Annotated in this window: 26 protein-coding genes and 2 pseudogenes (1 of these 28 cut by a window edge); 17 read left to right on the top strand and 11 right to left on the bottom strand. The window is 40.7% G+C overall.

Going from position 1 to position 41157, the window contains the following annotated elements; translation table 11 throughout:
* A pseudogene (locus tag CDG77_RS05135) lies at positions 1–356 on the bottom strand (transcription-repair coupling factor); the annotation flags it as partial.
* Between the two features lie 240 nt (positions 357–596).
* Here CDG77_RS05135 and CDG77_RS05130 point away from each other — a divergent pair.
* Both CDG77_RS05130 and CDG77_RS36245 read left to right on the top strand, forming a co-directional pair.
* A complete protein-coding gene (locus CDG77_RS05130) occupies positions 597–1934 on the top strand; it encodes a hemolysin family protein (protein ID WP_094328328.1) in 1338 nt (445 codons plus the stop codon).
* A 61-nt stretch (positions 1935–1995) separates the two neighbouring features.
* Positions 1996–2139, top strand: a complete 144-nt coding sequence (locus CDG77_RS36245; protein ID WP_190233910.1) for a hypothetical protein — start codon at positions 1996–1998, stop codon at positions 2137–2139.
* On the opposite strand, the gene CDG77_RS05125 is transcribed toward CDG77_RS36245, so the two are convergent.
* Complete coding sequence (locus CDG77_RS05125; protein ID WP_094328327.1) at positions 2129–3310, bottom strand: aldo/keto reductase; 1182 nt, start codon at positions 3308–3310, stop codon at positions 2129–2131. The two genes, CDG77_RS36245 and CDG77_RS05125, sit on opposite strands and share 11 nt — an antisense overlap.
* A gap of 303 nt (positions 3311–3613) precedes the next feature.
* Positions 3614–9532: an amino acid adenylation domain-containing protein gene (locus CDG77_RS05120; RefSeq protein WP_094328326.1), complete on the bottom strand. Its 5919-nt coding sequence runs from the start codon at positions 9530–9532 to the stop codon at positions 3614–3616.
* 1534 nt (positions 9533–11066) lie between these two features.
* On the opposite strand from CDG77_RS05120, the gene CDG77_RS05115 reads away from it, so the two are divergent.
* From CDG77_RS05115 to CDG77_RS05075, 10 genes and pseudogenes are all read left to right on the top strand, one after another.
* Positions 11067–12509 carry a sugar transferase gene (locus tag CDG77_RS05115; protein WP_190233909.1) on the top strand — a complete coding sequence of 481 codons (1443 nt, stop codon included), beginning with the start codon at positions 11067–11069 and terminating at the stop codon, positions 12507–12509.
* Between the two features lie 203 nt (positions 12510–12712).
* Complete coding sequence (locus tag CDG77_RS05110; protein ID WP_094328325.1) at positions 12713–14146, top strand: oligosaccharide flippase family protein; 1434 nt, start codon at positions 12713–12715, stop codon at positions 14144–14146.
* Positions 14147–14226: 80 nt separating this feature from the next.
* Positions 14227–15330 carry a glycosyltransferase family 4 protein gene (locus tag CDG77_RS05105; RefSeq protein WP_094328324.1) on the top strand — a complete coding sequence of 368 codons (1104 nt, stop codon included), beginning with the start codon at positions 14227–14229 and terminating at the stop codon, positions 15328–15330.
* Positions 15331–15337: 7 nt separating this feature from the next.
* Positions 15338–16603 carry an O-antigen ligase family protein gene (locus tag CDG77_RS05100; RefSeq protein ID WP_094328323.1) on the top strand — a complete coding sequence of 422 codons (1266 nt, stop codon included), beginning with the start codon at positions 15338–15340 and terminating at the stop codon, positions 16601–16603.
* 184 nt (positions 16604–16787) lie between these two features.
* A pseudogene (locus tag CDG77_RS05095) lies at positions 16788–17429 on the top strand (glycosyltransferase family 4 protein); the annotation flags it as partial.
* Positions 17412–17507, top strand: a complete 96-nt coding sequence (locus tag CDG77_RS39050) for a glycosyltransferase (protein ID WP_094328321.1) — start codon at positions 17412–17414, stop codon at positions 17505–17507. The pseudogene CDG77_RS05095 and the gene CDG77_RS39050, both read left to right, overlap by 18 nt.
* Positions 17500–17706 (top strand): glycosyltransferase family 4 protein, encoded by a 207-nt coding sequence (locus tag CDG77_RS39045; protein WP_143856960.1) that lies wholly within the window; start codon positions 17500–17502, stop codon positions 17704–17706. Before CDG77_RS39050 ends, CDG77_RS39045 begins: the two co-directional genes overlap by 8 nt.
* A 79-nt stretch (positions 17707–17785) precedes the next feature.
* Positions 17786–19087: a nucleotide sugar dehydrogenase gene (locus CDG77_RS05085; RefSeq protein WP_094328320.1), complete on the top strand. Its 1302-nt coding sequence runs from the start codon at positions 17786–17788 to the stop codon at positions 19085–19087.
* Positions 19071–20270, top strand: a complete 1200-nt coding sequence (locus CDG77_RS05080; RefSeq protein ID WP_094328319.1) for a glycosyltransferase family 4 protein — start codon at positions 19071–19073, stop codon at positions 20268–20270. Before CDG77_RS05085 ends, CDG77_RS05080 begins: the two co-directional genes overlap by 17 nt.
* A gap of 611 nt (positions 20271–20881) precedes the next feature.
* Entirely contained in the window at positions 20882–23113 is a 2232-nt protein-coding gene (locus CDG77_RS05075; protein ID WP_190233907.1) for a GumC family protein, read from the top strand.
* Between the two features lie 161 nt (positions 23114–23274).
* On the opposite strand, the gene CDG77_RS05070 is transcribed toward CDG77_RS05075, so the two are convergent.
* The 5 genes from CDG77_RS05070 to fabI all read right to left on the bottom strand — a co-directional run bounded on the left by CDG77_RS05070 (position 23275) and on the right by fabI (position 30678).
* Positions 23275–24663, bottom strand: a complete 1389-nt coding sequence (locus CDG77_RS05070) for a choice-of-anchor Q domain-containing protein (protein WP_223269711.1) — start codon at positions 24661–24663, stop codon at positions 23275–23277.
* A 1411-nt stretch (positions 24664–26074) separates the two neighbouring features.
* The gene (locus CDG77_RS05065) at positions 26075–27538 is read right to left on the bottom strand and encodes an SLBB domain-containing protein (RefSeq protein ID WP_094328317.1); all 1464 of its coding nucleotides are present in this window, start codon (positions 27536–27538) and stop codon (positions 26075–26077) included.
* Positions 27539–28037: 499 nt separating this feature from the next.
* Positions 28038–29027 (bottom strand): ABC transporter ATP-binding protein, encoded by a 990-nt coding sequence (locus CDG77_RS05060; RefSeq protein WP_094328316.1) that lies wholly within the window; start codon positions 29025–29027, stop codon positions 28038–28040.
* A 151-nt stretch (positions 29028–29178) separates the two neighbouring features.
* Complete coding sequence (gene hisB / locus CDG77_RS05055; RefSeq protein ID WP_094328315.1) at positions 29179–29820, bottom strand: imidazoleglycerol-phosphate dehydratase HisB; 642 nt, start codon at positions 29818–29820, stop codon at positions 29179–29181.
* Positions 29821–29901: 81 nt separating this feature from the next.
* The gene (fabI, locus tag CDG77_RS05050; protein ID WP_094328314.1) at positions 29902–30678 is read right to left on the bottom strand and encodes an enoyl-ACP reductase FabI; all 777 of its coding nucleotides are present in this window, start codon (positions 30676–30678) and stop codon (positions 29902–29904) included.
* Positions 30679–31059: 381 nt separating this feature from the next.
* Between fabI and ntcA the strand changes: the two genes are divergently transcribed.
* The 3 genes from ntcA (at position 31060) to CDG77_RS05035 (ending at position 33961) form a co-directional block, all read left to right on the top strand.
* Complete coding sequence (gene ntcA / locus CDG77_RS05045) at positions 31060–31731, top strand: global nitrogen regulator NtcA (protein WP_008233817.1); 672 nt, start codon at positions 31060–31062, stop codon at positions 31729–31731.
* 168 nt (positions 31732–31899) lie between these two features.
* The gene (locus CDG77_RS05040; protein ID WP_094328313.1) at positions 31900–33390 is read left to right on the top strand and encodes a DUF3084 domain-containing protein; all 1491 of its coding nucleotides are present in this window, start codon (positions 31900–31902) and stop codon (positions 33388–33390) included.
* A 115-nt stretch (positions 33391–33505) separates the two neighbouring features.
* Positions 33506–33961: a Holliday junction resolvase RuvX gene (locus CDG77_RS05035; protein WP_094328312.1), complete on the top strand. Its 456-nt coding sequence runs from the start codon at positions 33506–33508 to the stop codon at positions 33959–33961.
* A 20-nt stretch (positions 33962–33981) separates the two neighbouring features.
* On the opposite strand, the gene CDG77_RS05030 is transcribed toward CDG77_RS05035, so the two are convergent.
* The 3 genes from CDG77_RS05030 to mrdA (CDG77_RS05020) all read right to left on the bottom strand — a co-directional run bounded on the left by CDG77_RS05030 (position 33982) and on the right by mrdA (CDG77_RS05020) (position 39554).
* The gene (locus CDG77_RS05030) at positions 33982–35160 is read right to left on the bottom strand and encodes a hypothetical protein (RefSeq protein WP_094328311.1); all 1179 of its coding nucleotides are present in this window, start codon (positions 35158–35160) and stop codon (positions 33982–33984) included.
* A 415-nt stretch (positions 35161–35575) separates the two neighbouring features.
* Positions 35576–37396, bottom strand: coding sequence for a penicillin-binding protein 2 (gene mrdA / locus CDG77_RS05025; protein WP_094328310.1), 1821 nt, complete (start codon positions 37394–37396; stop codon positions 35576–35578).
* A gap of 310 nt (positions 37397–37706) precedes the next feature.
* On the bottom strand, positions 37707–39554 hold the full coding sequence (mrdA, locus tag CDG77_RS05020; RefSeq protein WP_094328309.1) for a penicillin-binding protein 2: 1848 nt from the start codon (positions 39552–39554) through the stop codon (positions 37707–37709).
* 199 nt (positions 39555–39753) lie between these two features.
* Between mrdA (CDG77_RS05020) and CDG77_RS05015 the strand changes: the two genes are divergently transcribed.
* Positions 39754–40881: an ABC transporter ATP-binding protein gene (locus tag CDG77_RS05015; protein WP_094328308.1), complete on the top strand. Its 1128-nt coding sequence runs from the start codon at positions 39754–39756 to the stop codon at positions 40879–40881.
* A 138-nt stretch (positions 40882–41019) separates the two neighbouring features.
* A protein-coding gene (locus tag CDG77_RS05010) for a hypothetical protein (RefSeq protein ID WP_094328307.1) crosses the window boundary here: on the top strand, positions 41020–41157 show its 5' portion. It continues 309 nt past the right edge of the window; only the first 138 of its 447 coding nucleotides appear in the window; the start codon lies at positions 41020–41022; its stop codon lies off the right edge, out of view.

The following is a 41157-nucleotide window of genomic DNA, read 5'->3' as shown; positions in this document are numbered from 1 at the left end:
GTCCCCAGTCCCCAACCCCCAATTACCAAATCCGCCAATACCTGCATTTGTCCCCAACTCATCTCAGTTTCTGGGTCAAAAGGTTCGTAGGGAGAAGCCTCGGAGGTGGGGTAAAAATGTACGGTTTGCCATCCCATCGCCTCTAATTGTGCGTAAACGCGTCCAGCTTCTTCCAGGGTGGCGCAAACCACAAACAAATCCTTACCCTGAGCCTGCGCCAATGCTGAAGCTACCAAACCCTTCGGCAATCGAGAAATGCCATTTAACCGCAATTCTTGTTGTCGGTTTAGCTTAGAAATAAATTCAGTGGTGAGCGGCGATCGCGCTAAGGCACGCACAATAGAAGAAAATGACATAAGTACTACTAGCGGTGGGAGTCTTTGTGAGCCAGAAAATCTTGAGGCAGTTTATGTCAACTATTTTAAAAGTGTTGACAGCCTTCTTCTTATTTCGGTGGAAGCATAATGCACTGCAACTAATAGACTTAAGAACTATAACTACTACTTTGTGTACAGTCAAAGCATTTATAGAAGCACCTTTAATACTAGATACTAGGTATTGAGCTACATTCGCTCTGAGAAGCGGCAATTTTAAACATGTCCCCCATCACTTTTGAAATTTTAATCATTTTGGTGCTAATTATTGCCAACGGCGTGTTTTCTATGTCTGAGATGGCGATTGTCTCAGCCCGGAAAGTCAGGCTACAACAGCTTGCCAATCAAGGAGATGCCAAGGCAAGGGTAGCATTGAAACTCGCTGAGTCTCCAAATCATTTCCTGTCAACCGTTCAAGTAGGTATTTCCCTAATCGGTATCCTGACTGGTGCTTTTGGAGGAGCAACAATTGCCAGTCGTTTGGCAGTCTATGTAAAACTTGTGCCTTTGTTAGCACCTTATAGTGAACCGCTCTCCTTCGGAATAGTGGTTTTGCTGATTACCTATTTCTCACTAATTGTTGGCGAATTGGTACCAAAACGTCTGGCATTAAATAATCCAGAAAGGATTGCCTCGATTGTAGCTATTCCTATGCAAGCCTTGGCAGCGATCGCTTCTCCAGTAGTCTTTCTATTAAGCGCTTCTACAGATTTGATCTTGCGAGTGCTGGGAATTACAGCTTCTACCGAGCCGCAAGTTACCGAAGAAGAAATTAAAATCTTAATTGAGCAAGGCACTGAGGCGGGAACCTTTGAGGAAGCTGAACAGGATATGGTGGAGCGAGTTTTTCGTTTAGGCGATCGCCCCGTCAGCTACTTAATGACACCTCGTCCCGATATTGTCTGGTTAGACTTAGACGACTCTCCCGAAGAAAATCGCCAAAAAATGGTTGATAGTGCCTATTCTCGATATCCAGTTTGTCAGGCGGGACTTGATAATGTGCTGGGTGTGATCCCCGTCACCGATTTATTAGCCAGGAGTTTCCGAGGAGAACCGCTAGACTTGACAGTGGGATTGCGACAGCCCGTATTCGTGCCAGAAAGCACGCGTGGTTTGAAAGTTTTAGAATTGTTCAAGCAAACCATCACTCACATGGCGCTAGTAGTAGATGAATACGGCGTAATTCAGGGACTAGTTACACTCAACGACATTATGAGTGAAATCGTGGGTGATGTTCCTTCAACAGATGGACAGGATCAACCTCAAGCTGTGCAACGCGAAGATGGTTCCTGGCTTTTGGATGGGATGTTGCCTGTAGAGGAGTTTTTAGAACTTTTCGGTATGGAACAGTGGGAATCCGAGGAACGCGGCAGTTATCAAACCTTGGGCGGTTTTGTCATCACCCATTTAGGGCGAATTCCTGCCGCAGCAGATCATTTTGAATGGCAAAGTATGCGAATTGAAGTGATGGATATGGATGGGAACCGCGTTGATAAGGTGCTAGTCGTACCGAAGGCAGCTAAATCAGCAGATACGAAAGATACGAAAAAATCTGACTAGGGACTTCCCAATAAAAAAATATCCCGTCGCTTTGAGGGCAGGGGCAGAGAAAGCCGTTTTGATGAGCCTGAAATTGGATAATTTATTTATTGGAAGTCCCCTAGCGATCGTTGAGGAGTTTGGAGAGACGCGATTAATCGCGTCTGTAAAGGAGTTTGGAGTTATTTCTTGCCCAATTCCCAATCCCCAATTCATCAAGTCTTAGATAGACGTTTGACCTCCTCACCTGCTAACATCTGATGCGCTTGCTCCAGAAATTGCGGGATTTTGTCCGCGTGGGGATTGTAGGCGAGACATTGCTGCAAGTTTAATTCGTCCAGCCGATCGGCTTTATTACCAGGAAACCAATGACCGCCATTACCAAGCAAGTTGTAGCGCATTTTTGCATAATCCACTAGATCGTAAGCGATCGCTAAATTTCGCAGCCACAAAATCACCCGAATATTTACCTCGCCGGGGGTTTCGTCAAAAGTCGGTAAATTTGTTTCCCAGGATTTTACCCAATTTTCTCCCAAAGTAGCGATCGCTTCTGACTCCAACCTTGTTAAAATTGGCGGCAAAATTTCTGATGCCCGATCTACTAACTCTAAAGTCTTCAGGTGTTCATCAAAATCTTCTGGTTTTGCTGCTCCTACACTCAGAGTATGCACTTCTTGATGACTCAAACAAAACAAATCATTAAACACCATTGGACTCAATGGGGCGCAAAGATTCACTAATTTTTCTGGAGGTTCATATAACAAACCTCCTTTATTAGATGGACTAATAATAAACACCCCCATATCGTGGCGTTTAGCTGCTTCAATTGCTGCCCAATTCCATTGATTAATGTAGTACCAGTGCAGGTTCACGTAATCAAATAGATTGGTATTAATTGTTTGCACAATTATATCTGTCGATCCGTGGGTAGAAAAGCCAATAAATCTAACTTTTCCCTCTGCTTGCAATTGCTGGGCTACTTCCAAACAGCCACCGGGACGAATGCTATAGTCTAATGACTCAGTATGGTTGATCCCGTGCAACCCTAAAAGGTCAACATAATCTAGCTGGAGATTTTGTAATGATTTTTCAAATGTTTCGCGGAATTCTTTCGCATCTTCTTTTGGGCTGATTTTGGTCTGAACAATTAACTTTTCACGGGGAAATTGGGGTAAAATCCTTCCCAATTGCATTTCAGAAGTCCCATAGCCACGAGCAGTTTCAATATGATTAATCCCAACCTCGACTGCCCTTCTAATCGTCGCTTCCAGATTCGCCTGACTATCAGCAGGAATTTCATTATTGGGAACATCTTCCCATTTGAACTGATATCTCATGCCACCGCAGGAAAACACTGGCATTTGTAATTCTGTGCGTCCAAATCGTCTATATAGCATCAGTAGATTGTGGATTGCTTACCAACTTAAAATCTCAAAATTACAGTCATTCAAGCCTACAGTGCCACAATAACTACCTCTGTTCAATTTGTAACATCTGCAAGATTCATCGCATATTAAATCGGTCAGGTCTTTTGGTTATTGGACTACGACCATGATTCCAGTTCCACATAATAATTATCTTATCCTAGTTGCCACTAGCAAGGGTTTTTCGATTATTCTCCCAATTGATTTTTAGACTAAGAAACCACAAAACGACCCAGCAATGCTGAGTTGTGTGAAAGTGAACTGAGGGAATTCAAATTAATTTTCTGGAGACTGCGCCTGAGTTAAGCAATTTCTCAATGTTTCGGCTAACACTTGTACATGGGGTTCCTTAAGCATCTCAAGATGAGATCCGGGAATGTAATGGACATCTAATCCCCCCAGCACTAAGTTGCTCCAGCCGAATTGAGGATCGTATTGTGTGCCTACAGCTTCGTCCCGATATCGATCTTCTGTCCGCAAGAGAATAGCCCGACCCAGGTAAGGTGAAAGGACATATTCACTCATGGCTTGAATGTTAGTATCTATAATCTTTAAGTGCTTGTCAGTTTGAGGTAAATAAAGTGCGTTTTCTAAGTAACGCTTATATCTATTTTGGAGATGTTGCTTGCGCCAATAGCTCCATTTTATAACCTGTTGCAAAAGGTAAATAGGCCCTTGTTGAACTATGTTATTTAAATGCAAAAAAAGTCGCTTGGTAAATGGCGCTCGCCAACTATAACCTGGAAGACAGGTATCAAGCATAACTAGAATACCAACTTGTTTGCCTTGCTCTTGGAGTTGCCGAGCCATCTCAAAAGCAACTACACCTCCAAAAGAATAACCTCCCAGAAAATAAGGCCCATTAGGCTGAAGGGTCTGAATTTCTTGAATATAATGGGCTGCCATATCTTCAACCCGCCTATGGAAAGGGTGTTTTTCATCTAGTCCTTGTGGCTGTAGTCCGTAGAATGGTCGATCTGAACCTAGATACAGCGCTAATTCACGAAAACACAAAACTTCTCCGCCCAGTCCGTGAATGCAGAAAAAAGGAGGCTTGGAACCGTTGGCTTGAATTTCTACCAGGGATGAGCAGCTAGATTTTGATTCATTTAAGGTATTTACTAAAGCCTTGTTTGTTACCACACCTTCTTCTTGAGAGATTATTTTGGCTAGAGCCTCTATAGTCCCGGACTGAAACAGAATGGCAAGAGGCAGATTTTTATTAAATGTCTTCTCAATTTGCCAAAACAGTTTTACTGCTAATATCGAGTGTCCTCCTAACTCAAAGAAGTTATCTCTGACACCGATGGGCTGGACATCTAAAATTTGTTCCCAAATTTTGGTTAGTTGCAATTCTAATGGATCGCGGGGAGCAAGATATGTTTTTTCTAAATCAAGCCTTGTTGAGTCTGGTGCTGGTAAAGCGCGGCGGTCGATTTTGCCGTTGGGGGTTAGGGGTAGGGTGTCTAGTAAAACGAAAGCACTAGGCACCATATATTCTGGCAGTTGCTGTTTGAGGAACTGACGCAGTTCGTCTGTGTTTAGTGTTTGTTCTGGGTGAGGAACAACGTAGGCAACTAATCGCTGGTTTTCTGGATTATCAACTTTAGCTGTAACGACAGTTTGCTGTATGCTGGGATGTTGCGCTATTAAAGCTTCAATTTCTCCAAGTTCAATGCGGAAACCACGAATTTTTACCTGATGATCGATTCTACCGATGTATTCAATATTTCCATCGGGAAGATAGCGAACTAAATCTCCAGTTTTATAAAGTTTTTCGCCTTCCTTAAAAGGATGGGATATAAATCGCTCGGCTGTTAAGTCGGGACGGTTGAGATAGCCTTTCGCAACTCCAATACCACCAATATAAAGTTCGCCGTTTGCACCCAAGGGAACTGCTTGCAGATGGGAGTCGAGAATATAAAGTTGAGTGTTAGCGATCGCTCTGCCAATTGGTACACTTTTTAAGTTACTCTCGCTTTGACACTGCCAAAATGTGACATCAATTGCTGCTTCGGTAGGGCCATAGAGGTTGTGTAGTTCGCATTCCATCCGGTCAAAAAACCGCTCTTGGAGTTCAACAGGTAAGGCTTCTCCACTACAAAATACCCGTTTTAAAGGCTGACAACGTTCTAGCCCTTTGGTTTCTAGAAATATCTGCAACATCGAGGGGACAAAGTGCAGTGTTGTAATTTCCTCTTGGATGATGGTGTTGACTAGGTAAGTCGCATCTCGCTGTCCGCCTGGTTGAGCCATCACTAAACGTGCCCCTGTCAATAGCGGCCAGAAAAACTCCCAAACTGAAACGTCGAAACTAAAAGGCGTTTTCTGAAGAACCCGATCGATTCCAGTTAACTTATAAGCATCTTGCATCCACAGTAAGCGATTACAAATTCCCTGATGGCTATTCATCGCGCCCTTTGGTTTCCCGGTGGAACCAGAGGTGTAAATTACATAAGCTAAATCCAGAGGCTTGACCCTTGAATTGGGATTGTGACTCCTTTGTTGGGAAATCATTTCCCAGTCAGTATCTAGACAAACTTTTTGGCTACTTGTAGGGAGACCATCGACTAAATCCCTTTGGGTTAATAGCACTGGGGCTTGACAATCGCCTAGCATATATGCAATCCGCTCTTGAGGATATTCGGGATCGATAGGTACATAAGCACCACCAGCTTTCAGAATCCCTAACAGTCCAACTACCATTTCTAAGGAACGCTCAATACAAATGGCTACGAGTCCATTGGGCTGGACTCCACAAGTTTGCAAGTAGTGTGCTAGTTGATTGGCGCGATTATTTAGCTCGCCATAGGTAAAGTGCTTGTCTGCAAATTTGACAGCGATCGCATCTGGTGTTTTCTCTACCTGCGCTTCAAATAACTGATGTAGACATTGAGATAAATCATAGTCAATTTGAGTATTATTCCACCCGACTAGTAGCTGATGCTGTTCGGGCGCTGTTAACAGAGGTAAATCGCAAATATGCTGTTCTGGGTTAGCGACGATCCCCTCAAGTAAGGTTTGGAAATGCCCTAGCATTCGAGCGATCGTTGTTGCATCGAATAAATCTGTGTTGTATTCAATTCCACCTTTGATCCCCACTGAAGTTTCTGTCAAATCGAGGGTAAGCTCAAACTTGGCAGCGCCGTTATGAACTTCTAGAGGGGTAATGGTCAATCCCGGAAGTTCCCAGAGTTCTTTTGGGGTATTGTGAAAGGCAAACATTACCTGAAACAGTGGCGAGTGGCTCATGTCTCGCTCTGGCTGTAGTTCTTCTACTAGCTTCTCGAAGGGGAGGTCTTGGTGGGCATAAGCTCCTAGTGTTACTTCTCGAACTTGACTAAGTAACTGCCGGAAACTTGGGTTGTCTGCCAGGTTAGTTCGGATGGCCAGGGTATTGACAAAGAAACCAATCAACTCTTCGGTTTCAACTTGGTTGCGGCCAGCAATGGGAGAACCAATGAGAATGTCTTCTTGCCCAGTATAGCGGTGCAGGACTGTCCCAAAAGCCGCCAGCAATGTCATGAAAAGGGTGACACCCTGCTGATGGGAGAATTCTTTGAGCGATACACTTAGATACTGGGGTAAGATCAGGGATTGCACTGCTCCCTGGTAAGTTTGGACTGGTGGCCGTAGTCGGTCTGTTGGTAATTCTAATACAGTATTAGCACCTGCTAACTGAGTTTTCCAATAGTTGATTTGGCTGGAGAGTTTTTCACCCGATAGCCATTGGTGTTGCCAGACAGCAAAATCGCTATACTGAATAGGCAATTTTGACAATGGAGAAGGCTTTCCGCTCAAAAAAGCTTCATAAACGGCTGCTAATTGCTGCCAGAAAATGTTTATTGACCAGCCATCTGAGGCGATATGGTGCATGACCAACAAGAGTATATGCTCCTGTTGGTCTATTTGGAGCAAGGTAGCTCGCAGCATCAAGTCAGATTCTAAGTTAAAGAGGTGTTGGGCCTCTTCACTTAGGAGACATTCCACTTGCTCCTCTTTCACCTCAATTATTTTGAGTTCCACTGGTCGAGGCGTGCAAATTACTTGGATGGGGCTACCATCAAGTGATGTAATAAAGTTTGTTCGGAGTGCTTCATGATGGACAACGATCGCATCTAGTGACTGTTGTAATACACTGACGTTTAACTTACCCCTTAAGCGCTGTGCATTCGAGAGGATATATGCTCGACTGTCGGGTTGCAACTGCTGCAAAAACCACACTCGCTGTTGGGCAAAGGATAAAGGGACTGATTCGCGGTTGCCTATTTGGGGAATAGTTTGATTTTGGGGATCGTTTTCTTGACTCTCGTTTTGGGCGATTGCTTGAGCTAAAGTAGCGATCGTTGGATTCTCAAATAAGAGTTGTAAGGGTATTTCTCTCTGAAAAGCTTGGCGAACCCGAGACATCACTTGAGTTGCCAGGAGTGAATGACCTCCCAATTCAAAAAAATTGTCGTGGATACCTACTTGTTCCAGACGTAAAACTTTTGCCCAGATGCTAGCTAACACCTCTTCTGTAGCATTCTGGGGTAGAACAAAGTTAGTTGACAGACCCAAATCAGATATATGCGGTGCAGGTAAAGCGCGGCGGTCTATTTTGCCGTTAGGGTTTAATGGCAAGGTGTCTAAAAAGACAAAAGAGGCAGGCACCATATATTCAGGCAACCGACCTTGTAAAAAGCGACGCAATTCAACCTGACTAGGAATTTGCTCTGGCTTGGCAACAATATATGCTACAAGTTGCTTGTCACCAGGAACATCCTCTCTGGCTATTACTAGAGTCTGTGTCAGTGATGGATGTTGGCTTAATATCGCTTCAATTTCTCCTAATTCAATTCGGAAGCCACGAATCTTCACCTGGTAGTCAATACGACCGAGAAACTCGATATTACCGTCTGGTAGGAAACGGGCTAAATCCCCAGTTTTATAAATACGTGCCCCAACTTCAGAGCTAAAAGGGTCGAAAATGAACTTCTCTGCGGTTAATTCAGGACGGTTAAGATAGCCTCGCGCTAGACCAATACCGCCAATGTGCAGTTCACCTGATTCACCAACAGGTACAGGCTGCAAATTTTCATCAAGGATGTGAATCTCTGCATTGGTGATGGGGCGACCAATGGGAGCAATAGTATAATTAGTGCCGCGTTGGCAAGTCCAGAAAGTGCTATCAATAGAAGCTTCTGTCGGGCCATAGCAATTATGGAGAACATTATCCAAATTCAATTTAGCAAAAAAGCGTTCTATGAGTTCGGTAGGTAAAGCCTCACCACCGCAGGTAATATGCCTAATGAATCGGCAATTCTCAATACCCTTCTCTTCCAGTAAGACACGCAATATAGAAGGCACTAAGGCCAGGACAGTGATTTGCTGCTCAGTAATCACCTTCACAAGGTAGGCAGTGTCTTGATGTCCACCAGGGCGAGCTACGATCAATTGTCCCCCAAAACACAATGGCCAGAATATCTGCCATACTGAAGGGTCGAAGCTAAAAGAAATGGTCAGTAAAACTTTGTCTGCCTGAGTTAATCCAAAGGTTGTTTGCTTCCAGTGGAGTTGATTGCAGATCCCACGGTGAGGGATCGTTACACCTTTGGGCTGTCCTGTAGAACCGGATGTGTAGATTACATATATGAGATTATCAGCCGTCGTTTCATTTACAAGATTTTCTAGACTGTTTTGGATATTCCCTTGCCAGTCTGAGTCTAGACAAACCACTTGTGCTTGATGCGGTGGTAGGTTCTTGACCAATTTTTCTTGGGTTAATAATACTGGTGTCTGGGTATCTTCTAATATGAAGGCTAAACGCTCTGGAGGATATGCGGGATCTAAAGGCACATAAGCGCCCCCAGCTTTGAGAATACCCAGTATTCCTACGATCGTCTCCAAGGAGCGTTCCAGACAAATCCCTACAAGTACTTCAGGCCCAACACCTAAAGCACGTAGGTAGTGCGCTAGTTGATTCGCCTGTTTGTTTAACTGCTGATAAGTAAGTTGTGTATCTTCGAATACTACAGCAATAGATTCAGGCGATCGCTCAACTTGCATCTCAAATATCTGATGGATGCACTGATCTTGACGATCGGCTGCTTGGGTGTTCTTCCATTCCTGTAGAACTTGAGTGCCGATAATGTGAGTGAAGCTATTTAATTGAGTATTTTGCTTATACTCTGAAATCTCGCTATTTATCTGCATTTTTTATATATCAGCTCCATCAGGAAATAGGATTTTATTAATTTATTTACTATCGTAATACGCAAAACTGTACATTAACTTTCTCAGTATGAAACTTGAGGCTACATAAACAAAGCCTAGCTGTTCTTAAGAGCGTGATGGTAAGCAAACGGCTTCTGCTTTACAGTACCCAGGATAATACATACCTTTTCAAAATAGTTAGTATTTATAGAGTTGTCACTAATCTATTACATCGTCTTATACTTAATATAAATAAATACAATATTTTTACGCAATATCTTAATTTTTCCAATAAGACTTTCAAATAAAAAAATACATTACTGCATTACTGAGTTACGCCCATAGAGAAACATTTGTACTTACAGCTTAACTTTAGTTGACAGATTTTTTTTATATGCATAACATAATATTTTAGTTAGCTTAAACACAGTCCTGACAAGAATTTATCCTTTTTTCTGAAAATTTACTTGAGGAAAAAATAATTATTACCGAATCTTCATGGTGTTTGTTTATATGTAAAAATAGTGTAAAGTCATAATTACGATCTGCTTAAATAATTGAGTAGCTTGCAAAGATAATTGCTACTACGCAAACGAAGTCTACTTACACAAAAAGCAGAATAATCAAGGGTTTAAAGCCCGTATAGGAGGGTTTGTCCTATTAGCCAAGGCTTTTAATTGTTGGGTTTGGTATTAAATCAGACATTTGCACAAGCTCAAAGTCTTCAGCTTTTGAGAGACAAGATTAAAGTTGCCTAAAGTGTGAATGATAATTAGACACAGAAAATTTTATCAAAAAAATTGACTTTCTCGGATGGTAAAAATGTCTATAATGCAGACATGACATAAATCTCCATATATCAAACATTGTTGATGTTACTTTGATACCTTAGAATTTATTTCTCATTAATCTGTAACCAATTCTCTAAAAATACTCATAAAACGACCGAAGCTCAACCATGATATCAAGGACATCATTTTTTGTAAAGTTTTGTAACAATAGACAAATTTTTGATGCATTTTGTTATAGGTTATGTATGTAAGTTTTGCTAATCAGTAATTATGCGTAAACAAACAGATAATTTCTAAGCACAACTGAGTTAGTATAGCTAAACATGCTACAGTAAGTTCAGAAAGAGTGCTATCCTAGCGAATAATGAAGTATAACTCTGCAATAGAAGTGTGGTAGTTCGGTTTAATTATTACGTACATTAAGTTAAAAATCTCAATATTTTTACCTGAGCTACTTGCTTATTAACATCAGGAATCTATTCAGCCATAAGTAAACTCACTAACAAATCCTTCTTTAGCACCTAAAGCTCAAAATTTCCAGACTAAACCGAATTATACCCTGTAACAAAAACTAAGTACCTGGGTAGTAAACGCAATCAAGCCAACTCTGAGAAAATGTTTTTGATCGAGAACTGTAAAGTTACTTCGAAGGACAAAATCCTTGCATAGCAAAAATGTGAGATCCCCAACTTTATTTTATATAAAATTCAATCAATCTTTAACTACACCAAGTGTTGCTAACTATGAGTAATCAAAGCATTACAACAAATAAATTCAGTGAAGTACCTTTGGATTTACGCGCATCTTCATTTGTCAGAGTCCGCAAGGGTTCCTGGTGGTTGAGATTAACAACATTGTTTTTAGTAGACTATACTCTTTTATCCTTAGCATGGATTTTAGCCGGATATCAGTCTTCTTATAATAATTTTACTTGGTATATACCGAGTAATTATTTACCTATTTTAATAACTATTGGCATTCAAATAGGCTCGTTAGCTGTCGAAGGTATTTATCGAGAAGGTCAAAAACGCTATGACTATTTTAATATTATAAAATCGCTGACTTTTGCTCATGGATTAATACTCCTAGTTTGTTTTTTGTACAAACCAGTAGTTGATATTACACGTCCAAAATTAATATTATTCTCTTGGTTCCTAAGCATATTTTTTATTTGTAGCGGTAGATATGCTGTGAATCTTACTCTTGAATATCTGCGGAAGCAGAAAAAAATAGTTCGTTCTTCTGTTTTCATTATTTGTGATTCTCAAGATCGCGAGCAAATTGCTAGCTTTATAAAAAAAGAGAAGCATTATATTGTATCTGGAACAGCTAATGCTAGCTCATTAGACAGATATCAACGTCAAAAAACATTGAGTCAACTTAATGAATTGGGTGTAACAGAAGTTTTTATCTCTTGGGATGCTCTAAAAAATAGAATGTTTTTATGCTGGTTATTTCAAGCCTCTGGCATCCAAGTACATATTTTACCGATGGAATTAAAACCAATTTATAGAAATGTAGAATTTAGTAAAATAGGAGGAATGCCTTGTCTAAATTTAGATTGCCCGATAATTACAGGTAAAGATTTTTGGATAAAGCGCAGTTGTGATTTCTGTTTTGCAACTTTGTTTGTAATGTTTTTATTCCCTATTTATGTAGCTATAGCTATAGCTATCAAACTGGACTCTCCTGGCACAGTATTTTATAGGCAAACTCGTATAGGCTTACATGGGCAACAGTTTAAAGTATGGAAATTTCGAACTATGAGGTCTGATGCAGAAAAATTGCAGAAAGAACTAGAAGCTTTAAATGAAACGAAAGATGGAATTATCTTTAAAATTAAAGACGACCCTCGGATTACCGGTGTTGGAAAATTTCTCCGTCGTTACAGCTTAGACGAATTACCTCAACTTTTTAACGTTATCCTTGGAGAAATGAGCATAGTCGGCCCTCGCCCTTTACCTACTAGAGACGTAGATAAGTTTTCTGAACATCATTTTATTCGGCATGAAGTTTTACCTGGCATTACAGGTCTTTGGCAAGTCTCAGGTCGCTCAGATATTGTAGATTTTGAACAAGTTATAAATCTCGACCTGAACTACATTGAAAATTGGTCGCTTGGTTTAGACTTTGAAATTCTGCTCAAAACAGTTATGGTGGTTTTGAAAAAAGAAGGTGCTTACTAAGGTCATAAAAACAAAATCATAGTGGAAACTAGATAATTATAGTCGTTTATGTATAGATGCAAATATTACAATTCACACTATAATTTTTATCTAGTTAAATTTAGATTTTTCTACTTTACTGTCGTGATTAGTTAAATGGCAATGACAGAATTTCGTTTTGGTTATTCAAAATGAACTGATTAAGCTTAATTAAAAATTTTAGAATGGTAGAAAAGTATAAATTCATAAGTAATTCTATCTCAATGATAGTTAATCGATTAGCACAAAGCATTACAGCTTTCGTACTAACCTCTGCCATTGCTCGTACTCTGGGAGCCGAAGCCTTAGGACAGTATCTACTAGCGTATAGTTACTACTTCATATTTGTGGGCATTGCTTCACAAGGTCTAAAGACATTGTTTACTAGAGAACTAGCCCGTGAGCCAGAAAGAACACCAGTTTATTTAATGAGTGGTACCTGGCTGCAATTAATATTTAGTTTCTTCAGTTATGGGGCGTTAGTGATTGTAGTTTTTTTACTTCCCTATAGTTCCAAAACATCGACTATTTGCTACATCATGGGCTTGACAATCATTCCTTTTGCACTTTCTAACATCACGGAGGCGGTTTTTCAAGCCCAAGAAAAGATGCATTTGATTGCCATCGCTACAGTCCCGGTTTATATCCTACGCATCATAATAATGATCTGGGCGATGCGACTAAAATACGGAATTGAATATCTAGGGTGGATTTTATGTTTTTCAGAAACACTAATTTTGGTCATTGAATGGATTTTTATCACACGTTTCGTCAAAATACAATGGCAGGTTGATGGTAAGTTTATATTTCATACACTCAAAATTGCACGTACATTTTTTGCTATTGAAGCAATAGCTGTAGTTAGTGGTAGAATTCAAATTTTGATTCTTTCCTTATTAGGAAATGAGTTCTTAGTAGGGCTATTTGGTGGGATAGCACAATTGCTACAACCATTTTTAATTATTGCGAATAGTACAACTCTAGCAATGTTCCCTAGACTTTCAAAAGCCGTAGCTCAAGGACGCGAGCAGCAGAGGCGGATCGCTGAGAACATGATTGAAATCCTATTAATGATGGCATTACCATTATTTCTTGGGCTGTTATTTTTTGGCAAAGATTTACTAGTTTTTGTTTACGATCCTAGCTTTGCTCAGGCAAATTTAGCTCTTAGCTTAAGTGCTGCATCATTGATTTTATTGCCCTTTATACGCTCATTATCCTATCTACTTGTAGCTAATGGTTTCGAGATAGTGAACCTGCGTGAAGTAGTTATTACCACTACATTAGGAAGTTTAATTGGTGTGGCATTAGTTTCACAATATCAGTTACTAGGTGCAGCTTTCATGGCATTATTAATGACTATTATTGGTTTTATCCAGTATATTTACTTCACTTATACTCGCTTATTCTCATTAAATTTATGGCGAATTATATGTCGACCCTTAATCATAAGCTTTTTAATGGTACCTATATTTATCTTATTGCAAAAAATTAGCTTAAATTTTATATTCACTTTACTTATAGCAACTGGTGTATATAGTTTATTTATGATTTATCTAGGTATTCGTGCGTTTGGTGGATTTCGTTTTTTGTGGATGAAATTTTTAAGAGAATCGTAATTGTTTTAATTTGAGATTTTACCAATAATTCATACAAATTTGTTGAGTAAAGAATTTACGTAGAAATATAATTTTGACTTATGATTAAAGTTGCTCTATTACATTTTTGCTTTGAAGATTACACGATAGAATTAGCAAATAATCTAGTTAAATATGTTGATTTAACGCTAATTCATCCAGAAAAAGTCTCCAAAGTCTGTAGCAATGCTCTTGATTCCAATATTCGTGTCATTAGCTTTCAAAAACCACGGATTCGTGACCCGCGCAACCTATTGTCTATGAGCAGTATGATGCGGATCATTAAAGATATAGAGCCAGATATTTTGCATGTACAAGAAACTAACGATCCTTGGTACGACTGGACTTTGTTGCTTAACAAGATGCCACCATTGGTGACAACTATCCATGATATATTTCGTCACCCAGGAGATAATATAACTGTATTTGGTTCCGAGTATAGCAGACGTATTGGTTTTTACCGTTCCCAACAATTGATTGTTCATACTCATCAACTCAAAAAAATTCTCATTGAACAATTTCGTATACCTCAAGAGCGAGTCAATATTCTACCTCATGGAGAACTTGGTAGTTTGTATCAGCGTCGCGATGGTCAAAATATTCAAGTCCGTGAACCATATACTTTGCTATTCTTTGGCCGTATATTGCCTTATAAGGGATTGAAATATTTGCTTGAGGCTATGCCATTAATTGCTGAATCCATACCTGAAGTCAAGCTGATTATTGCTGGAAGAGGAGAAAACATAAGGCACTATTTCCCTAATGGTTATGATGAAAAACGCTATGAGATTATCAATGATTTTATCCCCCTTGAAGAAGTAGGTAATCTGTTTCAACGCACCACAGTAACAGTTCTGCCATACATCGAAGCATCTCAAAGTGGTGTCGCAGCGTTATCTTATGGAATGGGAACGCTGGTTGTAGCTTCTGATGTGGGGGGATTGAGTGAGATAGTTCAGCATAAAAAAGATGGGCTGTTAGTTCCACCGTGTGATGCTCGCTCACTAGCTGATGCGATAATTTGTTTGCTAAACGATCGCGACTTGCAAAAACAGATGCAAACTGCGGCACTTGCTCGTTGTCAGCAAGATTTAAATTGGTCAAATATTGCCGCTCAAACAGCCCAAATTTATCAAAGAGAAATAAATATGCAAAATAAATATTAGTTAATTTATGAAAAAACTACTAATTTTTGCCGAACAGGGATTCACAGTTGCAGCCTTGCTGATGTATTCAGGGGCAATCTTTGCAGTCCTGCTGTCAGGAGGAGCAGGACAAAATGAATCGGTAGAATATGATAGCTCCCTGGTTCGGATTATTTTTTTCTTATTATACGCAGTTACCTTCTTACTACTAGTTTTACGTTGGAAGAAAACTCTTTATTTCCTAGTCTTGCAAAAAGACCTTTTTATTTATTCTTTAATAATATTGGCAGCAATTTCTATTACTTGGTCTTTTGCACCGTCAACAACATTAAAAAATAGTTTTACCCTGATTAATTCAAGTTTATTTGGTGTTTATTTTGCTTCTCGATATAGTTTAAAACAACAATTAAATTTACTTGCTTTAACTTTTGGAATTGTTATAGTACTGAGTTTTGTTTTTGCTTTAGCCCTGCCTAAATACGGGATACAAAGCGATCTTGGTAGCCCAAAGTGGCGTGGAGTATTCACACACAAAAACGGACTTGGAGCTAGGATGGTTACCAGTAGTATAATATTTTTTATCCTTGGCTATCAAAATCAAAGACGTAGTTGGCTTTTCTGGGGTGGGTTTATCTTATCAATATTACTTTTAATACTTGCCGCTTCTACCTCATCTCTAGTTAATCTATTAATTATAATATTGGCATTTTTTGCTTTTCAAATTTGGCGGTGGTCATATAGATTCATGATACCAACCCTAATACTTATGGCAACTATCAGCCAAAGTTTATATTTTTGGTTGTCTAATGATGCCGATGTCCTATTTAGCTCGATTGGTAAAGATGCGACACTGACTGGTCGAACAGACTTATGGCCATTAGTAATGGATATGATTTGGAAACATCCCTGGCTTGGTTATGGTTATGGCGGATTCTGGCAAGGATGGGATGGTGAATCTGCTTATATTTGGCGTATAGTTGGATGGATGCCAGGGCATCCACACAACGGTTATCTAGCTCTTTGGCTTGATTTAGGGCTTTTAGGGTTAGGGTTATTCTTTTTAGGGTTTTGGCGCAGTTATCTCCAAGGATTAGCTTGGGTACGTAGTAGTAAAACAGCATCAGACCTGTGGCCCATTATACACATAACATATATAGCCTTAGCTAGCCTTACAGAATCTTCCTTGCTGGAATCTAATAGTTTGACTTGGATGCTCTATGTGGCAGCATGTTTATCAGTGAGAACGACACATAAAATAAAAATAAAATCATTAAAAAATGCATTGAGAGCATAGAACTTACCAAAATGCTCTAAAGCCATTGTTTTTGTGTTAGTTATTCAGAATATACCAATTTTGGTATCACAGGTTTATGAGCGGTGCAAAGGTATTATTTGACAACAATAGTTCAATATCAGGAGATGTAAAAATAATCATATTTTGATAACATTTCATGGGATTATTTTAATTATGGAAGAAGATGAAAATGAGCAACTCTAATTCTTTGGTTGATATATTAACTGAAGAAGTTGATATTATTCAATTTGAAATTTCACAACGCGGCAGTATTTTTCGACAAGGAGTTATGACATTTTTAGCTTGGGTCTTTCATAAGCCTACAACCTTACATGCTCATGGTAGTCAATTTCATGTTTTCTACGCTAGATTGGCAAAATGGATGCAGCAATTGCTAAATTGGGTATTTTGCAAGTGTCAACGCTTAATTGTTTTATCAGAAAATTGGAAAGCTTTTTACATAGAAAATCTTGGTCTTAAACCCGATCGAGTTGTGGTTTTTTATAATCCAGTCAAAGTTCATGATGAAGTCCCACAACGTTCATTATTTGAATTATCTGAAAAAATAAACTTACTTTTTTTAGGAAGAATTCGTCAATGGAAAGGAGCATTTGATTTGAGCAAAGCCTTTTCTCTTTTGCCTATTGAATATAAAACAAGATCGAGTCTGATTATGGCGGGGGATGGAGAAATAGAACAAGCAGGCAATTTACTTAAAACTCTCAATCTAGAAAATTATATAAAACTGCCTGGCTGGATAGGGTCAGATAAACATGATATTCTGTTAACTTAAGCAGATGTTTTTGTCTTGCCTTCTTACAATGAGGGTCTCCCACTAGCAATGCTTGAAGCAATGGCTTGGGAATTACCAGTCATAGTTACTATCAGAGGGAGGTATCCCTGAGATAGTTAGTCAATGTGAAAATGGATTAATAGTTAACCCAGGAGATATTGAGGAATTATCAGATGCTATGAAGTCTTTAATTGAAAATGAGTCTTTGAGACTTTCTTTAGGAACGAAGGCGAGAACAAGTGTTATTCCTCTAGATATAAAAAAACATTGGGTTGATTGTATGAATTTATATTACTCAGTATTAAATTGAATGGGCTAGAAGAAAAGCGTCTTATGGACTTGTTTTGTAATTCATGTAAAGAATAACCACTGGATAGAACTGGATAGATATGAAAATTAGCATTTTTGGTTTGGGATATGTTGGTGCAGTAACAGCAGCTTGCTTGGCACGAGACGGACATGAAGTAATTGGCGTAGATGTAAATCCCGATAAAGTAGATTTGATCGCCAAAGGAGAGTCGCCCATTGTAGAGCCAGGGTTGAGTCAATTGCTGATTGATGGAGTTGCAGCTAAATTAATCACAGCTACTACAGATACTGAAGCGGCAGTGCGAGCATCAAATGTTTCTCTGATTAGTGTTGGTACGCCTCCAATAGAGAGAGGAGAACCCGATCTTACTTATGTTTGGAATGTGTGCAAACAAATTGCCAAAGCAGCTAGCCATAAGACTGAAAGCCATGTAGTTGTTTTGCGTAGCACTGTTCCCCCAGGAACTTTAGAAAAGTGTCAGAATCTTATAGATAATATTACAGGTAATAACTCTATACATCTGGCATTTAACCCAGAGTTTTTACGCGAAGGTTCGGCTATCAAAGATTACGATCAACCACCTTACACTATTATTGGTACTGAATCTCCTGTGGCAGAAGCAGCAGTACGACAGATGTATGCGACAGTAGATGCACCGTTCACTGTAGTCAAACCATCTGTGGCTGAAATGGTTAAATATGTAGCCAATTGCTGGCACGCAGCCAAAGTGGGCTTTGCTAATGAAATCGGACGAGTAGCCAAAGCTTTTGGTGTAGATGGACGGGAAGTAATGAACATCATTGTACAGGACACAAAGTTAAATATTTCCCCTGTGTACATGCGTCCTGGATTTGCCTACGGTGGTTCCTGTCTGCCCAAAGATTTGAGTGCTTTGCTTTACCACGCACGAAATATGGATGTACCAGTCCCTCTATTAAATGCCCTCCCAACCACTAACAGCGTTCAAGTCGATTTGGCTGCCCAGCAGGTATTACGCCTGGGAGTAAGACAGATTGCTGTTTTGGGATTGGCATTCAAACCAGGTACAGATGATTTAAGAGAAAGTCCCGCAGTACTGCTAGTCAAACGGTTGATTGGAGAAGGCTGCCAGGTAAAAATCTATGACCCGGCTGTGTATGAAGCTCGATTAATGGGAACCAACCTTGCTTATATACAGAGTAATCTCCCTCATTTTGAAGGTTTGCTAGTGCCAAATTCCCAGCAAGCTTTGGAGGGAGCAGAGCTTGCGGTAGTTACCCATGCTACACCAGAGTTTCACCAAGTACTACTTGATGCCCCGAAAGAAATGCAAATTTTGGATCTAGCCGGGGTCTTTAATCAAACATCTAAGGAGTTAGGTTATCATGGCATCGCATGGTAGTAGGGTACTGATTATTGTCGAGAACCTCCCACTTCCCTTTGACAGACGTGTATGGATGGAAGCCACCACCTTAATAAAAGCTGGGTATGAAGTTTCGGTGATTTGTCCTAAAGGTAAAGGCTTTGAACAAGAATACGAGGTAATCGATGGCGTTCATATTTATCGCCACGACATGCCACCGGATATCAGTTCGGTTTCAGGATATTTACGGGAGTATGCTACAGCCGTTTTTTGGGAGTTTCGCCTTGCTCATCGGGTATGGCAAGAGCGGGGTTTTGATATTGTCCACATTTGCAATCCTCCAGATTTACTGTTTTTGGTGGCAGGATGGTTCAAGTTTTTCAAGGGTGTGAGAGTCATATTTGACCACCATGATATTAATCTGGAGATGTACGAAGCTAAGTATGGAAGGCGAGACATTTTTTATTATGGACTCTCATTAGTTGAGCGATTGACCTTTGCCACAGCAGATGTAGTTATCTCAACGAATGAATCTTACCTCTCAGTTGCACTTACCCGTGGAGGTAAGAGTCCAGAGGATGTGTTTGTTGTTCGTAGTGGGCCTGACCTTTCCCGTTTTCAACCTGTACCACCCAACCCAGACTACCGTAAAGGTCGAAAGTATCTGGTCGGCTATGTTGGTGTTATGGGAGAACCAGAGGGAATCGATTATCTGCTGCAATCGGTACGCTACATTGTCTATGAAAAGAAATGCCAGGATATTCACTTTATGCTCATCGGTAGTGGACCGATGTTTGAGAAGCTTCAGGCACTATCTGAAGAGTTAGGAGTTAAGGAGTTTGTAGAATTTACCGGGCGTATTCCTGATAATGAACTTTTGGCACGACTTTCTAGCTGTGATATATGTGCCAATCCAGATAAAAAAATGCCCTACAACGATCGCTCGACTATGAATAAGATCATGGAGTACATGGCAATGGGAAAACCCATTGTTCAGTTTGATCTTTTGGAAGGAAGGCGATCGGCCGAAGGAGCATCTGTTTATGCTAAAGGCAATGATGTGGTGGATTTTGCCGAGAATATTCTTGAACTTCTAGAGGATACTGAACGCCGACAAAAAATGGGAGAGCTAGGTAGACAAAGAATGGAGGATAAACTAGAGTGGCGACATCAAGTACCTAAGCTCTTAGAGGCTTATGAGAAAGCCTGGCAACATAAGTAGCAACACGGCAGATAGAAATATCGTGAAAATATACTTGGAACAAGGTTTTAGATATTTATCTGACGATAGTAATACAAAACACTAAGTATATCAGTGTAAATATTTATAGTTGCAATAAGAAAGAGGATTTTAGCCAAGTTTATCTTTCTTCATATAATTTTATATTGTGCCAACTTACTTAGATAACAGGTTTTTTCCTGAAATTTGTTTGGATTGGCACTCTTTTATTACTATCGTTAGATAATCTTGAAAGCCTTGTTTATCTATGCTTGATTCCAAACAAGAATTTTGAGAATACAGCCAAAAAGACTCAATATCTCACCATACTTTGATGAAAGAGAGTTAATGGAAGCAAAAATCAGCATTAACTAGTATTGTATGTACTTTTAATTATGCTCCTCAAGACTCCCAATTATTAACTATCAGATTCCCGAAACCGAAGCCTGGAAACGATTTCAGGTTTTTAGAGTTAAATAGTCTATACTATATGTCATATTGTAAAATAGTATCACTCTTAGTTAATAGGTGTGCTTTGTCGCTACTCTAAGTAGAGCAATATTGAGTTTCTTGCTTAAAACCTGTACTTTTGAAGATTTATCTCAGAAAAATCTATGGAATCTAGAGAATCTATTGATTTAGACCTTAATCGTTACCTATTGATATTAAAACGATGGTGGATACCGGCTGTCGGGATCTTTGTGGGTACAGTTATGCTGAGTGCTATATCCACAACATTTATGAGGCCATCTTATGAAGCCGAAGGAAAACTTTTATTCAGAGTTCCCTCTTTTAAAGTAGCAGGAAGTAATCTTTCCCCTGGTTCCTCTGAAGGAGGAGACTCAGGAGATTTAAAAGCTTTGGTCGCAACTCAAAATCCTGTAAGCACTCAGATAGAAGTTATTACTTCTCCTAACTTATTGCAGCGGGCAATAGACAAACTAAAACTCAAAGATAAAGAAGATAAACCTCTGGAAGTACAAGCGCTACAAAAATCGCTAACTCTAAAAATTGTTGGTGGAACAGATGTATTGAAAATTACCTATAGCAGCCATGACCCAGAAGAAGCAGCAGCAGTGGTCAACACAGTGATGAATTTGTATTTAGAAAATGATATTCTGACAAATCGCTCTGAGGCAGCAGCAACTCGTCAATTTATGGCCAAGCAGCTTCCTAAAACTCAAGCTGCTGTTAACAATGCGGAAGTAGCGCTACGTATATTTAAACAGAAGCATCAGATTGCAGATTTATCAGAGGAGACAAAGTCAGCTGTTGCAACTATTGGAAATCTAGACAATGAAATGAATACTGTCAAGGCTCAACTGGATGAGATAAACGCCCAAACCAATGAACTGCGCCAAAAAGTAGAGCTAAATTCTCAGCAAGCGATCGCTGTCAGTGCCTTAAGTCAGTCACCTGCTGTACAGGGAGTTCTTGTACAACTTCAAGAAACCGATCGGCAGTTAGCGATTGAGCGCAGCCGTTTCCTAGATGACAATCCTGTAATTATTAACCTAGAAGCAAAAAAAGCTAATTTAAAATCTCTCCTGCAACAGCAAATTGGTCAGACTATTGGCAATCAAACACAAATTCCCCAGAGCCTATTGCAGATTGGAGAACTTAGGCAAGGTTTGATACAAAACTTTTTGCAGTCAGAAATACAGCGATTTGGGTTAACAAAAAGACTCTCCTCTCTATATAATTCCCGTTCTAGCTACGAACAACGGGTGAAACTCATACCCCAGTTGGCACAAAACCAGCGGGAGTTAGAACGGAAAGTAGAAGTCGCAGAATCGACCTATCAAACTCTGTTGAAAAAGGTTCAAGAATTACAATTAGTTGAGAACACAAATACAGCCAGTTCTCGCATTATTGCTCAGGCTTTAGTACCCAAAGATCCGATACTAGTCAAGAAAATAATTGTTTTGGTGCTAGGAGTTATGTTCGGTTTGTTTTTTGCCACCACAACTGTGCTATTCCTAGCTATGAGAGATAAATCTCTAAAAACACTTAGAGAAGTTAGAGATGTATTTGGATATACTTTGCTGGGAATTGTTCCTTTGTCTGTTAAAAAGGTTCGCTCCCGTTACTCAAATTTAGAATTACCAACTCAAACAGTTGCCGTCAGAGATACGCCCTACTCTTTAACGAGCGAAATGTACCGAATGATTCAAGCCAATCTGAAATTTCTGAGTTCAGAGAAAGCACTCAAAACTATCGTGGTAACTAGCGCAGTTCCTAAAGAAGGCAAGTCTACAGTTTCAGCTAATTTGGCTGCTGCGATCGCTCAACTAGGACGTCAAGTTTTACTAATTGATGCAGATATGCGAGTTCCTTCTCAGCATCATTTCTGGCAACTAAGCAATGCAGTCGGTTTAAGTGAGGTTCTTGTAGGTCAAGTTGAATTTAATATGGCTATATCTAAGGTAATGGATAACCTTGATGTTTTAACTGCTGGAGTCAGACCTGCCAACCCACTTGCTTTGCTTGACTCGAAACGGATGGCATCACTAATTGAAAATTCTTCATCTCAACATAACTATGATGTTGTAATTATTGATGCTCCTCCACTCCTTTTGGCAGCCGATGCTTTGACTTTAAGTCAAATGACTGATGGGATTTTATTAGTAGCCAGACCTGGAGTGATTGATTCTAACAGTGCTGCTGCTGCCCAAGAAATGCTAGAGAGATCCAGTTACAACGTCTTAGGTTTAGTTGTGAATGGCATCATTGATAAAAATGAATCTAGTAGTTATTTCAACTATGCGAAAGAATACTTTACTCATCAAGATTTGACAAAAGAGGTAAAGCCGCAAAAACGTATTCCTGACAAAAGCTCTGTATAAATTAGAGTTTTGTCTCACAAGTTAACTTAACAGCATAACTGCTATATCATGTCTGTTTAATTAGCTACAAAATAATAAGCCTGCTAAGGCAGGCTTATTATTTTGTGTAACCCTAACTTCAGTCCGACGGAAGTATGAGCAGGCAGCAATAGATATTATGCTTACTGGTATTCATATGCTCCAATATCATATCTACCACCAGCAGGACGGGGTTTGTCTGCATAATCAGTTTTTAAATCATTCCAATAGTAACCCCTGTTGATCGCTGGACTCGTTGCTTTGAGTCTAAAGTCACCCCTTGAAGCATCTACAAACTGTGGGTCTCCTATAACATCGTTAGGCCCCATCGCACCAACCACTGCACCGTTAGTGTACAGATTATAGTTATAGGTAACATTGGTATTCATGTAGCTGCTGTTAGCATTTTTTCCAGCAATACCATAAATAATGTTATTGAAAATCTTGACATCCGATGAATAGCCAGCATAGAGTTGCCCTTTCTTTGATAGCTCTGGGCTTTGCTGATTTAAATAAACCGTGTTGTTGACAATATCGATATGCTCACTCGCATGAGAATGAATACCCGAACCACCATTTTTGTATGAGATATTGTTTGCAATAAAAGTCCGTCCTTTATATGCACCATTAGGACCACTTTTTAACTCATCCATAATAATGCCATTCCCGTCCGTGATCTTGCCGACTTGAATCCAGGGAACATACATACGATTGTTGTAGACCTTGTTGTTGGTCACAAACATTTTGTATCCTTGGTTATTGTCAGTATTCCGATTTTTCAAGAAGGAAATGCCACTGCCACCAAAGACACCATACCAGGCGTTATTATACACAGTGTTATTATCCACTTTCACATAATCAGCCGCGATTACTGAGATACCTCCTCCTCCACAGTCATGCACTTTGTTGTTCAAAATATTTATGTGATGAACATTACTACTGCGTCCCTCAATGCTTATGCAGGTTCCATTTGTAAGGCGATTTGATGTGTTAGTCTTCTGACTTAACGCATAAGCAAGGGTGATATTGGCATTGTTTCCGACGATCTCTAGACCGTCGATCTCAATATATGAAACTCCATTTGAAAAACCGATACCACTCCATGTGTTATGTTGAATCTTTGGAAAATGTCCAGGATATGCTTTATACGTAATCCAGGCATTAGCAGTTCCAGAACGTTTAATACTTAAGGCACTCCCCGCTTGTCCTGAATTTGTGTACACTCCATTCATAATTAACACTGTGTCGCCAGGGTCAGTTAGGTTTGCTGCCCTTTGAATCGTCCTAAACGCTGATGAGGTAGTGAGTCCGCTATTTTTGTCGTTTCCGGTACCGCTAACATAGTATGTTGTCGCAGGAGCCGCGCTGATTAACTTGCGGCTGGGCAGTGATGTTTCTGGAACAGGTGATGACTGACGAACGTCTTTAAATAAATACTGTGTTATCTTCTCTCCTTGAGCCAGACCTGTTAAGGCCCAGGGAAGTACAAGAGATGCACTCAAACTGAGAAAACCGAAACCATGAATCATCATAGGGAAAAATAGGGAAAATAGGGTATGTTGCGAAAAACTGAATCGTCAACGGTCAGTAGATCTAGCCTTAGTAAGTAACTCAGTATTGGAGACAGTCGTATAACTGCCATTTGTAAGTTTATACACGGTTTCCCTAGGTCTACACCTGAGAATTTCCACGTAAATATGGCGGAAACGCCTTTTGAGCTTGTGTTCCAAAAATGTGCATATATCTAGTAAAAGCACTGAAGAAAAATTATCAGTATCCAGAGTTACTCCATTAATGGACACCAAGCAACCGTACAAATGGCATCATTTCCAATTCGACATCATTCTACTGTGTATACGCAGTATCTGCGGTTAAGATAGTATATCTGTCATCAATTAGTTGATTTACTTAAATAATTCTTATGATAATAAGAATCATAAAATGAGAGTAAATGATGTATAGACGACAATATATCCCCCGTTACCTCTAAACTATTCTCATTATCATAAGAATCAGAGTAGCCAAAACAAAGTTTGAAAAAGCCTCTTAATAGCAGATTAAGAATTTCCAGTAAAATTATTATGTGTACAGCACTTGCCACTTAGTAATATTACTGATAAATATTACAGAATTAGTACAAAAAAGACAGTTTTTAAGTAAGTAAGCGCCAAAACTAAGCCACTTGTATAGTTCTCTACCCTAATATTGTCTTATCCTGTGGTCGAGGGATGTCTAGCTTGCTTGTCCGTAAGAGTACGAGAACTGCTTAGAATTTTTTTTGGAATAAGAGACGGCTTCCTGTAGCCTGCTTCTCTGTAAAAATATGACTCTACACATTTATTTATAAACGCATCATTATTTATTCTTGCCCTCAAAAGGCAGTACAAGAGGGAATTTAATAGTCCCATTTCCCATTATCTATAGTTGTTTCTTATAGCAATCCGAATTAAATAAAATAGTGAGGAGATGCAGAGAGCAAAAGTACGTAGTTATAAGTTTTTTCAGCTTTTTTATTTCTAATCAATAATTAAATAGGGCTATAAGCTGTCGGGTGTCTAAATTGTACTTTTTGGAGTTTTAAAACCTTACTGTAAGAGGATGTTTGAAAAGTCCTCTTATCGGTATCAAAAGTTCTATATCCCCCTAAATCCACTCCACATGCTCCACTTGGGGAGACCCCAAGACCGCACCGCAGTTTCTCCCCTTAAAAAGGGGGACTTTGATTCCGATTCCCCCCTTTTTAAGGGGGGTTAGGGGGGATCTAAAAGTGCCTAAAATGACAGAGAAATACTTTTCAAACAACCTCTAAGGTTTTAAGCTTGAAAAATTAAATGTGTCTTTGCTTATTAAGTCTTGACTATTAAGCTTTGACTTATAGATAGTGTAATTTTGGGGACGGAAAGGGTTTATCTACGCCCCCAATATTCACATCTCTATCTTAAACTAGAGTCCGAACAAGTTCAGGAGATTAAGGATAATCCCTAGAGGTCCAGTTATAGTATTGACGGTATCGCCAGTCTTAGCTGCACCAGATCGGTTGACTAGCACGACATCATTATTGCGGAGTATGGGATTAGTTTGCTCATTAATCCCAGCAGAAAAATCCACTTTTACTATCCGTTTCGTGACAGAACCATTAGGGTTGAGGCGAATCAAATCAACAGCACTGCTGCTAGCTCTGGCATCATTAAATCCGCCAGCTGCGAGTATAGCTTGATTTAAAGAACTATTCGGCTGAACGTCTGTTAACCCTGGTTTTTTAACTTCACCTACTACACCAACTTGAATGCGTGTAGGAGACAAAGTGGTAGTAGCTAATTGAGTAGCTTCTGCGGGGTTAATTTCAGTTGCTGTCGGAATAACAATCGTATCTCCGTCTTGCACAATGATGTCTTGATTAGCATCACCACTCTGCAATAATTGCCAAAGGTTAATATCTATAGATTGTTCTGAGCCAGTTCTTGTAGGTCGGCGTAACTTAAGACTACGAACATCAGCCTGTGATGTAATTCCCCCAGCTAGTTGAATTACCCGCGTCACATTTGGCAGACCTGTAGGAGTGGAAGTGCCACTATTTGCGCCCCCCTGGGTATCTGTGTTACCTGGAGTGACAAGATACGAACCGGGACGGTTAACTTCACCAATAATTGTTACTGTGCGGGGTGTGGTTTGGCTGGCGGCAAAGTTAGATGCAAATATATTTCGGGATTCTGCGATGTTGAAGTTGGTAGCAGTTGGCACAACTATGGTGTCTCCATCGCGCAAGGTAATATCTTGTGTTAACCTGCCTGTTTGGATGAGTTCCTTCAAATTAACAGTAACAGTTTGCTCTGAAGAAGGTCCTATTTTACGCCGTAATTGAACTTGGGTAACATCCGCAGCTAGGGTTACTCCCTGCGCTGTTGTCAATGCGGCTAATACAGTCGGGTATTGTACACCTGGATTGTTCCCTGCTCCTCCGCTCAAGTTCAGGGTGTAAGCTCCTGGACGTGTCACCTCTCCAGCAACGAATATGTTGATGGGACGAGGCGATAACAAATTGACTGAGATTAAGGGACGTTTAAGGAAGCGAGCATATCTTTTGGCAACTTCATCGGAAGCCTGTTCAGTTGTTAGTCCTAGAACTGATACACTGCCAATTAAAGGTAGGTTTATTGCTCCACCTGGAGGAACTTGATATTCACCTGTATATTCAGGTACTTCAAATACGTTTACACGGATGAGATCGCCGCCTCCTAATAAATAATTAGTATCTAATTGTGTTTGTGGGCTTGGTGATTGTGTAGTTGGTGGTAGTGGTTGCCCCTGAGCTAGACTCACAAATGGCACAACGACATTGACAGCACTTAAGAAAGCTACACCCACAACTGGCTGAGTTAAAAATTTAAACAAACTTGTGTTAAGCATATTTACCTGATATTTTGAAACTACGATCAATAAAGTACTGTCTAAACATTTTTATTTTGACTTTACCTAAGTATTCAAGTTCCCCGACACTCTTATTTTCCTCGAAAAGTGTAATTTTCCGGAGGAAATTTGTTTATATAATTTGAATTTTTAGTGAAGTTAATTTAAAGTTAAGCAAACTTGAATATAGGAATTATTACAAAACATTAGTAATTACGCAAATAAACATAGTTTATACAAGAAATTCTCCGTTAACCAATAAAGTACTTACTAATAAAATTTGCTTGTCAATGTCAATTTGATGACATTTGAACTATAGATTAGAATCTGCTACTAATATCAATATTATGAGCAAGTTCATCAAATAAATACAAATAACTTTAATAAGATATCGGAATTTGGTTTTTTGTAGATTTACTTGACAAAGTAAACTCAAAAATGCAAAAAATTTGGATTTTTTTGCTCAAACGAGCTTATAACTTACCGCTTGGCAACGAAATTAATTAACTAAGTTATTGTTATTTTTTCTTTCGATTTGTTGAATAAAAAACTCTTCTAGGGAGTAACGGGACAAGTTCATGGCAATAATTTTACCTTCCATAAGACGAACACTAGCGAGGAAATCATAGTAGTCGTCCTGTAGTGTACCTTGCCAAGAACCATCACGTTCAAATTTGAGAGTGGGTATCCATTTTTTAAGAATCTCCCAGTCACCACCTTGACCTTTTATGTGATATGTGCTGTTTACGCCTAAAAGTTCATTCAGGGAACCAGAGCAAATTAATTCACCTTGAGCGAGGATGGCAATGCGATCGCAAATCTGTTCTACTTCACTAAGAACATGGCTGTTGAAAAAAATCGTCTTCCCAGCAGCTTTTAACGCCAGGATAATTTCCCGCATTTGGTAGCGTCCCACCGGATCTAGACCAGACATAGGTTCATCGAGAAAAACCAAATCTGGCTCGTTAATTAGCGCCTGTGCCATCCCGACACGCTGTAGCATTCCTTTTGAGTAGCGGCGTAGCAGCTTTTTACGAGCATCAGCTTGGGATAAACCTACTAATTCGAGCAGTTGGGGAATACGTTGGCGTTGGACACTTTGGGGAATTTGGAATAGTCCAGCAGCTAGCTGTAAAAATTCCCAGCCAGTGAGATAGTCATATAAATAGGGATTTTCTGGCAGATAGCCGATATGCTGCTTAACACTGCGATCGCCTATTGGCTTATCCAATAATAATCCCCGCCCAGATGTGGGATTAATAATTCCCAGCAACAATTTTAAAAGGGTGGTTTTACCAGCACCGTTTGGCCCTAGCAAACCAAAGGTTTCGCCTTTGTAAACTGTTAAAGAACAGCTTTTGAGAGATACGACTTTTTGATTTAGCCAAAAACCAGTGCGATAGACTTTTCGCAACTCAGAAGTTAGGACTACTGGCGGAGTTTCTGCCGTATTAAGTTGAGAATCAGGGTCATCTGCAACAGACTTCATCTCGGTTCAACCACTAATTACCAGCTTAGTATTAATTACAAGTTACCCAGTAGCCTGATAATAACCATCACCGAGCGGTGTGTCAATTATTGGGGACTGGGGACTGGGGGAATAACTAATGCCCTATGCTCAATGCTCCATGTGACTCCCTTCATAGAACGCCTTTAGAACTGGGAATTAAGCCAGCACGACGGGGGTCAATTTCTACCGCTAGCCGTGTTGCTCTTGCAAAGGCTTTAAATGTCGCCTCTATGATGTGATGGGAATTAATACCATCCAATTGTCGAATGTGCAGTGTCATTTGGCTATGGTTTGCGATCGCCACAAAGAATTCGCGCACGAGTTGGGTGTCATAGGTTCCTACACGTTGGGTAGGAATTTGCAAGCCGTAGCTGAGGTGAGGCCGTCCAGAAAAGTCTAGCGCTACCTGAACTAAGGCTTCATCCAATGGTGCAAGAAAATTACCAAAGCGGACAATACCTTTTCTGTCGCCTAGTGCTTGGTTGAAAGCTTGACCCAAGGTAATGCCTACATCTTCATTGGTATGATGGTCATCAATTTCCAAGTCTCCCTTGGCTTGGACATCTATATCAATCAGCCCGTGGGAGGCAATTTGATGCAACATGTGATCCAAAAACGGAATGCCTGTTGCTGCTGTGCAAGTTCCTCTACCATCGAGGTTGATGGTAACTTGCACATCAGTTTCACCAGTGGTACGGCGAACAGTGGCAATTCGGGGAGTTTTTGTTGACTGGTCGTAATTTGAATTAATTTGACGATTAGTTGTTTGCATAGGGAATGGAAAGAGTTAGGAGTTAGGAGTTAGGAGTGAGGAGTTAAAAATTCATAACTCATAACTCCTAACTTTATCGTGTCACATTCCCATAATTTCATATCCTGCATCTACATATAGAACTTGTCCGGTAATCCCACTGGACAAATCACTACACAAGAAAGCGGCAGTATTCCCCACTTCTAACTGAGTGACGGTACGGCGTAGGGGAGCTACTTCTTCTACATGATGAATCATATCCAAAATTCCACCCACTGCTGAAGATGCTAAGGTGCGGATGGGGCCTGCGGAGATGGCATTGACGCGGATATTTTGCGGCCCTAGTTCAGCAGCTAGGTAGCGCACACTCATTTCTAATCCTGCCTTGGCAACTCCCATAACGTTGTAGTTAGGGATTGCCCTGACACCACCTAAATATGTCAAGGTGACGATACTTCCTCCCTCTGTCATCAAAGGTTTAGCTGCACCACTTAACTGCACCAGCGAATAGGTACTGATTTCTAAGGCAGTGTTGAAGCCAGAACGAGAGGTTTGGCTAAAATCTCCAGTCAAATCGTCTTTGCTGGCAAAAGCCAAACAATGGATGAGGATGTCTAACTTCCCCCACTGTTCGCGGATTGTCTCAAAGGTAGATTGAATCTGCTCCTCATCTTGGACATTACAGGGAAGAAATAAGCTTGGGTTGAGGGGTTCTACCAACTCCGCAACTTTTTTCTCCATTTTGCCGCGTTCATCCGGCAGGTAGGTAATACCAAGGTTTGCTCCGGCTTTATGCAGCTGTTGGGCGATGCCCCAGGCGATCGAGCGGTTATTGGCAATACCTGTAACAAGAGCATTTTTTCCAGTCAGATTTAGCATAGAAATTATTAATGCGATCGATCATTAGGAGCATACTAGAATCTGAGGCACGTTTTGTCTTTGTTTTATACAGGATTTGCAAAAATGAATATTGGTAAGAGTGTTTGCTGCGTGTAAAAATCTTGATTTTTCCTAAAGATTTTCTCAAGATATCTTTATTTGTTCTTTAAAAAACCCTTTTTAATAGAGCTATTGGAACTACTTATCAACAATTAGTAGCTGAAAGGATCAACAATTATGTATCATTATAAACAAAGAGTTATGAAGTGATTTGTTTGAGTATAGGAAAGTACAGAAAGGTTGACGGTGCTTTATTCATTTTTCAGGTGTATTCTTAGGTAATCAGTTTTTGTTTTTCCGGCATTGGGTAGGGGAAGGGAGATGATCGTGACACAAGATAAAGCCCTAGCAAATGTATTTCGTCAGATGGCGACCGGGGCGTTTCCGCCAGTTGTGGAAACGTTTGAACGCAATAAAACGATCTTTTTTCCTGGCGATCCTGCCGAACGAGTTTATTTTCTTTTGAAAGGTGCTGTTAAACTTTCTAGGGTGTACGAGGCAGGAGAGGAAATAACAGTAGCATTGCTTCGGGAAAATAGTGTTTTTGGTGTTTTGTCATTGCTGACAGGAAATAAGTCGGATCGGTTTTACCATTCGGTTGCATTTACGCCTGTGGAATTACTGTCAGCCCCAATTGAACAAGTAGAGCAAGCACTCAAGGAAAATCCAGAATTATCAATGTTAATGCTGCGGGGTCTGTCTTCGCGCATTTTACAAACAGAGATGATGATTGAAACTCTCGCTCACCGAGATATGGGTTCCAGATTGGTGAGTTTTTTGTTAATTCTTTGTCGAGATTTTGGCGTTCCTTGTGCTGATGGGATCACTATCGATCTGAAGTTATCTCATCAGGCGATCGCAGAAGCAATTGGTTCAACTCGTGTTACCGTTACTAGGCTACTAGGGGATTTGCGTGAAAAGAAGATGATTTCGATCCACAAAAAGAAGATTACTGTGCATAAACCTGTTACCTTAAGTAGGCAATTCACATAAAATCAATGGGAGAAAGGGGAATCGGCGCGTGTTCTATTTTGAAAGATGACACTAATAGCTAGAGGTAAATCTAAAATTGAATAATTTCAGCTATTGCCAATTTCCACTTCTTTCCAGACAATGCTTAAAAGTAGTAGGCTGTATCTGGAAGGATTTCGGTAGCTAAAGATGACCACCGGATACATCCTCATCGCAGCAATTTTAATCTTGGGAGGCGTAATTGCCACCGTGGGCGATCGCATCGGCACACGAGTTGGCAAAGCTCGCCTCTCACTTTTTAAGCTTCGTCCGAAAAATACTGCTGTAGTAGTAACTATTTTTACGGGCGGTTTGATTTCAGCATCAACGTTAGGAATTTTATTCGCTGCCGACGAAGGCTTGCGAAAGGGAGTCTTTGAATTAGAAGATATTCAAACAGACCTCAGACAGAAGCGGGAACAGCTAAAAACCGCAGAAACTCAGAAAAGTCAGGTAGAAAGCGAGCTAAATCAAGCTAGACTTGCCCAAACAAAAGCACAACAAGACTTGCAGGTAATTAATCAATCCTTGCAGGCGGCAAATGCCAAACAACTCCAAACACAAGCTCAGTTGAACCGCACCATTAGTCAACAAGCCCAAACTCAAACTCAACTGCAACGCACTCAAGGTCAGCTGGGACAAGTTGTAACTCAGTACCAAAAAGCTATAACTCAGTTGCAAAGCGTTTCCAGTCAGAGGAAAGAGCTACAGGCGGCAGTTGAACTACTAAAGACAGAACGACAACGACTGTACGCTGAAGCGAAAAAAGCCATTGACGAAGCCAAAACAGCGATTGAAAAACGCGATCTCGAACTTGCTAACCGTCAAGAAGCCATAGAAGTGCGCGATCAAAAAATTGGCCAACTCGATCAATTAATTCAAAAGCGGAATGTAGAAGTTGCAGTCCGAGAGGAAGTGATTGCCAAACGGGAATCGCGCCTAAAAGAATTGGAAGCACAACAGGAACAACTAGAACTGGAAGTTGCAAGGTTAGAGAAATATTATCAGTCTTACCGTGACCTGCGTCTAGGTAAGCTGGCCTTAGTTCGCGGTCAAGTTCTATCTGCTGCTGTAATTCGTGTTACCCAACCGGCTGCTGCTCGTCAGGCTGTGGTACAACTTTTACAAGAAGCCAATCGCAATGCCAACCTGGAATTAAGTGAGCCTGGGGCAAATCCTGCAAATGTAGAGCTACTGCGTGTGACTCAGGATAGAGTTGACCAATTGAGCAAGCAGATTAGCGATGGTCAAGAATATGTGGTGCGAATTTTCTCGGCTGGGAACTACGTCAGGGGAGAAAAGCAGATAGAGTTTTTCGCTGATACAGCCCGAAATCAATTAGTTTTTTCGGGAGGTGCAGTGCTAGCCACAACTACTGCCGATTCCAAAACCATGACATCCTATCAGTTACAGCAACGGCTGGAAATACTAATTTCTGCTTCCCAATTTCGGGCCCGTAATGCCGGAATTGTCGAAAATGTGCAAGTAGAAGGGACTTTCTTGCGTTTTATCGCCCAATTAAGACAGTATAATCAGCCGTTGGAGATCAAAGCGATCGCAGCAGAGGACACTTATACAGCCGGCCCATTGAGAGTAAAATTAGTGGCAATAGTCAACGGACAAATAATTTTTAGTACTTAAAACATTATTTGCACGCTGTTATTAGTAAGATTTAAACATATTCAACAGCAGTCAAAATAATTGCTGTGGTTGTATTTATTGATTTCTAATTCTTAATTTTAATTTTTAATTTCTTATGACTTTCCGCGAATTTTCACCAACGCAACCAGTCATATTGGGCTTCGATCCAGGTCGAGATAAGTGTGGTTTAGCGGTGATGGGACTGGATCGGCAATTGTATTATCATCAGGTCGTGCTAGCAAAAGAAGCGATCGCTACCATTGAGACCCTGCGTCAAAGGTTTCCGATCTCCTTGATGGTGATGGGAGATCAAACTACAGCCAAAGAGTGGAGACAGAAATTATATCAGGAATTGACAGAACCTCTGAGTATTATTTTAGTGGATGAGCGCTATACAACCTTAGAAGCACGCGATCGCTATTGGCAAATGTTCCCACCCAAAGGGCTAATAAAGCTATTGCCACAAGGTCTGCGACAGCCACCAAGACCGATAGATGACATAGTTGCCATCCTCTTAATCGAAAGATACTTAAATCGGCTTACTGAATCAGCAGTGAGGAGTTATGAGTGAGGAGTTACGCCTAATGTGAATTAAATAGGTTGAGACTGGAAAGTGAGAAGATCAATATCAAATTTCCTAGCGATCGCGGCGATTATTTCTTGCTCAAGTGGTGTAGTCTTATTGTCAAGCTGGGCAATTTTGTGACATTGAGCCAGCAAGGGTATGGCAAAATCGCGATTCAGCTGATTAAGCAGTATATCTAAAGACTTTGGTGATTTGATATTTTGGGCAATGGCATCCAACGAGGTAGGACTGAGTTTTACAGCTTGTAATTCCGGCAAAATTTCTTCCAAAGTCTTGTCTGGATGGCTAGCAAGGATCATGTGAACTAAAATTTGATCCATAATGGCTTCTTGAGCGATCGCACTTTCTAAATACTTTTCACTTTCTGCTTTTAATGTTTTTAGAGTCTGTGGGGATGCGAGGGAAATTGATTCATTTAGCTTGGCTTCGTAAAATCGACAAGCAGCATAGCCCAATGAATAGATCATCGTCGCATTTGAACTAGCTGCGATCGCAGCGCCCGCCAATGGCACATTTCGTAACAAGCCTAATCCCGCAGCTTTCAAAAGACGACCTCCACCCAAAGCCAGACCAAAAATTGCCAAAATTTCACCTTTACGGGCAGGATCTTTTAAATCTAGCTCGTAGACTGATGCAATTTGATAAAGCATTTCTGACTGCAATTTGGTTGTCGCTGTTAAATCAATTGCCAACAATGCAATTGCTATTCCTGGCAAAATACTAGTTGCTAGTCCAACTGTACCTGCTTGAGTGGCTTTTTCCATCATGATTCGGTGAGCAATCTGGCTAGGTAATTCATTCGGATAGTTTTGCTTAAGCTTGTTTACTTCCGCTTCTGCTTTTTCCAAATCAACAAGGTTATTATCAGCGATCAGCCAATTTAGATTTAACACTCCAGATAGTTTTCTAATCAGCCAATTTTCGCTGAGGCGATCCACCACCTGACCGCTGGTTTTAGTTGTTTCCTCAATGAATTTATGTGTTTGTTTTCCTGTTGCTTCTCCCACTTCTATTGCTGTGTCTAAAACTGCTTTGCCAGTCTGAGCAACAGTTGTAACAAAAGACTCTAATATAGAGGGTTCATTAGCTACTGGTGATTGAGCCTGGATTTTTATTTCTGAAGTTTCTCCGGGTGAATTAACTGATTTATTCACTACTATTTCTTGTTGCGGTTTGTCTGCCATGAATTGACACCATCTTCTAGAGCCTCTCTAAATTTTTAGCGAATTATAAGCGGCTATACATCTCTCTACAAACGTAAATCTCAGCGAAGTGTCTCCAGGTAATAGGAAAAATAGGAAACATGAGGTAGATAAGGGGTAGAGAAGAGATTGAAGGACGCAGGAGGCAGGAGGCAGAAGGTTTTTTCACTTATAGGATTCAGCGCAAAGTTACTCCTCTTGGGGAGACCCCAAGAGGAGTAACTTTGTAAGAGAGACCCCTCCTGAAAAAGAGCCACAAAACAAGAAAATTTGGAGTTCTTGTCTTAAACCCAAGACCATAGCGGTCGCGGCTGTTACAGAGCGGAGCCGGAGGCGGAGCGGCTCCGGGGCAGTTTTCCTCCAACATCCTCGATAATCAATACCCCATTCCCCAATTTCATGCTTTCTTAGGCGCTGGTTTCTGATACTTACCTGGATACTTGCGCTGAAAATATTCTTCCATAATTTGTAAAATCATTGGTGCAGCAATGCTCCCACCGCCACCGCCGGAATGTTCAGCAAAAGCCACGATCGCAATTTCTGGTTGTTCAGCAGGTGCATAAGCACCAAACCAAGCGTGATTTTGTTTAACACGACCTTTCCAGGCTTCAGCAGTACCACTCTTACCAGCGACTGGGGGAACTGTTGGCTGCTTCAAAGCTTTGCCAGTACCTTCAGCTACTACTTTCCGTAGTCCCTGACGGAGAATACTTATGGTTGTTGGTTTTATATTTAAAGATTCTCGCCAGCTTTTTGCTTCTTCGTTGTCTTTAAGCAAATGCGGCTGGACTCGGTAGCCACCATTAGCGGGTATGGCAAACATGACTGCGACTTGCAGAGGTGTTGTTTGTAAAGCACCTTGACCAATTGACATATTAATGCTGTCGCCTACAGTCCAAGGTATTTTCCAAGCTTTCTGCTTCCATGCTTCATCTGGTACTAAACCTGTTGCTTCTTCGTTGGCAAACTCAAATCCGGTTTTTTTACCAAATCCATATTTGCGAGTCCATTCAATTAAAGTTGGGCCGCCGACTCCGCGACCAATTTGATAGAAGAAGGTATCACTACTCCACTGTAATGCCCCGACAAAACCCAACGGCCCGAATCCGGCGTGATTCCATTCACCAAATCGAGTCCCGCCAAAACTTAAGGAACCGTAGGTTTGCAAGACTGTGCTAGGAGAAAATTTACCTGATTCTAGACCGGCAGTGGTGGTGACAATTTTGAAGGTGCTAGCGGGTGGAAAGGCGCTGAGGGCGCGATTTACTAAGGGATGATCTGCACCTTGCACAATTTTCCAATCTTTTTGGGTGAGTTTCTGCTTCGAGAAAAGATTGGGGTCAAAGGTGGGGTGAGACACCATTGCTAAAACGGCACCATTCTTTGGATCAAGGGCCACGATCGCACCATCGCGATCGCCTAAAGCTTTTTTTGCTGTCTTTTGCATATTTAAATCTAGGGTCAAGTGCAAATCTTTACCAGGTTTCGCTTGCTTCTCACCCAAAACCCGGAGCGGTCGACCTGCACCATCCACTTCTACCTGCTGACCACCCCATTCACCCCGCAGAGTTTTCTCATAAGCTTTTTCAACTCCCATTTGACCAATCACATCACCTAATCGGTAGCCTTCCTGCTTCTTTTCTTTTAACTGGTCGGCGGTCAGTTCTCGCGTATACCCTAATACATGTGCTAATTCCTTGCCGTGGGGGTAGTAGCGAACGGCTTCTGTATGAATTTCTACGTCTTTAAGTTCGGTTTGATACTCCTTCAATGCCGTAATTTGCGCTTCATTCAAGTCGCGGGCAATTCGGATCAGTGAAGAAGAGTTAGCGCCGGCCTCTTCTAATTTCTTTTCCATCTCTTCTTGAGAAACTTCCAGAATTTCAGATAGACGCGCTCCCACGACTGACCAGGCAGGCTTTGTATGTGCCATCGGCCACAAATATATAGAACGAGGATAGCGAGTACTAGCTAAAAGTTTACCATTGCGGTCAAAAATGTTGCCCCGTTCTGGTTGTTTGGGAATCATCCGAATTCGATTTGACTCGGCTCGTTTTCGGTGGTTCGTTCCTTCAGTAATTTGCAAATATGCCAAACGAACGCTGATTCCCGTCATCATCAATAGAGTAAATATAATTAAAAATATTGGCTGGAAACTCTGTCCAACTGTACGTGTATTTTTTTTCCCACCAAGTAGAGATGGTTTCAATATAGCCATAAGACAAAGAAGATTTCAAAATTAAGATTATCTGCAAACAACTCTGCTGAATTCTTAGCAAGTATTTAACCACAAACTAATCGGCAGTGATTAATTATTTTCAATTGATCCCATAGGTCTAAAACCCTTATGCAATGGGAATTACGAATTACGTTAGTTCAGCGTCTCATAGAGAGCGTCATTACGAATTACGCAAAGCGCTACTAGTACACCACGGCGTAAATAAAGCTACCATTTCAAATCAACGAAAGGCTTACGCTGTATTCATTTTGAATTTTGAATTTTGAATTTTGAATTCCGCCTTGCGGTACTAGTCTCCAGTGCCATGTCCTGAATTCTGAGTTTTTGCTTCTGATGGATCGGGCTGAGGTTTTTTATATTTACCTGGATACTTGTGCTGAAAATAAGCTTCTAGCACTTGTAAAACCATCGGCCCACAAATAGTACCGCCATGTTCGCCGGAGTTTTCACCAAAGGCCACAACTACGATTTCCGGCTTAGTACTTGGGGCATAAGCACCAAACCAAGTATGATTTGGGCGACCGGCACCAGCTTCAGCAGTGCCACTTTTTCCAGAGGCTGGGGCAATTGTGGGCACATCCAAGTGTTTGCCAGTCCCCTCACTTATCACCCTCCGCAGTCCATCGCGGAGAACTTTGATCGTTTCTGGCTTCATATTTAAAGATTCCCGCCAACTTTTTGCTTCTTCGTTGTCTTTGAGCAAATGCGGCTGAACTCGATACCCGCCATTAGCAGGGACAGAAAACATAATCGCCGATTGTAGCGGTGTCACTTGTAAAGCACCTTGACCAATTGACATATTAATGGTATCGCCTACAGTCCAAGGTGTCCTCAAAACTTTCTGCTTCCATATTTCATCTGGAACCAAGCCTATTGATTCTTCGTTAGGAAATTCAATGCCAGTTCTTTGACCAAATCCATATTTACGGCTCCATTTGATTAAAGTTGGGCCACCGACTTTTCTACCAACTTGATAAAAGAAAGTATCACTACTCATAGCTAGCGCTCTAGGAAATCCTAATGGCCCGAATCCGGCGTGGTTCCACTCACCAAAAGTCACCCCACCAACGGTAAGGGAACCAAAGGTTTGTAATATTGAGCCAGGAGAGAATTCACCTGATTCGAGTCCGGCTGTTGTAGTCACAATTTTGAAAGTGCTGGCGGGTGGAAAAGCACTCAAAGCCCGATTTACTAAGGGATGATCTTTACCTTGCAAGCTTTCCCAATCTTTCTGGGAGAGTTTTTGTTTGGAGAAAATATTCGGGTCAAAGGTGGGGTAAGATACCAATGCTAAAACAGCCCCGTTGTTTGGATCGAGTGCTGCGATCGCACCTCGTTGATTTCCCAAAGCTTTTTCTGCTGCCTTTTGCACATCCAAATCTAGAGTTAAGTGCAAATCGTTACCAGCCTTTGCCTGTTTCTCCCCTACAACTCGGATTGGTCTACCCGCACCATCTACTTCCACTTGCTGACCGCCCCATTCGCCCCGCAGCACTTTCTCATAAGCCTTTTCCACCCCCATCTGACCGATGACATCTCCTAATCGGTAGCCTTCCTGTTTCTTGCCTTTTAGCTGGTCGGCGGTCAACTCTCGCGTATAACCTAATACGTGCGCCAATTCTTTACCGTGAGGATAATAACGTACAGAATCTGTATTAATTTCCACTTCTGGGAGTTCATTTTTATACTCCTTTAGTGCCGTAATTTCTGCTTCATTGAGATCGCGGGCAATTCGGATGAGTGAAGAAGAATTAGCACCTGCTTGTTCTAATTTCTTTTCCATTTCATCTTGCGGAATGTTGAGAATTTGCGCTAGACGCGGGCCGACTACAGACCAGGAAGGCTTAGTATGTGCCATCGGCCACAAATATACAGAGCTAGGATAGCGAGTACTGGCTAAAAGTTTGCCGTTGCGGTCAAAAATATTTCCCCGTTCCGGTTGTTTAAGAATCATCCGAATTCGGTTCGCTTCGGCTCTTTCCCGGAGTTTTGGACCTTCAACAATTTGCAAATATGCCAAACGCGACCCAATGCCAGCGATCATTAATAGGGTAAATACGATTAAAAATATTGATTGCAAACCATGTCCAACTGTACGCGTATCTTTTTTGCTGCCAATTGATGGGAATAAAGACATAAGACAAAGAATGATTATAAGAGCGGTATTATTTGTACACAATTACCCTAAACTCATCCCCAGTCATGGGTATGAAAGAATCGGGCTATATTCTTGAACAATTGTTTTTGGCGGATACAATAAACCAAAGTGTCAAATCTAGTCTGCCCAATAGACTACTGACAAAATTACGTAAGATCACGGCATTCTACTAAGGATTATGGCTCAAATTTTCATCCAGAATCAGAGGGGGATAACAACTTTTCAGCCACTTGATGTTGAACTGCGTAATGTGTTCAAGTTTTTTAACCAAGAACCAGCAGTACATGGAATAGATTTGGATGTCAGACAGGGAGAATTTTTTAGTATTTTAGGCCCCTCCGGTTGTGGCAAAACAACAACACTGCGCTTAATTGCTGGCTTTGAAATCGCTGATGCTGGCAAAGTGTTGATTCAGGGTCAGTCTATGACTAATGTGCCGCCTTACCGCCGACCCGTCAATACTGTATTTCAAAGTTACGCTCTATTCAACCACCTGAATGTCTGGGATAACATCGCCTTTGGACTGCGGTTAAAAAAAATCCCCAAATCGGAAATTGAAATTAGAGTTCAAGAAGCTTTAAAAAGAGTGAAAATGGAAAGTTTGCGATCGCGTTTTCCCAGTCAACTTTCTGGTGGTCAACAGCAGCGAGTCGCCTTAGCAAGGGCCTTAGTCAACCGTCCCACCGTCGTCCTACTAGATGAACCTTTAGGGGCGTTAGATTTAAAACTCCGTAAAGAAATGCAGGTTGAGTTATCAAATTTACACAAAGACTTAGGAGTAACCTTTGTGATGGTGACACACGACCAAGAAGAAGCATTATCTTTGAGCGATCGCATTGCCGTTATGAACCAAGGCAAAATTGAACAAGTTGGCACTCCCAGTCAAATTTACGAACGTCCCCAGACATCTTTTGTTGCTGATTTTATTGGCGATACTAATTTATTCAGTGGTGAAATTGTCGCCGTAGATTCCTCTAATATTAAAATTTCAACAAAAACAGGACTCTCAATTATCATTAGCCGCACTGAAGATACGCCATCTCAATTATCACAAGGAGTAGTAGTGAGTGTGCGCCCAGAAAAAATACAGCTTTCCCTTTATCCACCTAATTTGCCAGCTAACTCTTTTGAAGGACGGCTTGTCAATGTTATGTATTTAGGCACACACGTTAATTATGTTGTGGAATTAACAAATGGTATTAGCATAAATGTATTGCAACCTAATACTTTTGGTGCTTTACCAGACCGCGATACACCTATCTACGCTTGGTGGGCAGAAAATGATTGTTTAGCTATTAGTCAATAGTTATAATAATTTGCCTTCAAAAAGACTCATATTTGATTGCGTGAAAAAACTCATTACAACTCAAAGAGCCTTTTTTTTCGTTGCCTTTACCTGTTAAGCCAAGTAAGTTCAGAGACCTTGTACTAGGAATATTAACCCATGTCAATTTTGAAAAGAGTTCCTTGGGTGTCCCTGGCACTAGTATTGCTTAGTTACAGTACCTTGGGCTGGGTAATATCTGAAACACACGCGCCTCGCTCTGTGTGGGTTCTAACCGTGGTTGGTATTTTGCTTTTA

It is taken from the genome of Nostoc sp. 'Peltigera membranacea cyanobiont' 213, from assembly GCF_002245975.1.
Taxonomy (GTDB): domain Bacteria; phylum Cyanobacteriota; class Cyanobacteriia; order Cyanobacteriales; family Nostocaceae; genus Nostoc.
This window is presented reverse-complemented; position numbering and strand designations above follow the sequence as displayed.

Excerpts from the sequence above, each read along its gene's own strand:
- CDG77_RS05070 (WP_223269711.1), bottom strand. The coding sequence starts at position 24,663 with ATGATGATTCATGGTTTCGGTTTTCTCAGTTTGAGTGCATCTCTTGTA.
- CDG77_RS05120 (WP_094328326.1), bottom strand. The coding sequence starts at position 9,532 with ATGCAGATAAATAGCGAGATTTCAGAGTATAAGCAAAATACTCAATTA.
- CDG77_RS05110 (WP_094328325.1), top strand. The coding sequence starts at position 12,713 with ATGGTAGAAAAGTATAAATTCATAAGTAATTCTATCTCAATGATAGTT.
- CDG77_RS05075 (WP_190233907.1), top strand. The coding sequence starts at position 20,882 with ATGGAATCTAGAGAATCTATTGATTTAGACCTTAATCGTTACCTATTG.
- hisB (WP_094328315.1), bottom strand. The coding sequence starts at position 29,820 with ATGCAAACAACTAATCGTCAAATTAATTCAAATTACGACCAGTCAACA.
- mrdA (WP_094328309.1), bottom strand. The coding sequence starts at position 39,554 with ATGTCTTTATTCCCATCAATTGGCAGCAAAAAAGATACGCGTACAGTT.
- CDG77_RS05080 (WP_094328319.1), top strand. The coding sequence starts at position 19,071 with ATGGCATCGCATGGTAGTAGGGTACTGATTATTGTCGAGAACCTCCCA.
- CDG77_RS05105 (WP_094328324.1), top strand. The coding sequence starts at position 14,227 with ATGATTAAAGTTGCTCTATTACATTTTTGCTTTGAAGATTACACGATA.
- CDG77_RS05040 (WP_094328313.1), top strand. The coding sequence starts at position 31,900 with ATGACCACCGGATACATCCTCATCGCAGCAATTTTAATCTTGGGAGGC.
- CDG77_RS05015 (WP_094328308.1), top strand. The coding sequence starts at position 39,754 with ATGGCTCAAATTTTCATCCAGAATCAGAGGGGGATAACAACTTTTCAG.
- CDG77_RS36245 (WP_190233910.1), top strand. The coding sequence starts at position 1,996 with ATGAGCCTGAAATTGGATAATTTATTTATTGGAAGTCCCCTAGCGATC.
- CDG77_RS05030 (WP_094328311.1), bottom strand. The coding sequence starts at position 35,160 with ATGGCAGACAAACCGCAACAAGAAATAGTAGTGAATAAATCAGTTAAT.
- CDG77_RS05100 (WP_094328323.1), top strand. The coding sequence starts at position 15,338 with ATGAAAAAACTACTAATTTTTGCCGAACAGGGATTCACAGTTGCAGCC.
- CDG77_RS05115 (WP_190233909.1), top strand. The coding sequence starts at position 11,067 with ATGAGTAATCAAAGCATTACAACAAATAAATTCAGTGAAGTACCTTTG.
- CDG77_RS05060 (WP_094328316.1), bottom strand. The coding sequence starts at position 29,027 with ATGAAGTCTGTTGCAGATGACCCTGATTCTCAACTTAATACGGCAGAA.
- CDG77_RS05125 (WP_094328327.1), bottom strand. The coding sequence starts at position 3,310 with ATGCTATATAGACGATTTGGACGCACAGAATTACAAATGCCAGTGTTT.
- ntcA (WP_008233817.1), top strand. The coding sequence starts at position 31,060 with ATGATCGTGACACAAGATAAAGCCCTAGCAAATGTATTTCGTCAGATG.
- CDG77_RS05035 (WP_094328312.1), top strand. The coding sequence starts at position 33,506 with ATGACTTTCCGCGAATTTTCACCAACGCAACCAGTCATATTGGGCTTC.
- CDG77_RS05130 (WP_094328328.1), top strand. The coding sequence starts at position 597 with ATGTCCCCCATCACTTTTGAAATTTTAATCATTTTGGTGCTAATTATT.
- CDG77_RS05085 (WP_094328320.1), top strand. The coding sequence starts at position 17,786 with ATGAAAATTAGCATTTTTGGTTTGGGATATGTTGGTGCAGTAACAGCA.
- CDG77_RS05065 (WP_094328317.1), bottom strand. The coding sequence starts at position 27,538 with ATGCTTAACACAAGTTTGTTTAAATTTTTAACTCAGCCAGTTGTGGGT.
- mrdA (WP_094328310.1), bottom strand. The coding sequence starts at position 37,396 with ATGGCTATATTGAAACCATCTCTACTTGGTGGGAAAAAAAATACACGT.
- fabI (WP_094328314.1), bottom strand. The coding sequence starts at position 30,678 with ATGCTAAATCTGACTGGAAAAAATGCTCTTGTTACAGGTATTGCCAAT.